Annotated in this window: 39 protein-coding genes and 1 pseudogene (1 of these 40 running past the window's edge); 13 read left to right on the top strand and 27 right to left on the bottom strand. The window is 70.4% G+C overall.

Annotated features, from left to right (window positions below; genetic code table 11):
- Nucleotides 1–89 precede the first annotated feature (89 nt).
- The 6 genes from ACFWDI_RS29825 to ACFWDI_RS29850 all read right to left on the bottom strand — a co-directional run bounded on the left by ACFWDI_RS29825 (nucleotide 90) and on the right by ACFWDI_RS29850 (nucleotide 6,734).
- On the bottom strand, nucleotides 90–1,277 hold the full coding sequence (locus ACFWDI_RS29825; protein WP_385308679.1) for a hypothetical protein: 1,188 nt from the start codon (nucleotides 1,275–1,277) through the stop codon (nucleotides 90–92).
- Nucleotides 1,277–2,053 (bottom strand): polysaccharide deacetylase family protein, encoded by a 777-nt coding sequence (locus tag ACFWDI_RS29830; RefSeq protein ID WP_385308681.1) that lies wholly within the window; start codon nucleotides 2,051–2,053, stop codon nucleotides 1,277–1,279. Before ACFWDI_RS29830 ends, ACFWDI_RS29825 begins: the two co-directional genes overlap by 1 nt.
- A gap of 395 nt (nucleotides 2,054–2,448) precedes the next feature.
- On the bottom strand, nucleotides 2,449–2,952 hold the full coding sequence (locus ACFWDI_RS29835; RefSeq protein ID WP_385308683.1) for an ATP-binding protein: 504 nt from the start codon (nucleotides 2,950–2,952) through the stop codon (nucleotides 2,449–2,451).
- A 262-nt stretch (nucleotides 2,953–3,214) separates the two neighbouring features.
- Complete coding sequence (locus ACFWDI_RS29840) at nucleotides 3,215–3,985, bottom strand: enoyl-CoA hydratase/isomerase family protein (RefSeq protein ID WP_385308685.1); 771 nt, start codon at nucleotides 3,983–3,985, stop codon at nucleotides 3,215–3,217.
- 86 nt (nucleotides 3,986–4,071) lie between these two features.
- Nucleotides 4,072–5,322 (bottom strand): Ig-like domain-containing protein, encoded by a 1,251-nt coding sequence (locus ACFWDI_RS29845; protein ID WP_385308687.1) that lies wholly within the window; start codon nucleotides 5,320–5,322, stop codon nucleotides 4,072–4,074.
- A gap of 185 nt (nucleotides 5,323–5,507) precedes the next feature.
- Nucleotides 5,508–6,734 (bottom strand): Ig-like domain-containing protein, encoded by a 1,227-nt coding sequence (locus tag ACFWDI_RS29850; protein ID WP_385308689.1) that lies wholly within the window; start codon nucleotides 6,732–6,734, stop codon nucleotides 5,508–5,510.
- 167 nt (nucleotides 6,735–6,901) lie between these two features.
- Between ACFWDI_RS29850 and glgX the strand changes: the two genes are divergently transcribed.
- The 4 genes from glgX to ACFWDI_RS29870 all read left to right on the top strand — a co-directional run bounded on the left by glgX (nucleotide 6,902) and on the right by ACFWDI_RS29870 (nucleotide 14,159).
- Entirely contained in the window at nucleotides 6,902–9,178 is a 2,277-nt protein-coding gene (glgX, locus tag ACFWDI_RS29855; RefSeq protein ID WP_385308691.1) for a glycogen debranching protein GlgX, read from the top strand.
- Between the two features lie 69 nt (nucleotides 9,179–9,247).
- Nucleotides 9,248–11,095: an ABC transporter ATP-binding protein gene (locus ACFWDI_RS29860; protein WP_385308693.1), complete on the top strand. Its 1,848-nt coding sequence runs from the start codon at nucleotides 9,248–9,250 to the stop codon at nucleotides 11,093–11,095.
- The gene (locus tag ACFWDI_RS29865) at nucleotides 11,092–12,984 is read left to right on the top strand and encodes an ABC transporter ATP-binding protein (RefSeq protein WP_385308695.1); all 1,893 of its coding nucleotides are present in this window, start codon (nucleotides 11,092–11,094) and stop codon (nucleotides 12,982–12,984) included. Before ACFWDI_RS29860 ends, ACFWDI_RS29865 begins: the two co-directional genes overlap by 4 nt.
- A gap of 152 nt (nucleotides 12,985–13,136) precedes the next feature.
- Nucleotides 13,137–14,159, top strand: a complete 1,023-nt coding sequence (locus ACFWDI_RS29870; protein WP_385308697.1) for an alcohol dehydrogenase — start codon at nucleotides 13,137–13,139, stop codon at nucleotides 14,157–14,159.
- 60 nt (nucleotides 14,160–14,219) lie between these two features.
- On the opposite strand, the gene ACFWDI_RS29875 is transcribed toward ACFWDI_RS29870, so the two are convergent.
- Nucleotides 14,220–15,743: an MFS transporter gene (locus tag ACFWDI_RS29875; protein WP_385308699.1), complete on the bottom strand. Its 1,524-nt coding sequence runs from the start codon at nucleotides 15,741–15,743 to the stop codon at nucleotides 14,220–14,222.
- 138 nt (nucleotides 15,744–15,881) lie between these two features.
- Between ACFWDI_RS29875 and ACFWDI_RS29880 the strand changes: the two genes are divergently transcribed.
- Nucleotides 15,882–16,817, top strand: coding sequence for a TetR/AcrR family transcriptional regulator C-terminal domain-containing protein (locus ACFWDI_RS29880; protein WP_385308701.1), 936 nt, complete (start codon nucleotides 15,882–15,884; stop codon nucleotides 16,815–16,817).
- A gap of 172 nt (nucleotides 16,818–16,989) precedes the next feature.
- Entirely contained in the window at nucleotides 16,990–19,029 is a 2,040-nt protein-coding gene (locus ACFWDI_RS29885; RefSeq protein WP_385308703.1) for a M4 family metallopeptidase, read from the top strand.
- Between the two features lie 70 nt (nucleotides 19,030–19,099).
- Here ACFWDI_RS29885 and ACFWDI_RS29890 read toward each other — a convergent pair whose 3' ends face one another.
- The 7 genes from ACFWDI_RS29890 to ACFWDI_RS29920 form a co-directional block, all read right to left on the bottom strand.
- Nucleotides 19,100–20,323 carry an alginate lyase family protein gene (locus ACFWDI_RS29890; protein ID WP_385308705.1) on the bottom strand — a complete coding sequence of 408 codons (1,224 nt, stop codon included), beginning with the start codon at nucleotides 20,321–20,323 and terminating at the stop codon, nucleotides 19,100–19,102.
- Between the two features lie 279 nt (nucleotides 20,324–20,602).
- Nucleotides 20,603–23,260: an alpha-glucan family phosphorylase gene (glgP, locus tag ACFWDI_RS29895; RefSeq protein WP_385308706.1), complete on the bottom strand. Its 2,658-nt coding sequence runs from the start codon at nucleotides 23,258–23,260 to the stop codon at nucleotides 20,603–20,605.
- A gap of 139 nt (nucleotides 23,261–23,399) precedes the next feature.
- Nucleotides 23,400–24,686 (bottom strand): flavin-dependent oxidoreductase, encoded by a 1,287-nt coding sequence (locus ACFWDI_RS29900; RefSeq protein ID WP_385308708.1) that lies wholly within the window; start codon nucleotides 24,684–24,686, stop codon nucleotides 23,400–23,402.
- 23 nt (nucleotides 24,687–24,709) lie between these two features.
- Nucleotides 24,710–25,855, bottom strand: a complete 1,146-nt coding sequence (locus ACFWDI_RS29905; RefSeq protein WP_327326189.1) for a monodechloroaminopyrrolnitrin synthase PrnB family protein — start codon at nucleotides 25,853–25,855, stop codon at nucleotides 24,710–24,712.
- 96 nt (nucleotides 25,856–25,951) lie between these two features.
- Nucleotides 25,952–27,373, bottom strand: coding sequence for an MFS transporter (locus tag ACFWDI_RS29910; RefSeq protein ID WP_385308710.1), 1,422 nt, complete (start codon nucleotides 27,371–27,373; stop codon nucleotides 25,952–25,954).
- The gene (locus ACFWDI_RS29915; RefSeq protein WP_385308712.1) at nucleotides 27,370–28,800 is read right to left on the bottom strand and encodes a 4-hydroxyphenylacetate 3-hydroxylase family protein; all 1,431 of its coding nucleotides are present in this window, start codon (nucleotides 28,798–28,800) and stop codon (nucleotides 27,370–27,372) included. The genes ACFWDI_RS29910 and ACFWDI_RS29915 overlap by 4 nt, the downstream gene beginning before the upstream one ends.
- A gap of 86 nt (nucleotides 28,801–28,886) precedes the next feature.
- Nucleotides 28,887–29,855, bottom strand: a complete 969-nt coding sequence (locus ACFWDI_RS29920) for an AraC family transcriptional regulator (protein WP_362680245.1) — start codon at nucleotides 29,853–29,855, stop codon at nucleotides 28,887–28,889.
- Nucleotides 29,856–29,991: 136 nt separating this feature from the next.
- On the opposite strand from ACFWDI_RS29920, the gene ACFWDI_RS29925 reads away from it, so the two are divergent.
- From ACFWDI_RS29925 to glgB, 5 genes are all read left to right on the top strand, one after another.
- Nucleotides 29,992–30,903, top strand: coding sequence for an SDR family oxidoreductase (locus tag ACFWDI_RS29925; RefSeq protein WP_385308714.1), 912 nt, complete (start codon nucleotides 29,992–29,994; stop codon nucleotides 30,901–30,903).
- 447 nt (nucleotides 30,904–31,350) lie between these two features.
- Nucleotides 31,351–33,339, top strand: coding sequence for an alpha-1,4-glucan--maltose-1-phosphate maltosyltransferase (locus ACFWDI_RS29930; protein WP_385308716.1), 1,989 nt, complete (start codon nucleotides 31,351–31,353; stop codon nucleotides 33,337–33,339).
- Nucleotides 33,336–35,060 carry a maltose alpha-D-glucosyltransferase gene (gene treS, locus ACFWDI_RS29935; protein ID WP_385308718.1) on the top strand — a complete coding sequence of 575 codons (1,725 nt, stop codon included), beginning with the start codon at nucleotides 33,336–33,338 and terminating at the stop codon, nucleotides 35,058–35,060. The genes ACFWDI_RS29930 and treS overlap by 4 nt, the downstream gene beginning before the upstream one ends.
- A gap of 154 nt (nucleotides 35,061–35,214) precedes the next feature.
- Nucleotides 35,215–36,621, top strand: coding sequence for a maltokinase (locus tag ACFWDI_RS29940; RefSeq protein WP_385308720.1), 1,407 nt, complete (start codon nucleotides 35,215–35,217; stop codon nucleotides 36,619–36,621).
- 29 nt (nucleotides 36,622–36,650) lie between these two features.
- Nucleotides 36,651–39,002 (top strand): 1,4-alpha-glucan branching enzyme, encoded by a 2,352-nt coding sequence (gene glgB, locus ACFWDI_RS29945; protein WP_385308722.1) that lies wholly within the window; start codon nucleotides 36,651–36,653, stop codon nucleotides 39,000–39,002.
- A gap of 96 nt (nucleotides 39,003–39,098) precedes the next feature.
- On the opposite strand, the gene ACFWDI_RS29950 is transcribed toward glgB, so the two are convergent.
- A complete protein-coding gene (locus ACFWDI_RS29950; RefSeq protein WP_385308724.1) occupies nucleotides 39,099–41,117 on the bottom strand; it encodes a HelD family protein in 2,019 nt (672 codons plus the stop codon).
- Nucleotides 41,118–41,135: 18 nt separating this feature from the next.
- Here ACFWDI_RS29950 and ACFWDI_RS29955 point away from each other — a divergent pair, with 18 nt between their 5' ends.
- Nucleotides 41,136–41,378: a hypothetical protein gene (locus ACFWDI_RS29955; RefSeq protein WP_385308726.1), complete on the top strand. Its 243-nt coding sequence runs from the start codon at nucleotides 41,136–41,138 to the stop codon at nucleotides 41,376–41,378.
- A gap of 251 nt (nucleotides 41,379–41,629) precedes the next feature.
- Nucleotides 41,630–42,025: pseudogene (locus ACFWDI_RS29960) on the top strand (DUF6817 domain-containing protein).
- Nucleotides 42,026–42,095: 70 nt separating this feature from the next.
- Here ACFWDI_RS29960 and ACFWDI_RS29965 read toward each other — a convergent pair.
- From ACFWDI_RS29965 to ACFWDI_RS30020, 12 genes are all read right to left on the bottom strand, one after another.
- Nucleotides 42,096–43,079: an IS481 family transposase gene (locus tag ACFWDI_RS29965; RefSeq protein WP_385308728.1), complete on the bottom strand. Its 984-nt coding sequence runs from the start codon at nucleotides 43,077–43,079 to the stop codon at nucleotides 42,096–42,098.
- A 101-nt stretch (nucleotides 43,080–43,180) separates the two neighbouring features.
- Nucleotides 43,181–44,443, bottom strand: a complete 1,263-nt coding sequence (locus tag ACFWDI_RS29970) for an FHA domain-containing protein (protein ID WP_385308730.1) — start codon at nucleotides 44,441–44,443, stop codon at nucleotides 43,181–43,183.
- Nucleotides 44,444–44,503: 60 nt separating this feature from the next.
- Nucleotides 44,504–45,862 carry a VWA domain-containing protein gene (locus tag ACFWDI_RS29975; RefSeq protein WP_385308732.1) on the bottom strand — a complete coding sequence of 453 codons (1,359 nt, stop codon included), beginning with the start codon at nucleotides 45,860–45,862 and terminating at the stop codon, nucleotides 44,504–44,506.
- Between the two features lie 86 nt (nucleotides 45,863–45,948).
- Nucleotides 45,949–47,331 (bottom strand): PP2C family serine/threonine-protein phosphatase, encoded by a 1,383-nt coding sequence (locus ACFWDI_RS29980; RefSeq protein ID WP_385308734.1) that lies wholly within the window; start codon nucleotides 47,329–47,331, stop codon nucleotides 45,949–45,951.
- Between the two features lie 3 nt (nucleotides 47,332–47,334).
- Nucleotides 47,335–50,028: a tetratricopeptide repeat protein gene (locus ACFWDI_RS29985; RefSeq protein ID WP_385308736.1), complete on the bottom strand. Its 2,694-nt coding sequence runs from the start codon at nucleotides 50,026–50,028 to the stop codon at nucleotides 47,335–47,337.
- Nucleotides 50,025–51,311: a hypothetical protein gene (locus ACFWDI_RS29990; RefSeq protein ID WP_385308806.1), complete on the bottom strand. Its 1,287-nt coding sequence runs from the start codon at nucleotides 51,309–51,311 to the stop codon at nucleotides 50,025–50,027. Before ACFWDI_RS29990 ends, ACFWDI_RS29985 begins: the two co-directional genes overlap by 4 nt.
- A 75-nt stretch (nucleotides 51,312–51,386) precedes the next feature.
- Entirely contained in the window at nucleotides 51,387–52,394 is a 1,008-nt protein-coding gene (locus ACFWDI_RS29995) for a glutamate ABC transporter substrate-binding protein (protein WP_385308737.1), read from the bottom strand.
- 11 nt (nucleotides 52,395–52,405) lie between these two features.
- A complete protein-coding gene (locus tag ACFWDI_RS30000) occupies nucleotides 52,406–53,809 on the bottom strand; it encodes a hypothetical protein (protein WP_385308739.1) in 1,404 nt (467 codons plus the stop codon).
- A gap of 225 nt (nucleotides 53,810–54,034) precedes the next feature.
- Entirely contained in the window at nucleotides 54,035–54,730 is a 696-nt protein-coding gene (locus ACFWDI_RS30005) for a phytanoyl-CoA dioxygenase family protein (protein WP_385308740.1), read from the bottom strand.
- Between the two features lie 96 nt (nucleotides 54,731–54,826).
- Nucleotides 54,827–55,810, bottom strand: coding sequence for an N-acetylglucosamine kinase (locus ACFWDI_RS30010; RefSeq protein WP_385308741.1), 984 nt, complete (start codon nucleotides 55,808–55,810; stop codon nucleotides 54,827–54,829).
- A complete protein-coding gene (locus ACFWDI_RS30015) occupies nucleotides 55,801–57,066 on the bottom strand; it encodes a 6-phospho-beta-glucosidase (protein WP_385308743.1) in 1,266 nt (421 codons plus the stop codon). The genes ACFWDI_RS30010 and ACFWDI_RS30015 overlap by 10 nt, the downstream gene beginning before the upstream one ends.
- 6 nt (nucleotides 57,067–57,072) lie before the next feature.
- A protein-coding gene (locus ACFWDI_RS30020) for a carbohydrate ABC transporter permease (RefSeq protein ID WP_385308745.1) crosses the window boundary here: on the bottom strand, nucleotides 57,073–57,671 show its 3' portion. Its footprint extends 298 nt past the window's final position; only the last 599 of its 897 coding nucleotides appear in the window; its start codon lies beyond the right edge, outside the window — the gene reads right to left on this strand; its stop codon occupies nucleotides 57,073–57,075.

Consider the following 57,671-nt stretch of genomic DNA (forward strand, 5'->3'; position numbering starts at 1 on the left):
GTGTGTCCACCCCGCGCGCCGGCGGCGCGGGTCCCCCGCCCGCGGGGGGTCGGGGGGGGGGGGGCGGGCCCCCCCCCCCCCCACGCTGCCTAGCGGAAGACGCCCGTGTGGCCCAGTGAGTAGCGCCCGGGCTGCGGATAGACCGCCAGCCCGTGCGGACCGCTGCCCACCGGGATACGGGCCAGCTGCTTACCGGTCCTGGTGTCGACGGCGTACACCTCGGAGTCGTAACGCCCGGACAGCCACAGCACCTTGCCGTCCGCCGAGACGCCGCCCATGTCGGGGCTGCCGCCGTCCGGCAGCTTCCACTTCTTGGTCAGCCTGTTCTGCGCGAAGTCGAAGACGGAGATGGAGCCCTCGCCGCGGTTGGAGATGTACATCTCCTTGGAGTCACGGCTGATGTAGAGGCCGTGGCAGCCCTTGCCGGTGGGCAGCAGTGCGGGCGTGGTGAAATTCTCGCCGTCGAGCACCCATACGCCGTGCGCCATCATGTCGGCGACATAGAAGGTCTTGCCGTCCGGCGAGAGCTTCACGTCCTGCGGCATCGCACCGTTGAAGGGCAGCTTCTGCCGGCCGACGACCTTCATCTTCTCCGTGTCGACCTTCAGCAGCTCCCCGGAAAACTCGCAGGAGACGATGAAGTACCGGCCGTCGGCGGAGAAGTCCGCGTGGTTGACGCCGTAGCAGGCGACCGGGGTGGACTTGATCCGGTTCATGGTGTGCGCGTCGCGGAAGACGAGCTCGCGGTCCATCGAGGCCATGACGATCGCGTACTTGCCGTTGGGCGTGAAGTAGAGGTTGTACGGGTCGTGCACGTCGACCGGCTTGCCCGCGGTGCCGGTGACCGGGTTGATCGGGGTGAGCGTATGGCCGCGGTTGTTGTTGACCCAGAGCGTCTTCAGGTCCCAGGAGGGGACGACGTGCTGCGGCTGGACGCCGACCGGGATCGTCTCGATGACCTTGTACGTCGTGGGGTCGATGACCGAGACGGTGTTGGAGTTGGTGTTGGGGACGTACACCCGGGACGGGAAGCCCTTGACCGCCGGCGAGAGCCGGCCCGGGCGGTCCGCCGAGTAGATGTCGTGCGGGTCCAGCACGGGCGGCATGCCGCGCAGCCAGGCCGGGGTGACATGCCCGCGCTTGTCGGGCGGCGCGGCGGCCTTGGTGGCGAGCGCCTCCGTCCGGTCGGCGGGTGAGCTGCAGCCCGCGAGGAGGGCGAGCAGGGCGCCCGCGAGCAGCGCGGCGGTCCGCTTGGCGAGGGGAGTCATCGGGTGCATCAGATCAGCAGCTCCGTGGTGGTCACCGCGCGCAGGCCGCGGCGGTTGAGGTCGTCGAGGAGGGCGGGCAGTGCGGCCACCGTGTCCGGAACGCCCAAGTGCAGGCTCACCACCGATCCGCGCTGGATCCGCCCCGTGACATTGCGGGTGACGGCTGTGGCACCGGGCTTGGTGTAGTCGAGGGAGTCGACGTCGTAGGAGAGGACGTGCGGGTAGCCGGCCCGGTGGGCGAGTGTGGCGACAAGGGGGGTCGCGTCGCGTGTGCGGGAGGGGCGGAACCAGGTGCCGATGGAGCCGGTGAGCCGGCGCAGCCGTTCGGCACAGCCGGTGATCTCGGCGTACGCCTGCGTCTCGGACATCTCCGAGATGCCCAGATGGCGTTGGGTGTGATTGCCGAGGTCGTGGCCGCCGTCGAGGATCCGGCGGGCGAGCTCCGGATACTCGTCGAGCCAGCTGCCGACGGCCAGGACGGTGATACGGGCGCCGGCCCGTTCGGCCTCGGCGAGCAGGGCCTTGGCGACGGCCGGATCCCCCTGACCGTGGAAGGTGAGGGCCACCCGGCCCCGATCGCGGGGGCCGTGCGCGATCCGGACGGGCTGTCCGGGGAAGCGGCGGGGAGCGGGGGCGGGACGGGAACCCCGGGACGGTGGGGTGGGGGCGGCGGGCAGCGCGGGCGGCGGAGCGGGACCGTCGTCGGTGCAGCTCGTGGCGAGGGCACCCGCGACGGCCGCACCCACTCCTGCGCGCAGTGCCCTGCGGCGGTCGATCGAGGTCACGGGAAGCACAGTAGGCGCGGACCGCCCGGAAGATAACGATTGTCCAAATTCAGAACGTTTGCGGGTCGCGACCGCGGAGGCCCACTCCAGGGCGAGTGGATCAATGAATCACTCGCCGAGATCGATATCTATTCAGCGATTGCCAGGCGGGTGGCTCACCTCACCTGTGATTCCATTCCAATATGTCATGATTTGCAGGCTTGCATCCGGGTAAGGACTTTTGGTGGCACGGCCCCCGTCTGCCATAGTCGGTGACACGACCCCCATTGACCCGGGCCAGGTCGTTGAAAGCGACCGTGGATACACCCCCCCGTCCACGGCGCTCCATGGAAGCCCCCGCTCAGGGGGCTTCCGTGTTTCCCGGTCCGTTGTTCAACCCCTTGCTCTCAGGCTGCTCAGCGGTCGGAGACCCGCATCTCGAACCAGGTGGTCTTGCCGCGGGGCAGCAGATCCACGCCCCACCGGTCGGCGAGCTTGTCCACGAGAAAGAGGCCGCGGCCGCTGGTGTCCATCTCCTGGACCGGCATCAGACAGGGCAGCCCGCGGGAGGGATCATGGACCTCGATCCTGATCCAGCCGCGGCGGCGCAGCATCCGCAGCCCGAAGACGCGCGCGCCGGTATGGCGTACGGCATTGCCGACGAGTTCCGAGACGAGTAACACCGCATGCTCGGCGATCTGCGCGGAGAGCGCCCACTGGCGCAGCACCACACACTGGGTCAACCGGCGTGCGGTGGCGGCGGATTCGGGGCGGGAGGGCAGTCGGACTTCCTCGTCCGTCGGGTTACCGAACAACTCCAGCGCCTTGAGCGCCAGTTCATCCTCGACGGCCGGCACCCACCGCCCGACGGAAGCGCTGCCGCGCTGCCGCGGTTGCTCCACACCCTCCAGGCCCGCCATGCCCCCATCATGGCCGCAATGAGCGGCTTCCGGGGGCGTTCCAGGGGAATAGGACCCCCCGAGAAAACCGCCCCCTGGGGACCCAATGGCATATGACGCCGGCCCCATTTGGGCACTCATGCACGCGCTGAGCTGCCCTGACGCCTTGCTTACGGATGATCGCCCAGCGCAACGGACTGCTCAGCCTTAAGGCTCCTTTAAGACTCGGCTAAGCCGGCCACAGGGTTGACGCCCAGCGCCGACGTGTCCAACTTGCCCGGTTTCAGAGGAACTTGGCCTTGCCCGGACCCTCCTCCACGAAGCTGCGCATTCCGCGCTCGCGGTCCTCCGTCGCGAACAGGCCCGCGAACCAGTTGCGTTCAATGGCGAGGCCCGTCTCGATGTCCGTCTCCAGGCCCACGTCGATGGACTCCTTGGCGGCACGCAGTGCCAGAGCCGGTCCCTTCGCGAGCTGCGCGGCCCAGGCGCGGGCCTGCTCGTACACCTCGGCTGCGGGGACGACGCGGTCGACGAGACCGAGCGCGCGTGCCTCGTCGGCCTTGACCATACGGCCGGTGAAGATCAGGTCCTTGGCTTTGGACGGGCCGATCAGCCGCGAGAGCCGCTGGGTGCCGCCGGCGCCCGGGATCAGGCCGAGCAGGATCTCGGGCTGGCCGAGCTTGGCGTTGTCGGCGGCGATCCGGAAGTCGGCGCAGAGGGCCAGCTCGCAGCCGCCGCCGAGCGCGTAGCCGGTGACGGCGGCGACGACGGGCTTGGGGATACGGGCGACGGCGGTGAAGGAGTCCTGCAGGGCCCGGGACCGTACGACCATCGCCGCGTGGTCCATCGCCTGCATCTCCTTGATGTCCGCGCCGGCTGCGAACACCTTCTCGCCGCCGTACAGGATCACGGCCCGTACGTCGTCACGGCGGGCCGCCTCCTCGGCGAGCTCGCGCAGCCGGTCCTGGATGGCGATGTCCAGGGCGTTCATCGGCGGGCGGTCCAGTCGGATGGTGCCGACGCCTTCGGAGACCTCGAGTGCAACAGTCGTCATGGAGGCAGGTTAACCGGCGCTAACGACAACGGACCCGGTGCTGTTGCTCACAGCACCGGGTCCGGCGTTTCCGGAAGGGGGACGTACTACTTGGTCCACTCCGCCCAGGACATGTTCCAGCCGTTCAGACCGTTCTCCGGAGCGATCTGGCGGTCCTTGGAGTTCTTCACGATCACCACGTCGCCGATGATCGACCGGTCGTAGAGCCAGGCCGCCGGGGTGCCCTCGTCGTACGCCCCGCGGACGTCGCGCAGACCCACACAGCCGTGGCTGACGTTCGACGAGCCGAACGTCCCGGACGAGGCCCAGTAGTTGCCGTGGATGAAGGTGCCCGAGTCGGACAGGCGCATCGCGTGCGGCACGTCCTTGATGTCGTACTCGCCGCCGAAGCCCACGGTGGCGCCGTTCATCCGGGTCACCTTGTACTTCTCGCTGATGACCATCTGGCCGTTGTACGTCGTGGTCGACGGCGCGCCGGCGGTGATCGGGATGGACTTGATCTGCTTGCCGTCCCGTACGACCTTCATGGTGTGCTCACTGGCGTCCACGGTGGAGATCTGGCTGCGGCCGATGGTGAACTTCACCGTCTTGGACTGCTTGCCGTACACGCCGGGACGGCCCTCGACGCCGTCCAGGTTCAGCTTCACCGTCACCTTGGTGCCGGCGGCCCAGTACTTCTCCGGGCGGAAGTCGAGGCGGTCGTTGCCGAACCAGTGGCCCTCGACCGGCACGGCCGGCTCCGCGGTCACCGTGATGGCCTTCTCGACGGACTCCGGATCGGTGATGCCCCGGGTGAAATGGATCGAGACCGGCATGCCGACGCCGACCGTCGCACCGTCCTCCGGCGTGTACTGCCCGAGGAAGGTGTTCTTCGGGACGAGCGTGGTGAAGGTGGTGTCCTTCGCCGACTCACGGCCGTCCGTGTCCTTGGCGACGGCGTGCACCTTGTACTTGGTGGAGCCCGCCAGATGCTGCAGCGGCTGCCAACTGGCGCCGTCCGCGGCGAGCTTGCCCTCGACCGCGGAGCCCTTGTCGTCCTGGACCGTGACCGTGGTCAGCTTGCCCTTGTCCGCGGTGACCTTGAGTGCGCCGCTGGTGGCGACCGACCGGGCGCCGTCCTTGGGCGCGATGGTCACCACCGCCTGGGAGGCCGCGTTCCCGACCTTCCCGCCGTCCTTCTTGTCCTTGTCGTCACTGCCCTTGTCGGAGCCCCCGCCACCGCAGGCCGTGACCAGCACCAGCAACGCCCCCAGCACCAGAGCCGGCAGAACGGCGACCCCACGCCTGCTTCCGCCTACCGCCCCGGCCGATGCCCCCGATATCGGCTGCCCGTTCAAAATGGTCTTCTCCCCTCGCACGGCCTGGTCGCAGCCACGGCCCGCACCCCCGCGCGCCTCACGCACGCACGGCGATAGATAATCACACCGTGGGTAGTTGAATCTCCCCACGAATGTCACCGTTCAGTCCCAACTTGTCCGCCGGGCTCACCTGAGACGGTGCGGGCCTTGCAGGTCAGCGAGGGTCAACGCAGCGCGGAACCCTCCTGCCATGCCTTCCAGTCCAGGTTCCAGCCGCTGAGACCGTTGGCGGGGTCGACCCGCTTGTCACGTGAGTTGACGACCTCGACCACATCGCCGATGAGCGACCGGTCGAAGAACCAGCCCGCCGGTGCGTCCGAGCTGCCGCCCTTCTCGTCGCGCAGCCCGACGCAGCCGTGGGAGACGTTCGCCGAACCGAAGGTCTCCGGCGCGGCCCAGTAATTGCCGTGGATGAAAGTGCCCGAGTCGGTCAGCCGCATCGCGTGCGGCACATCCTTGATGTCGTACTCGCCCTTGCCGTCCTTCTTCTTGAAGCCGACCGTCGCACCGTTCATCCTGGTCACGTCGTACATCTCCGCGACCACCATCTTTCCGTTGTACGTGGTCGCCTTGGGCGCCCCCGCCGTGATCGGCAGCTTCGCCAGGATCCCGCCGTTGCGCCGTACCTCCATGGTGTGCGCCGCCGCGTCGACCAGGGAGACCTGTGAGCGGCCGACGGTGAAGGCGACAGTCTTCTGCTGGATGCCGTACACCCCCGGCGCCGCCTGGACATCGCGCAGCCGCACATCGACCCTGACCTTGGTGCCCGGCTGCCAGTACACGCTCGGACGGAAGTCGAGTCGCTCCTTGCCGAACCAGTGGCCCACCACCTCGACGGGCGGATCGGAGGTGACGCGGATGGCACGCTCGACGGCCGCCCGGTCCTCGATCTCCCGGTTGAAGTCGAAGGAGACGATCATGCCGGTGCCGACGGTCGAGCGGTTCTCCGGTTTGAAGTAGCCGATGAAACGGCGCTCGGGAATCTGTGTGGTGAAGGTGGTGTGGCGGGCCTGACGGTGGCCGTGTCCGTCCAGCGCCACCACGTCGACGCTGTACTTGGCGGCCAGATCGAGGTGCGTGCCCTCGGCCGGCATCCAGCGCAGCCCGTCCTCGGAGACCGCGCCGGGGACCTCGGCCGGCCGGCCGTCCTCCACCTGCATCACCTTGACCCGCTCGAGCCGCCCGCTGGGCAGCTTCACCATGAGCGGGCCCTCACGGCCGACCCCCTTCGCGCCGTCCTCGGGGATGACCTGGATCGCGTCCTCGGGCGACTGAGGCTTGTTGCCGACCTCGAGCGCCCCGCCGGTGCATCCGGCCAGCCCGGCCATCAGTCCTGCCCATGTCAGGACGACGGCCGCGCCCCGTCCTGCCCGCTTCAGTACATGTCTCACGTACCGACCAACGACCGCCCCCCTCCAGGGGAAACGTGAGCGCGGGGCCATGTTGGTATGAGAGCAGTGCGGGCAGAACAGGTGGGAGGACCACGCGTGGGGTGCCGCGGCCGGGACGCCGTGAGCAGTACGTGCGCGGGGCCCGACGAGCCGCGGGAGGCCGGCAGGTGTCGAGCGCAGCCGAGCAGGAGACAGTGCAGGAGGGGGTGCGGGGCGAAACTCCCGGCCCACTCCCGGCAGTCGGTGTCAACGGCCGCCACAGAGAAACGGGCGCCCGCAGGCCGGCCGTATGGCCGGGGGCGCCGACGCCGCTCGGGGCGCGTTTCCGGGTCGGACCCGACGGGGTCGCGGGTACGAACTTCGCACTCTGGGCGGGCGGGGCGGAGTCGGTGGAGCTGTGCCTGTTCGGCGACGAGGGCGGTTCGGTCACCGAGACACGGCTGCCGCTGACCGAACTGACCCATGAGATCTGGCACGGCTTCGTGCCCGAGGTCCGGCCGGGGCAGCGGTACGGATTCCGGGTGCACGGCCGCTGGGACCCGTGGACGGGAGCGCGCTGGAATCCGGCGAAGCTGCTGCTCGATCCGTACGCACGCGCGGTGGACGGCGAGTTCGAACTGCCCGCCGAGGTGTACGGGCATGTGCGCGACTGGCCTCAGCAGCATGTCGCGGACACCGTGCGGGACGACCGGGACTCGGCGCCGTACGTGCCGAAGGGTGTCGTCGTCCACGATGACGCCCCCGACGACGAGTGGATGGACGACCGCAGGCCCAAGACGCCGTGGGCGGACTCGGTCATCTACGAGCTGCATGTGCGCGGGTTCACCAAGCTGCATCCGGGCATTCCCGAGGAACTGCGGGGCACATACGCGGGTCTCGCGCATCCGGCGGCGATCGAGCATCTGCTGCGGCTCGGGGTGACGGCGGTCGAACTGCTGCCGGTGCATCAGTACGCGCACGAGGACCATCTGCTGCGGCGCGGGCTGCGCAACTACTGGGGCTACAACTCCATCGGCTACTTCGCGCCGCACGCCGCGTACTCGGCGAGCGGGACGACCGGTCAGCAGGTCGGCGAGTTCAAGCGGATGGTGCGGGCGCTGCACGACGCCGGGATCGAGGTCATCCTCGATGTCGTCTACAACCACACGGCGGAGGCGGGTGAGCTGGGTCCGACGCTGTCGCTGCGCGGGATCGACAACCGCGGCTACTACCGGCTGCAGTCGGACGCCCGGACCTACGCGGACTACACCGGGTGCGGCAACACGCTGCATGTGGTGCAGCCCCATGTGCTGCGGCTGATCACCGATTCGCTGCGCTACTGGGTGACCGAAATGGGGGTCGACGGCTTCCGCTTCGACCTGGCGGCGGCACTTGCGCGCTCCATGCACGATGTCGACATGCTCTCCCCGTTCCTCGCGGTGATCGCGCAGGATCCGGTGCTGCGGCGGGTAAAGCTGATCGCCGAGCCGTGGGACGTGGGCAACGGCGGCTACCAGGTGGGGGCGTTCCCGCCGCTGTGGACGGAGTGGAACGACCGCTACCGCGATGCCGTACGGGACTTCTGGCGCGGCGCGCTGCCCGATGTACGGGACCTCGGATACCGGCTCTCGGGCTCCAGCGATCTGTACGCCTGGGGCGGCCGGCGGCCGTACGCCTCGATCAACTTCGTCACCGCGCACGACGGGTTCACCCTGCGCGACCTGGTCAGTTACGAGCAGAAGCACAACGAGGCCAATGGCGAGGGCAACCGCGACGGCACGAACGACAACCGGTCCTGGAACTGCGGCGCGGAGGGCGAGACCGACGATGCGCGGATCAACGCGCTGCGCCGGCGGCAGCTGCGCAATCTGCTGACGACGCTGCTGGTGTCGACGGGCGTGCCGATGCTGGTCGCGGGCGACGAGATGGGCCGTACGCAGGGCGGCAGCAACAACGCGTACTGCCAGGACAACGAGGTCAGCTGGGTGGACTGGTCACTCCGCGAGCAGCCGGGCCCGCGCGGACTGCTGGAGCTGACGACCCGGCTGCTCGCCCTGCGCCACACGCATCCGGTGCTGCGCCGCCGCGCCTTCTTCTCGGGCCGCGCGCGGGCGGCGGACGGACTGCGGGATCTCGCCTGGTTCACGCCGCACGGCGCGGAGATGACGGAGCGGGACTGGTACGCCCCGGCGTCGACGCTGGCGCTCTATCTCTCCGGGCGCGACATCCCGGGACGTGACGCGCGTGGAGCGGAGGTGACGGACGACAGCTTTCTGATGGTGCTGCACGCGGCGGACCGCCCGACGAACTTCCACCTGCCGGGCCCGCCCTGGGCGCAGGCGTACGAGCTGGTGGTCGACACCTCGCGGGAGGACCAGGAGGCGGCGCCCGGCACGGTGCATCTCGGCGGGGAGACGGTGACCGTGCCGGCGCGGTCGGTGCTGCTGCTGCGCGTCAGGACGTGACGGCGACGTAGCACGGTGGCGGCAAAATCGGATGAGTGATGTCAGTGGTGAACCGTAGGCTCGCCGCTGATGTCGGAAAAACATGCAGCCACCAGGGACCGGTCCGCCGTGCGTACGCTGCTGCGGCTGTGGCCGTACGTACGCACCGTCCGAACGCGCCTTTTCAGCGCGGCATTTGTAGCCGTCGTGGCCTCGTGTCTCGGCCTGGTCATCCCGCTCGTCCTGAAGTGGATGGTGGACGGCCCGGTCGCCGACCGGGACCCCGGCGGGGTCTGGCTCGGTGCGCTGGTGCTGTTGCTGCTGGGCGTCGCCGAGGCGCTGCTCTTCGGTTTCCGGCGGTGGCTGGTGGCCCGGCCGCTGGCCGGCGTGGAGGCGGCCATGCGGGCCGATCTCTACCGGCATCTGCAGCGGCTGCCGGTGGCCTTCCACGACCGGTGGGCGTCTGGGCAGTTACTCTCGCGCGGCACGACGGATCTGATGCTGCTGCGGATGTTCCTGGCCTTTCCGCTGACCTTCCTGCTGGTCAACGCGACGACCATCCTGGTCGGCTATGTGATTCTGCTGGGCCAGCAGTGGACGCTGGGGCTCGTACTCCTCGCGCCCATCGCGCCGCTGGTGATTCTCTGCTCCGTCTTCGAGTCGCGGTACGCGATCGTCGCGCGGCAGGCGCAGGACCAGGTCGGCGATCTGACGACGGTCGTCGAGGAGAGCGTGCTCGGCATCCGCATCATCAAGGGCTTCGGCCGCCACCGCAGCCAGGCCCGCGCCTTCCGGGGGCTTTCGGAGCGGTTGCGGGGTACGGAGCTGGGCAAGGCGCGGCTGCTGGCCGGGATCTGGGCGCTGATCACGACCATCCCGGAGGTGACGATCGGCGCGGCGCTGGTGCTGGGCACGATCCAGGTCGCCGACGGCGCGCTGTCGGCGGGCACGCTGGTCGCGTTCCTGTCGACGGCGCTGGCGCTGCGCTGGCCGGTGGAGTCGATCGGCTTTCTGCTGGCGATGAGCCAGGAGGCGGCGACGGCGACGGAGCGGTACTTCGAGGTGATGGACGCGGCGGAGGAGTCGACCACGGGTTCGCACGAGTCCACGGGTTGGGACGCGTCCCGGAGTTCGCACGAGCCCGGGGCCGCGCACGAGTCCGGTGCCGGCAGCGCCGACGGGCTCCGGTTCGAGGGCGTCGAGTTCCGCTACCCGGACGCGTCCGACGGCGCCGCGCCCGTGCTCGCCCGCATCGATCTGCGGGTACGGCCCGGCGAGACCATGGCCCTGGTCGGCGGAACCGGCTCCGGTAAGACCACGCTCACCGCGCTCGTACCGCGACTGCACGAGCTGACCGCCGGCCGGATCACGCTGGACGGGGAGGACATCGCGGCCATGCCTCGGGAGCGGTTGCGCGAGCTGGTGTCCGTGGCTTTCGAGGAACCGACGCTGTTCTCGGCGAGCGTCGGCGAGAACGTACTGATGGGCGCGGAGGGCGCGGGCGGCGAGGAGCTGGGCCGGGCCCTGGACATCGCGCAGGCGGGGTTCGTGCAGTCGCTGCCGCACGGCGCCGACACTCAGGTCGGCGAGCAGGGCCTCAGCCTCTCCGGCGGACAGCGACAGCGCCTGGCCCTGGCCAGGGCGGTCGTCGGGCAGCCGCGCTTCCTGGTGCTCGACGACCCGCTGTCGGCGCTGGATGTGCATACGGAGGCGCTGGTGGAGGCGGCACTGCGCAGGGTGCTGGAGGACACGACGGCGCTGGTGGTGGCGCACCGCCCGTCGACGGTGATGCTGGCGGACCGGGTGGCGCTGCTGTCGGGCGGGCGGATCGCGGCGGTCGGCACTCACCAGGAACTGCTGCGTACGAATGGGGAGTACGCCTGGCTGATGTCCGGCGCGGATGCCCAGGAGACCGACGCCGAGGAGGGTGCCCGATGACGTCGTCATCGACGACCACCGAGCCGTACGCCGACGGCGAGGACGACCGTACGGGCGGCGCGACGCCGCCCGTACCTGAGCCGGCGCCGGTCAGGGACGACCCGTTCGACCGGGATGCGCTGCCCGCGCCGCAGGGCGCGACCGGCACCCTGTTGCGGTCGCTGCTCGCACCCCGGCGCCGGTTCGTCACCACCGCCGCGCTGCTCCTGCTGCTCCAGCAGGCCGCCGTCCAGGCCGGTCCGCTCCTCGTCGCGTACGCCATCGACCGCGGCGTACCGGCCTTCCGCGCGCACGACTACGGGCCGCTGATCGCCGTCGCCGTCGGGTACGCCCTGTGCGCGTTCGGCGCCGGTGTCCTGCAGTACTCCTTCATCCGCGCGGCCGCCCGCGTCAACCAGGACGTGCTCCTCGATCTGCGCGGCCGGATCTTCCGCCACGCGCAGGCCCTGAGCGTCGACTTCCACGAGCGGTACACCTCGGGCCGGCTGATCTCCCGGTCGACCACCGATGTCGAGTCCTTGCGGGAGCTGCTCAGCGAAGGCCTCCAGGAACTGATCACGGTCGTCCTCGCCTTCGTCTACATCTCGGCGATGCTGCTCTGGCTCGACCTCGGACTCGGCGGGCTCGCGGTGCTCTCGTTCGCCCCGCTCTATCTGCTCGTACGGCTCTACCAGCACCGCGCCAAAACCGTCTACAGCATCCGGTCCACGGCGATCGCCGCCGTCATCGTCAAGTTCGCGGAGACGATGAACGGCATCCGGCCGGTGCGCGCCTTCCGCCGCGAGCGCGCCAACGACGCGGAGTTCCAGGCCCTCAACCACCGCCATGAGCGCACCAACGGCGACGCGCTGCTGGAGATGGCGCGCTACGTCGTCGGCTCCCGGCTCGTCGCCAACGCCGCTGTCGCCGGCATCGTGCTGTGGGGCGCGTACCGGGTCGCGGACGGCACGCTGGCGCTCGGTGTGCTGGCCGCCGCCGTCCTCTATCTGCGGCGTCTGTACGACCCGATCGACCGGCTCGGAATGTTCCTCAACTCCTACCAGTCCGCGGCGGCTTCACTCGAGAAGATCGCGGGCCTGCTGGCCCAGACCCCGTCCGTCCCGGAGGCACAGGACCCGAAGGAACTGCCGGCCCGCCGCTCCGGCCACCCGGGCCGCGAGGTCGTCTTCGACGGCGTCCGCTTCGCCTACCGCACCGGCGGCGAGGTGCTGCCCCGCTTCGATCTGACGATCCCGGCCGGCCAGACCGTCGCCGTCGTCGGCTCGACCGGCGCGGGCAAGTCCACGCTCGCCAAGCTGCTGGCCCGCTTCTACGACCCTACGGAGGGCAGGGTCCTCCTCGACGGCGTCGAGCTGCGCGAACTGGCGACGCCGGAGCTGCGGCGCGGCGTGGTGATGGTGACCCAGGAGGCGTTCCTGTTCTCCGGGACGGTCGCGGAGAACATCGCGATCGGGCGGCCGGACGCGTCCCGCGAGGAGATCGAGCGGGCGGCGAAGGCGATCGGCGCGCACGACTTCATCAGCGGCCTGCCGGACGGCTACGACACGGACGTACGCAAACGGGGCGGCCGGATCTCCGCCGGCCAGCGACAACTGGTGGCCTTCGCCCGCGCGCTGCTCGCCGACCCGGCGGTACTGATCCTCGACGAGGCGACGAGCTCGCTCGACATCCCGGGCGAACGGGCGGTGCAGCGCGCGATGGACACGGTGCTGCACGGGCGCACGGCGGTCGTGATCGCGCACCGCCTGTCGACGGTGGACATCGCGGACCGGGTGCTCGTGATGGAGCACGGCCGCATCGTGGAGGACGGCGCGCCGGGCCGGCTGATCGCCGGGGAGGGCCGCTTCGCGGGCCTGCACCGGGCGTGGCGGGACAGCGTGGTGGGGTGAGGTTGCGGTGCGTCCTCGGCGCCGGCGCGTGCGGGCGTGTATCCGGCGGCTGATGACGACGGGGCTCGCCGGCTCCATTCGGCGCGCGCGATCGGTCCGGAGCTGGTCTGCTGGTTCGGGGGTTTTCCTACCCGTACCCGGGAGAGATCCAGATGAGCACGTATCGAGTCGCGCAGGTCGGCGCCGTCGGCGGTCCGTTGGAGATCGTCGAGCGTGAGGTACCGCAGCCGGGTCCCGGCCACGTACGGATTGCCGTGGAGGCCTGCGGGATCTGCCACAGCGACGCCGTTTTCGTGAACGCCCTGCTGCCGGGCGTCCGGTTTCCGCTGGTCGCCGGGCATGAGATCGCCGGGCACATCGAGGAGCTCGGCGAGGGAACATACAGCGGCTGGAAGGTGGGCGACCGGGTGGCGGTGGGCTGGTTCGGCGGCAGCTGCGGCCACTGCACGCCCTGCAGACAGGGCGACTTCATGGTGTGCGAGAACCTGAAGGTCCCCGGATGGGCGTACGACGGGGGTTTCGCCGAAAAGGTGATCGCACCGCAGGACGCCCTGGCCCGGATCCCCGACGCGCTGGCGGAGACCGATGCGGCGCCCCTGGCCTGCGCGGGGGTGACCACGTACAACGGGCTGCGGCGCAGCTCCGCCCGGCCGGGCGACCTGGTCGCCGTACTGGGCATCGGCGGCCTCGGCCATCTGGGGGTGAAGTACGCCGCCGCGATGGGCTTCGAGACCGTGGCCATCGCCCGCGGAGCCGCCAAGGCCGACTTCGCCAAGCAGCTCGGCGCGCACCACTACATCGACAGCACGGCGGACACCAGCGTCGCGGACGCGCTGCAGTCCCTCGGCGGCGCCAAGGTGGTCCTGGCCACCGCCGCCAACTCCGACGCCATCACGGCAACCGTGGAAGGGCTCCGCCCCCGCGGCGAGCTGGTGGTCATCGGCGCGGATGCCGAGCCGCTGGGAATCAGCCCGAACCAGCTCCTCATGAGCGGCAAGATCATCCGCGGCCACCCGGCCGGCACCGCGCAGGACGTGCAGGACACCATGGCGTTCAGCGCCCTGCACGGGATCCGCCCGATGACCGAGATCGTGCCGCTGGACCAGGCCGATGCGGCGTACCAGAGGATGATGTCCGGCGCCGCCCGCTTCCGGATGGTGCTCACCACCCGCTGACCCACCCGCTCCGCGGGCCACGAGGGGGTCCTGACCCGTCCGGGCAGGGGGACGGACCCTTCACCCCACCAGGACCTCCACCGCACGTTCCTCCCGCGCGTCCCGCAGCAGTGCGAACGACGCCGCCGCCGCGCACCCCATCAGCACCCCCGCCCCCGCCGCCGCGTAACCCATCCCGTGCGTGAACGCCTCCCGTGCCGCCACCAGCAGGCTCTCCGCCGCATCCGCCGGCAGGTGCCCCGCCACCGCCGTCGCGCCGCCCAGCGTCTCCCGCCCCGCGCCCGCCGCACCCGTCATGTCGTGGCCGTACACCGCCGCGCCGATCGAGCCCAGGATCGCCATGCCCAGCGCGCCACCCAGCTCCTGGCCCGATTCCAGGACCGCCGCCGCCGCACCCGCGCGCTCGGGCGGGGCCGCGCCCAGGGCCAGTTCGTTCGCGAGGGTCATCGCGGTGACCAGGCCCGCCGCATAGACCGAGCACGCCACCAGGACCCATCCGAGCGCCGAGTCCGTACGCACCTGGGTCAGCCACGCGAAGCCCGCCGCGGAGACCAGGAACCCGCCGCCCATCACATACGAACGGTCGATGCGCCGCGCAAGTACCGCGCCCGTCGGCGCCGCGAGCATCACACCCACCGCCGGGACCAGGCTCCACAGTGCCGCCTCGAAGGGGCTCTTGCCCAGCACCGCCTGGAGGTACTGGGTGATGAAGACCGCGAAGCCGACGGTCGCGGCCATCGCGAGGAGGTTCACCAGCACCGAACCCCCGTACGCCGGGCGGCGGACGAGCGCCAGGTCCACCATCGGATGCGGCAGCCGGCCCTGACGGCGTACGAAGAGCACGCCGATCGCGAGGCCGGCCGTGATGCCGAGAGCGGGCAGGGTCTCGTAGCCGTGCTTGGCCAGCTCCTTGATGCCATGGATCACCGGAAGCAGCGCCGCGAGCGAGAGGAACGCGCTCAGTACGTCGAACTTCCCGCGCGCCTCGGTCCTGAACTCGGGCAGCAGCAGCGGCGCGAGCACGAGCAGCAGTGCCATCGCGGGCAGGTTGATCAGGAAGACCGAGCCCCACCAGAAGTGTTCGAGCAGCGCGCCGCTGACGACAGGGCCGAAGGAGATGCCGGTGGCCATGACCAGCGTCCACAGGGTGACCGCGGTGGAGCGCTGCTTGGCATCCCTGAAGAGGTTGCGGATGAGCGCGAGTGTGGACGGCATCAGGCACGCGCCGCCGACGCCGAGCAGCGCGCGGGCGCCGATCAGGGCACCGGGGCTCTGCGCGTACGCCGCGGCCGCCGAGGCGGCGCCGAAGAGTCCCGCGCCCGCGAGGAGCAGCCGGCGCCGGCCGACGCGGTCGCCCAACGCGCCCATGGTGATGAGGAGCCCGGCGAGGACGAAGCTGTACATGTCGAGTATCCACAGCTGTTGCGTGGCGCCGGGCCGCAGGTCCTCGCTGATGGAAGGGATCGCGAAGTAGAGGATGGAGACATCCATGGAGACCAGAAGGAGGGGCAGCATCAGGACGCCGAAGGCGGTCCATTCGCGGCGGCCGGCGCGCGGGCCCGCGGTGTGTGCGTCAGGTGACATACGGGGAGCGAAGCAGCCACCTGCGTACACCGCAAACAACCCCCTGGTGCACTCTAGTGCGCTTCACCCGACGGTCCAGTAAATACACAGGTCATGAGGGCGTACGGCGTCAGCTGTGCACTAGTACACTCACTCGCCATGCAGACCGAACCGCCCTATCTGAGGATCGCCACCGAGCTGCGTCGCCGTATCGCCTCCGGCGAGCTCTCCCCCGGCGACCGCGTCCCGTCCACCCGCGCGATCACCCAGGAGTGGGGCGTGGCGATGGCGACCGCGACGAAGGCCCTGGCCGCCCTGCGTCAGGAGGGCCTCGTCAGACCCGTGCCGGGCGTCGGCACCGTGGTCACCCGGGCCGCCGCCGCGCACCCGCCGCCCACCTCGGCCCACCCGGCCGGCGCAACTGTCGAGCCGGGGCTGACCCGCGCACGCATCGTGCACACCGCGATCGCGCTCGCCGACGCCGAGGGCCTGCCGGCGCTCTCCATGCGGCGGATCGCCACCTCGCTCGCCACCTCCACCATGGCGCTCTACCGGCATGTGCCGGGCAAGGCCGAGCTGATCCGGCTGATGACGGACGCGGTCTGCGGCGAAAAGCCGATGGGGCCGGTTCCGGCCGACTGGCGCGAGGCGCTCGAGCACGCCGCTCGCTGGCTCCGCGCCGTATACGCCCGCCACCCGTGGATGGCGCAGGCGATGGCCTCCATCACCCGGCCGACCGTCTCGCCGAACGCGATGAAGTACACCGAGTGGGTGCTGCGCGCCCTGCTCGGCACCGGCCTGACCCCCTTCCAGATGTTCCACACCCACCTCGCGCTCTTCGCGTACGTCCAAGGGCTGGCCATGGCCGCGGAGTTGGAGACCCAGGCGGAGCAGGACACCGGAATGTCGGACGACGAGTGGATGGCACGGAACGAGCCACACTTCGAAGCGATCGCCGCGACCGGGAACTATCCGCTGCTCAACACTCTGTTCATACAGGACGAGTTCGAGCTGGACCTCGACACGCTCTTCGAGTTCGGGCTGCGCCGAACGCTCGACGGCATCGCGGTGATGATCAACGAAACGTCCGCTTAACGAACATGACTATTCACGCAGCGGACGATTTCCGGCCAACTTGTTGACGCGGTCCTGACAGGGGACGTTCAGTCCTGTCACTCTTCCCCCGACCCATTACCACACGCTCCGCATGCTCTGCCCGGCCGGCCCCACCCAGCCGACCGGTACCCCCCTCGCAGAAGGAGTTCGCGTGAGACCCACGCCTCGCCGGCGCACCACCGCAACCGGAGCTCTCATAGCCACCGCCGCCCTCCTGGCGGTCGGATTCCAGACGGGTACGTCATCGGCCGAACCGGCGGCGACCGCCGCCCCGGCGGCAGCGAGGGCAGGGAAGGCCGACCCCGGCGCCCTGCCGCTGAACCTCAGCCCCGCGCAGCGCGCCGAGCTGATCCGCAAGGCGAGCGCCACCACGGCGGCGACCGCCAAGGAACTGGGCCTCACCGCCCAGGAGAAGCTCGTCGTGCGGGACGTCACGCAGGACCGTGACGGCACCACGCACACCCGCTACGAGCGCACCTACGCCGGACTCCCGGTCCTCGGCGGCGACCTGGTGGTCGCCGAGACCAAGGCGGGCGCCACCGAGTCGGTCAGCAAGGCCTCCAGGTCGGTCCTGAAGAACATCGACACCAGCGCCGACGTCGCTCCGGCCACCGCCGAGAAGCAGGCGCTGGGCGCGGCCAAGGCGGCGGGCTCGGCGAAGGCCAAGGCCGACCGCGCACCGCGCAAGGTGGTCTGGCTGGCGTCGGGCACGCCGACTCTCGCGTACGAGACCGTCGTCGGCGGCCTCCAGGACGACGGCACCCCGAACGAGCTGCACGTCGTCACCGACGCCTCCACCGGCAAGAAGCTCTTCGAGTGGCAGGCCGTCGAGAACGGCACCGGCAACACGCAGTACAGCGGCTCGGTGACGGTCGGCAGCGTGCAGTCCGGCTCCACGTACAACCTCACCGACTCCGGGCGAGGCAACCACAAGACGTACAACCTGAACCACGGCTCCAGCGGCACCGGCACCCTGTACTCGGGTGCGGACGACGTCTGGGGCAACGGCCAGGCCTCCGACCCGGAGACCGCCGGCGCGGACGCCGCCTACGGCGCCGGGCTCACCTGGGACTACTACAAGAACGTGCACGGCCGCTCCGGCATCCGCGGTGACGGTGTCGGCGCGTACTCCCGTGTCCACTACGGCAACGCGTACGTCAACGCGTTCTGGCAGGACAGCTGCTTCTGCATGACGTACGGCGACGGCTCGGGCAACGCCAAGCCGCTCACGTCCATCGACGTGGCCGCGCACGAGATGACCCACGGCGTCACCGCCGCCACCGCGAAGCTCGTCTACAGCGGCGAGTCCGGCGGTCTCAACGAGGCGACGTCCGACATCTTCGCCGCGGCCGTCGAGTTCTACGCCAACAACGCCCAGGACAAGGGTGACTACCTGGTCGGCGAGAAGATCGACATCAACGGCGACGGCACCCCGCTGCGCTACATGGACAAGCCGAGCAAGGACGGCGCGTCCAAGGACGCCTGGTACTCGGGTATCGGCGGCGTCGACGTGCACTACTCCTCGGGCCCGGCGAACCACTGGTACTACCTGCTCTCCGAGGGCAGCGGCGCCAAGGTCATCAACGGCGTCAACTACGACTCGCCGACCTCCGACGGTCTGCCCGTGACCGGCATCGGCCGCGACAAGGCCTCGCTCATCTGGTTCAAGGCGCTCACCACGAAGTTCAACTCCACGACCAACTACGCGTCGGCGCGCACCGGCACCATCGCGGTGGCGACGGAGCTGTACGGAGCCACCAGCGCCGAGGTCAAGTCCGTGACCGACGCGTGGGCCGGCATCAACGTCGGCGCCCGCCCCGGCGGCGGCGACCCGGACCCCGGCGGCACGGTCTTCGAGAACACCGCTGACGTCGCGATCCCGGACAACGGCGCGGCTGTCACCTCGACGGTCAACGTCACGGGCCGTACGGGCAACGCCCCGGCCACCCTCAAGGTGGGCGTGGACATCATCCACACCTGGCGCGGGGACCTGGTCGTCGACCTGGTCGCCCCGGACGGAACGGTGTACAACCTGAAGCCGTTCAGCTCCTCCGACTCGGCGGACAACGTCCAGGCGACGTACACGGTCAACGCCTCCTCCGAGGTCGCCAACGGCGCCTGGAAGCTGCGGGTCCAGGACAAGGCGGCCTACGACACCGGCTACATCAACAGCTTCAAGCTCACCTTCTGAACCGACCGAAGGTCTGAGCCTTGACGCAAGAAGCTGCCCGGGGGCCGAGCCCCCGGGCAGCTTCCGCGTTCTACGCGGGGTTGCCGGCGTGCGTCAGGGTCTCCCACGCCACGAACAGGTTGTTCGAGCCCGCGGGCCGCTGCTGCTCGGTGAGGCGCTGGGTGTTGTTCATGTCGATGCCCATGCGGTTGTGCAGGGCGTTGAAGCCGACCTCGGTGACGGGGCCGAGCTTGTCCTTGAGGCTGCCGTTGCAGAGGTTGCCGGGCACGGGCGTGCCGAGCTGATACTTGGCATGCAGCCCGAGCGCGTGCCGAAGCCGGTCGGCGACCTCCGGGTAGAGGTCCCGGCCCTGGATACGGCTGGTCTCGGCTATGTGCGAGATGGCGGAGAGTCCGTATCCGGTGTGGGTGAGGTCGCGGCAGGTCTCCTGGCTGAGACCGTCCATGAACGTCGACTGGCCCTGCCAGTACTTGATGATCTTGTCGCGGGTGTCGAGACCGGAGCCGGGTGCGGTCTTCGGCAGCGAGCCGTCGGAGGTCAGATAGATGTACGCGGGAACGCGGCCGCGGAATGTGGCGACGGCCTTGTCGTAGGCGCCGCGGTCCTCCAGGAAGACGGCGATACCGATCGCGGCCTCCGTCATGCTCAGCTCCCAGTTGCCGTTGGAGTGCGAGCCGTTGATCACCTCGCGGAGGTAGACAGTGCGCAGCATGGTGCCGAAGCGAGGGGAGTTCGGCCAGGAGCTGTAGGTGTACTTGACTATCTCGGCGGCCCGGGGCCAGGAGGATCCGGCCCAGCCGGTCTGCAGCGGGGCGTTGCTGTTGGTGTGGTTCTTGATCACGGCGGACCAGGCGTCCATGATCTCCATCGACTTCCTGGCGTACCGGCTGTCCCCGCCGATGTACCAGGCCAGCGAGAGGGTGTACGCGGCGATGGCGTCCTCGCGCTCGTCCGTACAGCCGATGTTGGGGTTGGAGTACGAGCCGCACTCGACGACCGCGCGGGGCTTGGCGGTACGCGACAGCGAGGCGTACTTGCTGCTGAGCAGCTGATCGTAGGCGGACTTCCAGGGCTCGGCGCCGGCCTTGACCTTCGCCTTCACGAAGTCGAGCTGGGGGCGGCCGACGAGCACGCCGGGGTGGGTGAACGCCGCGGGTGCGGCGGCCTGTTGAGCGGTGTCCTTGACGGCTGATGCCGGGGCTGTCAGCACCGCGGCCAGGGCTGAGGCCAGGACTGCGGCGAGGGCGAGCAGAAGCGCTCTTGGTCGGCGCAGGGCGCGTGATCCGGTACGCATGGGGGGTGGCCTTCCGGGTGGGATCGCTCTCCAACTGAGTTCACTCATATGAACGTTGAGCGTAAGAGTGAACGCCATGATGGGTGAGGAAACTAAAGGCATCCCATGAGCACGTCAAGGCTTCGAGTTCAAGGTGTGAAGAAAGACCGGGTCAATCCCGTCGCTGAAGGCTCGGGCCTTACACATGGGCGAACCCGGCCGCGGATGCGGCCGGGTTCGCCCTGCGGCAATGCGCGGACATCACCGTGAATCAGCGCACCAACCCCATTGATCAACGCATCAGCGCATCAGCACGCCCGCGCCCTCCCCCGTGGCCTCCGTCGGCAGCGCGACCAGCCCCAGATCCGCACTGGCGGCGAGCAGTCGGTGGTCCGGCAGGATCCGCACCGTGTAGCCGAAGGGGCCCGTACGGTCGAGCGCGAGCGGGCCCTCGTACACCCAGCGGCCATCCAGGTCGGGGCCGCTCGTCGGCTTCAGCGGGGTGGTCTGGGCGCCGGCGATCGCGTCGTCGGAGTCGACCCGGCCCGCCACCGCCTGCACCTCCACATCGTCCGGCTGAAGGCCGCCCAGGGCGACCCGTACCCGGAGCGCGAGAGTGGAGCCCAGCTCGGCCGTGCCCGCGGGCGCGGCCTGTTCGAGGGCCTCCACATGGTCGACGGCCACCCGAGGCCAGGCACTGCGCACCCGGGACTTCCAGGCCGCCAACTCGCTTGCGGTGTCCGCGTTCAGGGAACGGTGGGCCTGGGCGGCCGGGGCGTACAAGCGCTCCACGTACTCGCGCACCATGCGGCCGGCGAGCACCTTGGGACCGAGCGTGGTCAGCGTCCGGCGGACCATCTCGATCCAGCGCTCGGGCAGTCCGCTGCCGTTGCGGTCGTAGAAGCGGGGTGCCACCCGCTCCTCGATCAGCTCGTACAGCGCGCTCGCCTCCAGCTCGTCGCGGCGGTCGTCGTCGGTGGCCGAGCCGTCCGCGGTGGGAATGGCCCAGCCGAAGTCCGGCTCGAACCACTCGTCCCACCAGCCGTCGAGCACGGACAGGTTGAGGCAGCCGTTCAGCGCGGCCTTCATCCCGCTCGTCCCGCAGGCCTCCAGCGGCCGCAGCGGATTGTTCAGCCACACATCGCAGCCCGGGTAGAGCTTCTGCGCCATCGCCATGCCGTAGTCGGGCAGGAAGACGATGCGATGGCGGACCCGCGGATCGTCGGCGAACCGCACCAGCTCCCGCACCAGCCGCTTACCGCTGTCGTCCGCCGGATGCGCCTTGCCCGCGACGACGATCTGGATGGGCCTGGTGGGGTGGAGCAGCAGCTCCATCAGCCGGTCGCGGTCGCGCAGCATCAGAGTGAGCCGTTTGTACGAGGGGACCCGGCGGGCGAACCCGATGGTCAGTACGTCGGGGTCGAGCACCCCGTCGATCCAGCCCAGTTCGGCCGCGCCCGCGCCGCGCTGCCGCCAGGAGGCGTGCAGCCGCTCCCGTACCTCCAGGACCAGCTGTTCACGCAGCGCGCGGCGGAGCTCCCAGATGTCGGCGTCCGCGATGTCCGCGACGGCGTCCCAGCGCTCGGAGTCGCCCACGGACAGGGCGTCCTCGGTGCGGCCCGGGCCGATCTGGCGCGCACCGAGCCGGAACACCTCGGGAGCCACCCAGGTCGGCGCGTGCACCCCGTTGGTGACCGAGGTGATCGGCACCTCCTCGGCGTCGAAGCCGGGCCACAGGCCGGCGAACATACCGCGGCTCACCGCCCCGTGCAGGACGGAAACCCCGTTGGCGCGCTGGGCCAGCCGCAGCCCCATCACCGCCATGTTGAAGAGATTGGGCTCGCCGCCCGGATAGGTCTCCATACCGAGCTGGAGCACCTTCTCGACCGGGACTCCGGCCAGCTCCCCGCGGTCGCCGAAGTGGCGTGCGACGAGCTCGCGGTCGAAACGGTCGATCCCGGCGGGCACCGGCGTGTGTGTGGTGAACACGGTCCCGGCCCGGACCGCCTCCAGGGCCGCGTCGAAGTCGAGGCCCGTGTCACCCAGTTCGCGGATGCGCTCCAGGCCGAGGAAGCCGGCGTGCCCCTCGTTGGTGTGGAACACCTCGGGCGCGGGGTGGCCGGCCAGCCGGCAGTACGCACGTACCGCCCGTACTCCCCCGATCCCCAGGAGCATCTCCTGCAGCAGCCGGTGCTCGCTGCCGCCGCCGTACAGCCGGTCGGTGACATCGCGCTCGCCCGGGCCGTTCTCCTCGACGTCCGAGTCGAGCATCAGCAGCGGTACGCGGCCGACCTGGGCGACCCAGATGTGCGCGCGCAGCGAACGCCCGCCGGGCAGCGCGAGAGACACCTGGACGGGTGTCCCCTCGGCCTCCCGCAGCAGGCTCACCGGGAGCTCGTTCGGATCGAGAAGCGGGTAGTGCTCCTGCTGCCAGCCGTCGCGGGACAACGACTGGCGGAAGTAGCCGTGGCGGTAGAGCAGCCCGACGCCGATGAGCGGTACGCCGAGGTCGCTGGCTGCCTTGAGATGGTCGCCGGCGAGGATGCCGAGGCCGCCGGAGTACTGCGGGAGCGCGGCGGTGACGCCGAACTCCGGGGAGAAGTAGGCGACCGCGGCCGGGAATTCCGGCGCATCGGGGTCGATGACATCGGAGGTGCCGCTGTGTGCCTGGTACCACCTGCGCCCGAGCAGATAGTCGTCCAGGTCGTCGGCCACGGCGGTCAGTCTGCGCAGAAAGCGCCGGTCTCCGGCCAGCTCGGCCAGTCGGGCGGCGGACACGGCCCCGAGCAGCCGCACGGGGTCGCCGCCCGCCGCCTGCCATCCCTCGGGGTCGACGGCCTGGAAGAGGTCACGGGTCTCGGTGTGCCAGGACCAGCGCAGATTGCGCGCCAGATCGCTGAGCGGGCTGAGCGGTTCGGGGAGGACGGGGCGGACGGTGAATCGACGAATGGCCTTCACGGGTCCCACCTTCGCAGGGGAGGTACGCATCCGAGGGGACGCACGACGGTGTGCGCCTCTCCGTCACCCCAGACGGTAGTGGTAGCCGCGCCTCCTCAACCACGGCGCGCGGTCGTCCGGCGGGCGCCCGCGGGGGCACTCAGCGAGGCGAACGCGTCGAAATGCCGTACGGGGAACCCTGGTTGACGGTCTCCGGGTCGAAGGCTCCGGTCGCCGCATACCGGGCGGCGATCTCGGCGAGTTCCCGCGCAGGTATCACCTCGTGGATGTCGGTGAAGCCGTCCGGCGCACGCTCATGAGCCATATTGATGACGACCTCGGGGCCCAGCTGCCGGTTCGCCCGCTGAAGCTCGGTCATGGCGGGCCTGCGCTCCGCCTCGTAAGCGGCCAGCGCCTCGACCGGATCCGGGTACCGGGCCATGGCGTGGGCCAGCGCGCGGCCGTCGACGATGGACTGGGTCGCGCCGTTGGAGCCGATCGGGTACATGGCGTGGGCGGCGTCGCCGATCAGCGTCGTACGGCCGTACGACCAGCGCGCGAGCGGCTCGCGGTCCACCATCGGGTACTCGAAGGCGGTGTCGGCGGCCCGGAGCACTTCGGGGACGCTGACGCCGTCGAAGTCCCAGCCCTCGTAGTGGTGCAGGAATGTGGCGACCGGCACCGGCCGGTTCCAGTCTCCGCGCGTAGCGTCGTCGATGGAGTCGGCAGGCATCGCGAGCGCCCAGTTGACGAGCACCTCGCCGGTGTCCCCGGCGGGCTCGGTCATCGGGTAGACGACGGCCTTCTGCCGGTCGTCGCCCGCGATGAACATGAAGGTGCCGATCCGATGGGCGGGCAGCGAGGAGACGCCGCGCCACACGAGCATGCCGTTCCACGGCGGCTCGCCCTCGCCCGGGTTGAGGGCCGCGCGCACCGTCGAGCGGATGCCGTCGGCGCCGATGAGGACATCCGGTTCGAGGGAGGCCTTGCCGCGCCGTGCGCCGTCGCGGTGCTCCAGCTGGACGCGGGGCCGGCCGTCGGGAAGCGGGTCGAGGCCGATGACCCGGACGCCGCCCACGAGCGCGCCGGGGCCGAGCCGTTCGCGTACCGCGTCGGCGAGGGCCAGCTGGAGGTCGCCGCGCTGGATGGAGAGCTGCGGCCAGTGGTACCCGGCGCCGAGACCGCGCGGCTCGCGGGAGACGAGTCCGCCGCGGCAGTGGTAGTAGCGCAGCTCACGGGTCCGTACGGCCAGCTCCTCGAGCCGGTCGAGCAGCCCGAGCGCGTCGAGTTCGCGTACCGCGTTGGGCATGAGGTTCAGCCCGGCGCCGACCGGCTGGATCCGGCGGGCCGTCTCGACGACGGTGATCCTCTCGAATCCGGCGGTGTGCAGGGCGAGTGCCGCGGTGAGGCCGGCGATGCCACCGCCGGCGATCATTATGTGGGTCATGGGGGACGGACCTCCTGGGACGGTCAGGCAGCGGGGGTGTGCGGCCGCTCGACGGAGCGGCGTACGAGGGTCTCGTTGTCCCTGGTGAGATCGAGCACCGAGCGCAGCAGTGCGATCGGGGCCCCTCCGCTGCCCATCTCGTACAGACGCACCTCGTCGCTGTACGCCTTGCGGGCGACGGTCATATGGCGGGCGCGGAAGGTCTTGAGGATGCGCAGCACCCGGGTGAGGGAGACCGCGGACGCGGCGAGCTGCGGCGGCAGCCGGTCGACCGCCTCCCAGCTGATGGCGGCGGAGAGCTTGGAGACGGCGGAGGTCCCGCCCTGGTGCCTGGCGAAGTGGTCGCGCCAGGAGGGGAGGCTGTACTGCACCGATTCGCGGAGGAACTCGTCGTATGCGGGGTTGCTGCGGTCGCACTGCCACAGCGTCAGATCGACCAGCCAGAGCGGCACCTGGGCGGCGGCCGGGCCGAGGTATTCGTGGCCCGCGACGTCGATCTCCTCGAAGTAGGAGCGCATCTCCTGCGCGAAGAAGACCGGTGAGACATTGGCGACGGTGAAGTCGATGGAGTCGACCATGGACTGCACATGCTGCGCCATACGGTCGAGCGCGAGGGCGAAGCCGGGTTCGTACGGTTCCAGGCGGGCCAGTTCCGCGCAGGTGTCGAGTGCGGCGACCAGGCTCGGGAAGACCATCCGCACGGCGTCCTGGAGGTTGCCCTCCATCTTGTCGCCCGTGTACATCCGCTGCCGGGGTCCGAGCGGGTTCCAGGTCGTGTAGTGGTGCACCGTGTCGCGCGGCACCATGTCGGTGCGCCGTCCCAGCTCCTCGAGCACCGGCAGGACTTCGGGCACGGCGGCGACGGGTTCGGTGCCGTGGCGTTTGAGGGAGCCGAGGAGGATGCCGAGGTCGCGCATGGCGGCGAGCGCGTCGGTGACGCCGAGCGCGGCGACCCGGTCGGGGTCGGGTACGAGGGTGCGCAGGGCGACGGTGAGCGCGGGCACATCGGCGTCGGCGTTCATCGTGGGCAGCGCGGCGAGCAGCGCGTCGGCGCCGAGCGGGTCGGCCGCGCGTATCTCGGCTATCCGGTAACGCGGTTCACCGCGCAGATCGAGACCGGGCGCGACAAGGTCGTACAGGGTCAACGGAATGCCCCCCTCGGGCAACATCGATTCAGTGGGTGGGATGCGGAGCGGCCGGCGTCACGCGGTCACCGGACGCTGTTCGCCGCATGCGTTCTCCGCACGCTTTCGCGCCGCACACGGTCACTCCACGGCGCCGCCCACGCGGTCCTGGCGTGGCGGCGCCATCGCGGGTACGGGCAGTCGCAGCCGTACGGAGAGCAGGGCGGCCAGGGCCGCGAAGCCGGCGCCGACCAGCAGCGCGGACCGGAAGCCGGCGGTCTCGGCGCCGGCCCCGTCAGCCGCCCCGGTGCCGGTGGTCGCGACGGCCACCAGGACGGCGAGTCCGAGGACCGAGCCGAACTGCTGGCTGGTGTTGATGAGTCCGGAGGCGAGCCCGGTCTCCTCGGGCGCGGCGTCCGCGGTGGCGGCCACATTGGTGGTGACCATGACCAGCGGCAGAGCGATGCCGAGGACCATGCTGGGCGCGAGGACCGTGCTGAGGAAGGTGCCGTCGGCGGCGAGCGCGAGCGCCAGCCAGACCATGCCGGCGAAGAGCAGTGCGAAGCCGAGCCTCATGGTGGATCCGAGCCCGATACGGAGGATGAGACGGCCGGTCTGCGGCGCGACGGCGACGACGACGAGCGACAGCGGCAGCAGTCCGAGGCCGCCGGTCAGCGGGGACTGTCCGAGCACGCTCTGCAGATAGAGGCTGACCAGGAAGAACATCGGGAACAGCGCCATCTGGGCCAGCGCGCTGAGGAGGTTGGCGAGGCGCAGTGCGGGCCGGCGCAGCACGGCGGGTGGCACCAGCGGGCGGGCGATCCTCGACTCGACGACGGCGAAGGCGGCGAGGAGGGCGAGACCGGCGCCGCCGGCGGCGAGCGTGCGCGGGGAGGTCCAGCCCGCCTCGCCCGCGCCGACGAGTGCGTACGCGATCAGGCCGAGGCCGCCGGTGGCGGTGAGCGCGCCGCCGACGTCGAAGCCGGGCTGTGCGCTGCGCGTCCCCCCGTCGAGAAAGCGCAGTGCGAGTAACCCGAGCACAAGACCGCCGAGCACATTGAGCCAGAACGTGGAGCGCCAGCCGAGCAGATCGGTGAGTACGCCACCGAGCACGGTGCCCAGTACACCGCCGAGTCCGCCCATCGCGGCGAACACGCCGAGCGCCTTGTGCCGGCCGGGCCCGTCCGGGAAGAGGTTGAGCAGCAGCGCGAACGCCGCGGCGGCGGCGAGTGCGGCCCCCACGCCCTGCACCGCCCGCGCGGCGATCAGCGCGCCCGCCGTCCCGGCGATGCCGCCGGCCGCGGAGGCGGCGGCCAGCAGTCCGAGGCCGGTGAGGTAGAGCCGCCGGTGGCCGAGCAGATCGGCGGTGCGGCCGCCGAGCAGCAGCAGCCCGCCGAAGGTGATCAGATACGCGTTGGCCACCCAGGACAGACCGGCCGAGCCGGAGCCGAGGTCGTCGCCGACCGACGGCAGCGCGACATTGATGATCGCGGTGTCCATGATCAGCAGCAGCTGGGTGGAGGCGAGCAGCGCGAGCGCGGCGCCCGTTCGGGCCGAGGTCACTTGCCGGTCCTCAGGCCATAGCCGTCGAGGCAGGCCTGGGCCAGCTCCTCGCAGCTCTCGGCGCCGCCCGCCCACGTCTGCATGGTCAGATAGACGTGCGGGGCGCCGTGGTAGAAGCGCTCGTACTGCTCATGGCGTCCGGCGAACTCCGAACCGAGTGCGTCCCAGACCAGCTTGAGCAGCTTGATCCGGTCCTCGGCCCCAGTGCCGGGCGCGCGCAGGTACTTCTGGACGACGGGACCGAGCTGAGGGTGGAGCAGGTCCTCGGCGGACGCGGGCAGCTGGATGACGCCGCCGCCCGCGAGCAGCTTGATCTCCTGGACGGCGCGCGGGTAGAGCTCGCCGGCCATGATGCGCTGGGCGAAGGAGATCTCCTGGCCGGGCATGACGCCGCCGCGGCCGCCGTCGACCTGTTCGCAGTCGGCCTCGGCGGCCAGTACAAAGGCCTTGGCCTGGGCGACCATGCCGAGCAGCCGGCCGACCGACTGGGTGACGGGCGGCAGTTGGTACGTCTTGTTGGCGCGGGTCAGCAGGATGGCGAGGCCGGTGAGGAATTCGAGCTTGGTCCAGAAGCGGGTGGCCGCCTGGTGCCCGAAGTTGAGATAGGCAGGGGTCTGCCACCACATCGCGCCGGTCGCCTCGACATTGCGGTAGGTCAGCACCCGCTCCCACGGTACGAAGACCTCTTCGCACACGAGCAGCGCGTCGTTCTCGTCGAAGCGGGAGGAGAGCGGGTTGTCGAAGACGCTCCGGGCCTGTGCCTCGTAGGACGTACGCGAGACGAACTTCAGGCCCGGCGTGTCGACCGGGAGGGAGAAGCACAGCGCGTGCTCCACGTCCTCCGGGGCCAGCGGCTCGATCGTGCCGACGATCACCTCGTCGGCGAAGACCGCGCCGGTGCCGATCATCTTCGCGCCGCTCACCACGATCCCGCCGTCCTTCTCGGCGACGACCCGCACCACCAGATCGTCGTCCCCCTTGCCGGAGTGCGGGTTGGTGATGGTGAAGGCCGAGTACAGATCGCCCTCGGCGAGCCTGCGGTGGAAAGCGAGAGCGTTCTCGGCGCCGTCGAAGGAGTCGGTGGTGAACAGCCGCGGCACGGCGGCGAAGCCGGCGGCACCGCCCGCCATGTAGTCCGGCGTACGGCCGAGGAAGCCGAAGCTCGACTCCGCCCACACCTTGTACGCGGTGCGACGCGCGACCAGGTCCTCGTACGAGCGCGGTACGGCGAAGGCCCGGTGGACGCCGCCGGAGGTGAGCACTTCGCTGTACTCGGAGTCGTGCGCCAGGTCGTACAGGCCGGCGATCGACGCCGCGGTGTTGCGGAAGCCGGCGTGGCGGGTGACGTCCTTGACCCGTTCGCCGTCGAGCCACACCTCGCGCCCGTCACACAGCGACTCGAGGTAATCCTGGCCGGACCTGGTCAACGTCTCTCCTCAAACGGATGGCTCTCGACTCAGCGAGCCTGTATCCCGCCAAGGACGCAGGGCAATGAACGACCGTCCAGCGGTAGTTAATAACCGGCCAGCCTTGCAGCTGAGGGGCTTCCCGACCGGTACTCCCCCGGCGTCATTCCGTACCACTTCCGGAAAGCGAGGTGGAAGCCGACGGCGCTCTGGTAGCCGACGCGCTGCGGCACGGCCGACTGCGGCAGCGAGGTCTCGCCGAGCAGTCGGGCCGCCTCCTGCATCCGCCGGCCCGTCAGATGCCGTGCGGGCGCCTCGCCGACCAGATCACGGAAGGCGGCGGTGAAGGCGGAACGGGACATGCCGACCTCGCGGGCGAGCGACTCGATGGTCCAGGGCTCCGCGAACCGGGTCGCGATGATCACCATGGCCTTGCTGATGCCCGGGTGGCGCAGCACGGGCAGCGAGGAAGGGTTGTCGGCGAGCTCGCGCAGCAGCGGCCGCAGCGCGAGGACCAGCGCCATCTCGAAGGCGCGCAGCGTGATCAGCCGGTCGCCGGGACCCACGGGCCGGTCGGTGGCGGCGAGCAGCCGCAGCGTGTCGCGCAGCAGCGGCTCCTTGTCCACCTGGGAGCCGTCGAGCACCAGCGCCCAGGGCAGCGCCTTGTAGAGGCCGGTGGCGGCGCTGGCGTCGTAGTGCAGTCCGGCGCAGAGGAGGCGGCTCTCGGGGCCTTCGCCCTCGATCCTGATCTCGCCGGAGGTGCCGGGCTGGCGCTCGGGCAGTACGGCGGCGAGCGCCACGCCCCGCCGGTCGGGCCGGTCGGAGAGCCGGTGGGCGGTGCCGGTGGGGAACACGGCGAGGTCGCCTTCGTGCAGTTCGAGCGGGGTCTGGTCCTCGCCGGTGATCCAGCAGCCGCCCTCGGTGATGAAGTGGAGTACGGCGCAGCTCTGTTCCGCGTCGCCCTCGATGGCCCAGGGTGCGCTGACATGCCAGCGGCTGTCGAAGACCCCGGTGAGACGGAGGGGTTTCAGCAGTTCGCTGAGGAGATCGTCGCCTTCGGATTCCGTGGGTTCCATTGGACGATCCTTCAACCTCCGCCCCGGTTTGTTAATTGATCGGCCGAAGCCACCGACGCGAGCCTGGAAGAGCCGTTCACGGCAGCAGTCACACCCTATCGAAGGGCTCATCAGACTTATGTCCGATCACAATCCGATGCGCGTAGCGGTTGTGGGGGCGACCGGCTTCCAGGGCGGTGCGACGGCCCGCCTGCTGGCCGAACGGAACCACCGGGTCCGCACACTGAGCCGCAAGTCCGACGCGGACCGCCCGGAGCTGCCCGGCATCTCCGTCGCCGGCGGTGACCTCGGGCGCTATGAAGACGTACGCCAGCTCTTCGCAGGGGCCACACACGCCGCGGTGGTGCTGCCGCTCGTGTACCAGGCCGAGCGGGTCATGACGTACGCACAGCACATCGCGAAGGCGGCCCGCGAGGCCGGGCTGCGCCGACTGGTCTACAACGCCAACACCCGTATCCCGGACCGGACCACGAATGTCGCGGCTTTCGAGACGCGCCGGCTCGCCGAGACGGTGTTCCGGGAGAGCCTCGCCCAGAGTGGCGTGGAGGTCGTGGTCGTACGACCGCCGGTCTATCTCGACAACCTCTTCAGCCCGTGGAACGGCCCGGCGCTGGTGAACGAGGGTGTGCTCGCCTATCCCCTGCCGGCCGACACGCCGACCGCGTGGATCTCGCACCGGGACCTGGCGGAGGCGGTCTACGCGGCGCTCACCGTGGACGGTGTGGCGGGCCGCACCTTCGACATCGGCGGTGCGCAGACGCTGACGGGCAGTGAGCTCGCGGCGGCGTTCGGGCAGGGGCTCGGGCGCGATGTCCGCTACGTACCACTGGAGCCGGGCATCTTCGAGCAGGGGCTGGCGCAGATCCTTGGCCGCGAGGCGGCGGCCGGAGTGGCGGGGATCTACCACTACATGGCGAGCGGCGCGGAGCCCGGTCTGCTGGCGGGCGACGACGGCGCCACCGCGGAGGCGCTCTCGGTGAAGCCGGCGCCGGTGGACGATTGGGTGGCGCGGCAGCCGTGGCAGATGTGGTCGGGTGAGGAGTCATGAGCGGAAGGAAGCCCGAGCCGAGCTGGGGCGCGTAAGCAGTCGGCCGAGACCGGTCCCGTCACTTGACGGGGCCGGTTTCTTTGCTTCCTGCGGAAACCAGTTCGAGCCCGCGAGGTTCCTGTGCCGTCACCAATGCTCCGGCAAACCCGATCAGGGCCCGTGCAAACCCGATCAGGGCTCGCGAGGTTCTTGTGCCGCCATCCACGCCCTAGTAGTTAACAAACCACCGGATTGCCCACCCGAGGGTCGTGGGAAGGCTCCTCCGGTACGCATGCGATCGCGCACCTCTCACAGCATTCTTTCCGCCCACCCGAGTGAACGCGGACAGGAGCGGCCATGCCCACAGCCCGCCAGTCGCCGACTGAGCAGCTACAAAGAACAACCAAACCTCGTAAAAAGAAACAACCCGCTCAATCCGCCCTGCCCGCACAGCCCTCAGGTGATCCCATGATCGGTCGCATCCCCGTCCTGGACGTCCGCCCCCTCGTCGACTGTGGAAGAAGGCCAGCGAAAGCGGTGGCAGGTGAGACCTTCCAGGTCACCGCCACCGTCTTCCGCGAGGGTCATGACGCGGTCGCCGCCAATGTCGTACTGCGCGATCCGAGCGGTCACCCCGGCCCCTGGACCCCCATGCGCGAGCTCGCGCCCGGCGCCGACCGCTGGGGTGCCGACGTCACCCCGGATGCCGAGGGCCGCTGGACGTACGCCGTCGAGGCCTGGAGCGACCCGGTCGCCACCTGGCGGCACCACGCCCAGATCAAGATCCCCGCCGGTATCGACACCCCCCTCGTGCTGGCCGAAGGCGCCGACCTGTACGAACGCGCCGCCGCCGGAGTGCCCAAGAACGACGGGCGCGAGGCCGTGCTCGCCGCCGTCGACGCGCTGCGCGACGCCGCGCGGCCCGCCGCCGCGCGGCTCGCCGCCGCCCTGGCCCCGGACGCGGCCGCCGCGCTCGCCCGGCACCCACTGCGCGAACTGGTCACCACCTCACGCCCGTTGCCGCTCCTCGTCGAGCGGCAGCGCGCGCTGTACGGCTCCTGGTACGAGCTCTTCCCGCGCTCCGAGGGCGCGGTCGTCAAGGAGGGCGCGCCGCCCGTCTCCGGCACCTTCCGCACCGCGGCCGAACGGCTGCCCGCCGTCGCCGCGATGGGCTTCGACGTCGTCTATCTGCCGCCCGTCCACCCCATCGGCACCACCTTCCGCAAGGGCCCCAACAACAGCCTCTCCCCCGGCGCCCACGATGTCGGAGTGCCCTGGGCCATCGGCTCGGCCGACGGCGGCCATGACGCGCTCCACGCCGATCTGGGCACCCTCGAGGACTTCGACCACTTCGTCGAGACGGCAGCCGCCCTGCGCATGGAGGTCGCCCTGGACTTCGCGCTCCAGTGCTCGCCCGACCATCCCTGGGTGACCGAGCACCCCGAGTGGTTCCACCACCGCGCCGACGGCTCGATCGCGTACGCCGAGAACCCGCCGAAGAAGTACCAGGACATCTATCCCATCGCCTTCGACCAGGACATGCGCGGACTGGTTCGCGAGACGCTGCGGGTGCTGCGCTTCTGGATGGAGCACGGCGTACGGATCTTCCGCGTCGACAACCCGCACACCAAGCCGGTCATCTTCTGGGAGAAGGTGATCGCGGACATCAACCGCACCGATCCCGATGTGCTCTTCCTGGCCGAGGCGTTCACCCGCCCGGCGATGATGCACACCCTCGGCGCGATCGGCTTCCAGCAGTCGTACACGTACTTCACCTGGCGCAACACCAAGCAGGAGCTGACCGACTACCTCACCGAGCTCTCCGGCGATGCCGCTTCCCATATGCGGCCCAACTTCTTCGTGAACACGCCCGACATCCTGCACGCCTACCTCCAGCAGGGTGGCCGCCCGGCGTTCGAAGTACGCGCGGTGCTCGCCGCGACCATGGCGCCGTCCTGGGGTGTGTACGCCGGCTACGAGCTCTGCGAGAACACGCCCGTGCGGGCAGGCAGCGAGGAGTACCTTCACTCGGAGAAGTACCAACTGCGGCCGCGCGACTGGGAGTCGGCGGAGCGCGAGGGCCGCACCATCGCCCCCCTGATCACCACCCTCAACCGGCTCCGCCGCCGCCATCCCGCCCTCCAGCAGCTGCGTGACATCCACTTCCACCACACCGACAACGACGCGGTGATCGCGTACTCGAAACGGTCGGGCTCGAACACCGTCCTCGTGGTCGCCAACCTCGACCCCCACCACACCCAGGAGGCCACAGTCTCGTTGGACATGCCGCATCTCGGCCTCGACTGGCACGAGAGCGCACCGGTGCGCGACGAGCTCACCGGCGAGACCTATCACTGGGGCAGGGCCAACTATGTGCGCCTCGAGCCGGGCAGCACGCCCGCGCACATCCTCGTTCTGCGACCGTCCCCGCCGATCGGAGGGTCACCCACATCATGATCGTCAATGAGCCCGTCCACGACACGTTCGAGGACACACCCGCCAAGGATCGCGACCCCGACTGGTTCAAACGGGCCGTTTTCTACGAAGTCCTCGTGCGGTCCTTCCAGGACAGCAACGGCGACGGCATCGGCGACCTCAAGGGCATCACCGCCAAACTGGACTATCTGCAGTGGCTGGGAGTCGACTGCCTCTGGTTGCCGCCGTTCTTCAAGTCGCCGCTGCGGGACGGCGGTTACGACGTCTCCGACTACACCGCCGTGCTCCCGGACTTCGGCGACCTGGCCGACTTCGTGGAGTTCGTCGACGCCTCCCATCAGCGGGGCATGCGCGTCATCATCGACTTTGTCATGAACCACACCAGCGATCAGCACCCGTGGTTCCAGGAGTCCCGCAGCGCCCCGGAAGGGCCGTACGGCGACTACTACGTCTGGGCCGACGACGACAAGCAGTTCCAGGACGCCCGGATCATCTTCGTCGACACCGAGACGTCCAACTGGACCTTCGACCCGGTGCGCAAGCAGTACTACTTCCACCGCTTCTTCTCCCACCAGCCCGATCTCAACTATGAGAACCCGGCGGTGCAGGAGGAGATCATCTCGGCCCTGCGCTTCTGGCTGGACCTGGGCATCGACGGCTTCCGGCTGGACGCCGTGCCGTACCTGTACCAGGAGGAGGGCACCAACTGCGAGAACCTCCCCGCCACCCACACCTTCCTCAAGCACGTACGCAAGGTGATCGACGCCCACTACCCGGACACCGTGCTCCTCGCCGAGGCCAACCAGTGGCCGGAGGACGTCGTCGACTACTTCGGCGACTTCCCGGTCGGCGGCGACGAGTGCCATATGGCGTTCCACTTCCCGGTGATGCCGCGGATCTTCATGGCCGTACGGCGCGAATCGCGCTATCCGGTCTCCGAAATCCTCTCCAAGACACCGGCGATCCCGAAGAACTGCCAGTGGGGCATTTTCCTGCGCAACCACGACGAGCTCACGCTCGAAATGGTCACGGACGAAGAGCGCGACTACATGTACGCGGAGTACGCCAAGGATCCGCGGATGCGCGCCAATATCGGCATCCGCCGGCGGCTGGCCCCGCTGCTGGACAACGACCGCAATCAGATCGAGCTGTTCACGGCGCTGCTGCTGTCGCTGCCGGGCTCGCCGATCCTGTACTACGGCGACGAGATCGGGATGGGCGACAACATCTGGCTCGGCGACCGGGACGCCGTACGCACCCCGATGCAGTGGACACCGGACCGGAACGCGGGATTCTCCTCCAGCGATCCGGGCCGGCTCTACCTCCCGACGATCATGGATCCGGTCTACGGCTACCAGGTCACCAATGTGGAGGCGGCGATGGCCTCGCCGTCCTCGCTGCTGCACTGGACCCGGCGGATGATCGAGATCCGTAAGCAGAACCACGCCTTCGGACTCGGCTCGTACACCGAACTGCCCTCGTCGAACCCGGCCGTGCTCGCGTTCCTGCGCGAGGCCCCGTCAGTTGACGGACACGGGGACGATCTCGTGCTCTGCGTGAACAATTTCTCGCGTTTCGCGCAGCCCACCGAGCTCGATCTGCGGAGGTTCAGCGGACGCCATCCGGTGGAGCTCATCGGCGGAGTGCGATTCCCGGCCATCGGTCAGTGGCCCTACTTGCTGACTCTCGCCGGTCACGGCTTCTACTGGTTCCGGCTGCGGAAGGATTCGGCTACGACCTGAGTCACATCTGGGGACAGGTATGTCCCGCGGGGCGGTTTCCGCCGCCCCGCACCGGGCACTCTCCCCTTCATCCCCGCGCGCCGCCGGACAGCCACTGCTGTAATCCGGGACACTCTGCGCATTCGTGGTGTACCCGGGGAAAGGACGCGATGCCATGTCGGAGGCTGCATCCACCCGGACTCCCGTCGCTCTTCTCCCGTCACTCGCCCCACTCCTGCACGAATGGCTGCCCCGGCAGCGCTGGTTCGCCGGCAAGGGCCGCCCTGTCACCGGGTTCTCGCCCGTCTCGGCGACCGAACTGCTGCCGGTGGACGGCCCAGGTGCCGGACTGCTGCATCTGCTCGTGCGCGTCCAGCAGCATGGACCTCCCGCTCCGTCCACGAACGACTGCTACCAACTCCTGCTCGGCGTACGCCAGACACTGCCGCCGTATCTCGCGCCCGCGCTGATCGGCCGTCCCGCGGAGGGCCCGCTGGCCGGGCTGACGGTCTACGAGGGCGTGCATGATCCGCGTCTCGCCGAGCTGATCCTGGAGCGGCTGCGCACACCCGGCGTGCTCGGGCCGCTCCGCTTCGACCGCCTCGACCGCGGCCCGGCCATTCCCGGCGGGCTCACCGCACGGCCGCTGGACGCCGAGCAGTCCAACTCCTCGCTGGTGTACGGCGATGCGTACATCCTCAAGCTCTTCCGCCGGGTCCATCCGGGCCCCAATCCCGATCTCGAGCTGCCGCTCGCGCTCGCCCGCGCCGGGTGCGGCCGGGTGCCCGCACCCGTCGCCTGGTACGAGTCCACCACGCCGGAGCCGTACACCCTCGGTGTTCTGCAGCCGTTCCTGCGCGGCTCCGAGGACGGCTGGCTGCTCGCGCTGGAGTCGCTGGCGGACGGGCGCTCCTTCACCGCAGAGGCCTGCGCGCTGGGCCGGGTCACCGCCGAGGTCCATGCGGCGCTGGCCGGCGCCCTGCCGACCGTGATGCTGCGCCGGCAGCAGGCCGAGCATCTGGCTGCGGCGATGTCGGAGCGGCTGGACGCGGCCGCGCAGGCGGTGCCCGCCCTGCTGCCGTACGCGCCCCGGCTGCGCGCCGCCTTCGACGCGATCGCCGCGCTGGGCAGGCGCGGCCGCGCCTGGCGGGCCCAGCGCGTGCACGGCGACCTCCATCTGGGGCAGACCCTGCTCGGCGCCGGTTCCCCCGGTGTCTCCGGATCCTCCGACGGCGACGGCCACTGGTCGGTCATCGACTTCGAGGGTGAGCCCGCGCGCCCGCTCAGCGAACGGCGCAGGCCGCAGCCCCCGGTACGCGATGTGGCCGGCATGCTCCGCTCGTTCGACTACGCGGCCCGTACGCACCGCCCGTGGAACCCGGCCTGGGCGGAGCGCTGCCGTACGGCGTACTGCGAGGGCTATGCCGAGATCTCCGGCGCCGATCCGCGCACCGAGCCCGAACTGCTGCGCGCGTACGAGACGGACAAGGCCGTGTACGAGGTCGTGTACGAGGCCCGGCACCGCCCCGACTGGCTGCCGGTGCCGATGGCGGCGATCGACCGTCTGGCCGCCCTCACCTGATCCCCCCACAGCCCAAGGAGGCCGACCCCGTGACCGCCCGACCCCCGTCCCGTAATTCGTCCGACCCCGATGTACCGAATCCGACGGCAGCGGCCGGGCCCGGCCGCAAGCAGCCCGCCGCGCCACGGCCGCGCGCCGGCGGCAGTCATGGCGTACGGGCCGCGCGACCGCTCGCGGCCGGGGACAGGGAACGGCTGCTGGCCGGCACCCACCACGATCCGCACGGGCTGCTCGGCGCGCACTCGGTGCGGGGCGGCGTCGAGCTGCGCGCGCTGCGCCCGTACGCGCGGGCGGTGACCGTGCTGGCCAAGGGGCTGCGGGCCGAGCTGCACGAGGACGGCGACGGGTTCTTCTCCGGTGTGCTGCCGCTGCGTACGGTTCCGGAGTACCAGCTGCTGGTCGCGTACGACGCGGGCGAGGCCACCGAAGAGGACGAGAGCCCGGGCACCCTCGAGATCGAGGTGCAGGACCCGTACCGCTTCCTGCCCTCACTCGGCGAACTCGATCTGCATCTGATCGGCGAGGGCCGGCACGAGGAGCTGTGGAAGGCGCTCGGCGCGCATCCGATGACGCACCAGGCCGTCACCGGGACCCGGTTCACCGTCTGGGCGCCCAACGCCCGCGGCGTGCGCGTCGTCGGCGACTTCAACTACTGGGACGGCACCGGCCATCCGATGCGGTCACTGGGCTCGACGGGCGTGTGGGAGCTGTTCGTCCCGGGGGTGAGCGAGGGCGCGCTCTACAAGTTCGACATCACCCGCCCGGACGGCTCGCACACCCTGCGCGCCGACCCGATGGCGCAGCGCGCCGAGGTGCCGCCCGCCAATGCCTCGATCGTGACCGAGTCCCATCATGTGTGGCGGGACGAGGAGTGGATGGCGCACCGCGGCGACCTGCCGGTGCACGAGGCGCCCCTCTCCGTCTACGAGGTGCACCTGGGGTCCTGGCGGCCCGGCCTGACCTATCGCCAGCTCGCCCTCCAGCTCCCCGCGTACGTCAAGGACCTGGGTTTCACTCATGTCGAGCTGATGCCGGTCGCCGAGCACCCCTTCGGCGGTTCCTGGGGTTATCAGGTCACCGGTTTCTACGCACCGACCTCCCGGATGGGCACCCCGGACGATTTCCGCTTCCTCATCGACTCCCTGCACCGGGCGGGCATCGGGGTGCTGGTGGACTGGGTGCCGGCGCACTTCCCGAAGGACGACTGGGCGCTGGCTGCTTTCGACGGCCGCACGCTGTACGAGCACGAGGACCCGGCGCGTGCCGCGCACCCGGACTGGGGCACCCTCGAGTTCGACTACGGCCGCAAGGAGGTGCGGAATTTCCTGGTCGCCAACGCGACGTACTGGTGCGAGGAGTTCCATATCGACGGGCTGCGGGTGGATGCCGTCGCCTCGATGCTCTACCTCGACTACTCCCGCGAGCAGGGCGAATGGTCGCCGAACGTCCACGGCGGCCGGGAGAACCTGGACGCGGTCGCCTTCCTCCAGGAGATGAACGCCACGGTCTACCGACGCTGTCCCGGCGTCGTCACCATCGCCGAGGAGTCCACGGCCTGGGACGGCGTCACCCGTGCCACCCACCATGTGGGCCCCGGCGGCTTCGGCGGCCTCGGTTTCGGCCTGAAGTGGAACATGGGCTGGATGCACGACTCGCTGGGCTATGTCACGCACGAACCGGTGCACCGCAAGTTCCACCACAACGAGATGACCTTCTCGATGGTGTACGCATACAGCGAGAACTATGTCCTGCCGATCTCGCACGACGAGGTGGTGCACGGCAAACGGTCGCTGGTGAGCAAGATGCCCGGCGACTGGTGGCAGCAGCGCGCCAATCACCGCGCCTATCTGGGCTTCATGTGGGCGCATCCGGGCAAGCAACTGCTCTTCATGGGACAGGAGTTCGCGCAGGGCGCGGAGTGGTCGGAGGGCCATGGCCCGGACTGGTGGCTGCTCGACCCGTCGTACGCGGCGGAGGCGGACCACCGCGGGGTACGGCACCTGGTCAGCGATCTCAACGCGGTGTACGGCGCGACTCCCGCGCTCTGGCAGCGCGACACGGTGCCCGAGGGCTTCGCCTGGGTGGACGGCGACGCGGCGGAGGACAATGTCTTCGCCTTCCTGCGCTACGACGCCTCGGGCGCACCGCTGCTGGCCGTCAGCCATTTCTCGCCGGTGGTCCGCCATGAGTACCGCCTCGGTGTGCCGGACCCGGGCCAGGCATGGACGGAGGTCCTCAACACGGACGCGGCGCGCTACGGCGGCGGCAATGTGCTCAACGAGGATCCGCTGAAGCCGGAGTCGGTGCCGTCGCACGGCCGCCCGGCCAGCATCCAGCTGACACTGCCGCCGCTGGCGACGGTGTGGCTGCGCCCGGCGTGAACGTATGTCCTCGATCGCCGGGCGGGCTTGTCCTTCCGGCCCGACCGGCGATCGAGGACGCACCGGCTGCCGGTCGGACCCGGTCAGCCGGCGCGGTCACCGCGACAGGCCGCGGCCGCGGTCCGTACGCACCACCCCCAGGCGCTGGGTGGCGCGGGTCAGCGCCACATAGAGGTCGTTGGTGCCGTGGGCCGAGCCGGCGCGGATCAGCTCCGGCTCGACGACGATCACCGTGTCGAACTCCAGGCCCTTCGCCTGGCGGGGGTCGAGCAGCACCACGGGCCGGGTGAGGTCCGGTTCACCGCCGCTCGGGACATCGGGCAGCTCGGCCGCGAGGGCGGTGTGGAGCCCGGCCGGGGCGATCACCGCGAGCCGCCCCTCGTACGGGGATCCGGCCACCCGCTCGGCGACGGTCCGTGCGAGCTCGTCCGGGGCGACAGCCACCTCCCATGGCCGTACGCCCGTGGAACGCACCGAGCGCGGCGGCTCGAAGGCGGGGTCCTCGCGGCGCCGCACGTCCGCCGCGAGCTCCATGATCTCGGCGGGCGTACGGTAGTTGACGCCCAGTCGGTTGTGCTGCCAGCGGTCGCCGACGTACGGCCCAAGGATCTCCTGCCACGACCCGCAGCCGGCCGCGTCACCGGTCTGGGCCGGGTCGCCGACCAGGGTCATCGAGCGCGTGGGGCAGCGGCGCATCAGCAGCCGCCACGCCATCGCGGACAGCTCCTGCGCCTCGTCGACGATGATGTGCCCGAACGCCCAGGTCCGGTCGGCGGCGGCGCGCGCGGCCGCGCTGCGGTGGTCGGCCTCCTCCTGGCGCTCGGCCATCCGCTCGGCGTCGATGATGTCGTGCGCGGCGAGAACCTCGGACTCCTCGTCCTCGAACTCATACGTCTTGGAGCCCTGCGAGAGCTCGAGGACACCCTGCGCGTAGGCGATCCGGTCCTGCCGCTCGGCCTCTGCGGCGGCCCGTTCCGCGCTGTCGTCGACGCCGAGCAGCTCGGCGGCCTCATCGAGCAGCGGCACATCGGCCGGCGTCCAGGCGCCGTGCGTACGCCGGAGGATCTCGGCTTCCTCGTGAGGCAGTTGGGCCTCGGGCTCGGCGAGGAAGTCGGCGACGAGCTGCTGCGGGGTGAGCGAGGGCCAGAGCTCGTCGATCGCCGAGTGCACCTCGGCGCTGGTGGCGATCTCCTTGCCGAGCTGGGCGATGTCGTCGGGGCCGAGGAGGTTCGGTCCGCCGTACGGATCGGCACCGAGCCGGTCCACGAGCTGTTCGGTCAGCGCGTCGATGATCCGGAAGGCGAAGCGCGGCCGGGCCAGATTGTGCGGCAGCCCGGTGGCGCGGGCCCGGTCGCGGGCCTCGTACGCCATCTCGCGGTGGAGCAGCAGCGTCCCGTGCTCCTCATGGTCGATCTCCAGCGCGGGCTCGGGCAGCGTCCCGCTGTCCTCGTGGTCGACCCCGGGCACCGACTCGGGGAGCGTCTGCCGGTCGCGTACGACACGGGCCAGCACATCGGCCATCTCCGCACGGCCCTTGACGGCCGCGGCCCGCTGAGTGTCGGTCCCGGTGGCCCGTACGCCGGGATAGAGCTCCGCCATGGTGGACAGCAGCACCCCGGTCTCGCCGAGCGAGGGCAGCACCTCACCGATGTAGCCGAGGAACGCCGGGTTCGGCCCGACGATCAGCACGGCGCGGCGGGCGAGCTGCTCGCGGTGCGCGTACAGGAGATAGGCGGCCCGGTGCAGCGCGACCGCGGTCTTCCCGGTGCCGGGCCCGCCCTCGACGACGAGCACGCCACGCTGCGGGGCGCGGATGATGCGGTCCTGCTCGGCCTGGATGGTCTGCACGATGTCGCTCATCCGCCCGGTACGCGCGGCCCCGAGCGCGGCGAGCAGCACGGCGTCCGCGTCGTGGTCCTCGTACCCGGTGCGGGTGGCGTCGGCGAGATCGAGGATCTCGTCGTGCAGCGCGGTGACGGTGCGCGCCTTGGTGGTGATGTGCCGGCGGCGGCGCAGGCCCATCGGCTCATGGCCGGTGGCGAGGTAAAAGGGCCGCGCGACGGGAGCCCGCCAGTCGATGAGGAGAGGGGTGCGCTCCGTATCGTCCTGTCGCATTCCGATACGTCCGATGTGGTGCCTGGCACCGTCCTTGAGATCGATGCGCCCGAAACAGAGTCCGGAATCCACGGCATTCAGTCCGGACAGCTGTCCGGACTGTTCCGCGACGCTGACATCGCGCTCCACGCGGGCCTGAAGACCGGTCGCGGCCTGCCCGATCGCTGTCCGGACCGCACCTTCGGCCTGCTCGCGAAGCGCGTCGAGACGCTTGTAGAGCAGGGAGACGAATTGCTGCTCATTCTGCAATTCCTCGGTTGACAATTCAGCTCCTGACGCGATACGGTGTCCCCAGTGAACTTCTCCGTGTGCTTTAGCGTGCGTGAACACGGAAACATCCAATATACGCAGAGAAATACCCCGGCCGTCAATTCGGTCCGGGGTATTTTTCTGCGCCGAAGCGTCGCCGAGGAGTCCGGCCGAGACACCTGGACGGGGCGGAGTCCGTCGCGCTGCTGCGCAAGTACGGACCCGATCAGCTGGAACAGCCGGGCGGGACGCTGCTCGCCCATCTGGAACGGGTGCGCGAGCGACTGGCCCACTGGGGCGCGCGGCCGTAGCTCCGGCCGGACGGGCTGTGCCATGCGTTCTACGGAACGGACGGCTTCGCGACAGTCCTGCTGCCGCTGGGGCGGCGGGACGTGCTGGCGGCCGCTGTCGGTACGGAGGCGGAGGAGCTCGTGTACTTCTACGCGAGCTGCGACCGGAAGGCTTCCTACGGGACGTCGGCGGAGGACGACGCTGCGTTCCGCGACCGGTTCACGGACGTGACGTACACACCGAGCCTCCAGCAACGTCAGGACTTCGCCGAGCTCACCGCCGTCAATGAACTCGACCTCGCCCAGACAGACGGCAGGTCCTGGTCCCGGCACGGCCGGTGCTGTTCACCGCGTGGCGGCCGCTGCTGAGCGAAGCCGCGCGCCAGGATGTGCGCCTGGTCACCGGCGACGGCCTTCAAGGGCACAAGGACGGCGCGGACTAGGTGTATTGACCTGCAGCGTTGTTCACGCGGCTGATGGGTGGCTGGCCTGCGAGTGCGGTGTGGCAGCGGTGGTGGTTGTAGGTGTGCAGGAAGTCTGCCAGGGCGGTGGTCCGCTCGGTGTTGCTGGTGTAGGGCCGCAGGTAGGCCCATTCGTCGAGCAGGGTGCGGTTGAAGCGTTCGACCTTGCCATTGGTCTGGGGCCGGTAGGGCCGTATGCGCTTGTGCGTGATGCCGGCCGTAGCGAGTGCGTCTCGCCAGAGGAACGACTTGTAGCAGGAGCCGTTGTCGGTGAGCACGCGTTCGACGGTGATGCCGTGGTCGGTGAAGAAGGCGTGGGCCCGCTGCCAGAAGGCTGCGGCGGTCTCCTTGCGTTCGTCGGTCAGGACTTCGCTGTAGGCCAGGCGGGAGTGGTCGTCGACGGCGGAGTGGATGTAGCTGTAGCCGATCACCGGCTTGCTGCTTTTGCGCCGGTCGGTGGTGGCCTGCCGGTTGCGGTCGCCGGCCGTCCTGCCGACCGTGCGCCAGCCGCCGCCGTCAGGGATGTTGCCGAGTTTCTTGATGTCGACGTGGACCAGCTCGCCGGGCCGGGCCCGCTCGTAGCGGCGGATGGGCTCGCCGGTCGGCCGGTCCAGCCAGGCCAGCCGGTTCAGACCGTGGCGGGCGAGGATGCGGTGCACGGTCGAGGCCGGCAGGCCGAGGATCGGGCCGATGCGGGCCGGGCCCAGCTTGCGGGCCTGGCGGAGTTCGCAGACACGAGCCTCGACAGCGGCGGCCGTGCGGTGCGGGACGGTGTGCGGCCGACTGGAGCGGTCCTGCAGACCCGCATCGCCCTCCGCCCGCCACCGGCGCACCCACTTGTGAGCCGTGGCCCGCGAGATCCCCATCTCGGCGGCCACGTGAGCGACCGGCCGTCCGGAACAGACACGTTCAACCAGCAACTGCCTCCCGAAGACAGTCAACCGGGCATTACGGTGGGACACGAAGGCCTCCGGGCGGTGAAGATTCGACACCTCCACCACACACGGAGGCCTTCGCCATGATCAAGACCCGTGCGTGTCAACAACGCTCGTGATCAATACACCTAGCCGCGCCGGATGGTGATGGTCGTCCAGGCGCCGACGTGGACCTGGTCGCCGTCGTTCAACGGGATGGGCACATAGGGCTGGAGCGGGTCCTCGGCGCCGTTGAGCGTGGTGCCGTTGGTGGAGTTCTGGTCGACAACGGCCCAGGAGCCGTCGGGCTGCTGGACCAGCACCGCGTGCTGGTGCGAGACGCCCGGGTCCTCCGGCGGTACGGACAGATCGATGTCGGGGGACTCGCCCGTGGAGTGCCGGCGGCGGCCGATGGTGATCTGGTTCCCGGTGAGCGGCAGGTGCTGCTCGGGCGAGTACGCGGGCAGATTGAGGCCGGTGGCCTCGGGGCCGCTCCGCTGCATCATCGCCAGGAAGTACTCACGGTCGGGCGCGATGACGGCGGTCCAGCCCGCGGGGGTCTGGTACTGCGGCGGCTGCTGCCGGCCGGGCTGCTGGCCCTGCTGCTGGCCTTGAGGTCGGCCCTGCTCCTGGGCGTACTGCTGCGGCATCGGCTGCTGCTGGAAGGGATCCCCCGGCTGCCGGAACGAATCCGGCTGCTGTGGCGCATGCGGACTCTGTGGTGCCTGGGGCTGCGAGGGTGGGGAGAGTATCCAGTCGTCGCCACCGCCCGTCTGCTGGGGCTGCGGCGGGGCGGGCGGAGCAGGCTGCTGGTACGCGGGCGGCGCCGGCGGGCCGGGCTGCGCCTGCGGGTTGGGGAACGGATTGTGCGGGAAGGACGGCGGGGCCGGGGGACCCGGCTGTTGCTGGTACGGCTGCTGCTGGGCCGGCGGTTCGTTCGTCAGCGGCTCGGCCGGCCGGTTCATCTGCGAGGGCCGCGAGCTCTGGTAGTCGTACGGATCATGCTGCGGCGGCTGATGCGGCTGCTGAAGGTGCGGCGGCAGGGGCGGGGGCGGCAGCGGTGCCGACGCCTGCGCGGGCTGGGACTGGAAGCCCGGCGGAAGGTTCAGCCCGGGGGGCTGCTGGGACGGAGCCACCGGGGTGTACGACGTCGCCGTGTGCGTGAGGAAGTTGTACCGGCACTCCTCGCAGAACGGGGCCATGGCCTCGCGCGGGGTGCGGCACTGCGGGCAGAGCTCGGCCTGGGCGGTGGCGTTCGGATCGCCGGGGCCCGGGTAGCCGTAGGCCGGCGGCGGCGGGGGAGGCGGCGGCGGAACGGCACCCGCGGGAGCGCCAGGACCGGCCATGCGGTGGCCACAGACCTCGCACCAGTCGTCGGAACCCGACTGGTGTCCGTTCGGGCAGGTCGGCATGTCGGCGCTTCCCCCTCTCCTTGTTCGGCCCGAGGGCCGTTCACATCAGTGCTTCTGCTGCTACTTCTTCACACGAACCGTCTTGGTGGAGCGCGTTTCGAGGGTCATCTCGTCGGCTTCCGCGACCTTCGCCTTCAGTCGCACAGTACCTGTCGCCGCATCGACGACGTCCACCACCTTCGAAAGGAGTTTCGCAGTGTCCTCGTTCCCCGAGTCCGCCGCGAGCTGTACCGCACGGCCCAGTTTGGCGGTCGCGCCGTCGAAGTCGCCCGACTTGCGGGCATCCAGCCCCTGTTGGATGACTTGTGCCAGTTCGGCCTGCCCCGTGTAGTGCGCGACCTGGGGGTTGATCGAGGTGGACGCCACCATGTCGTCCGTCCACACCGCCTTGACGAGCCCTTGCGAAAGCACCTCGGGAGCGCCGCCGTCCGCCGCCGGAATGATCAGCGAGACCCGGGCCGCGAGCATCTCCTGGCCGATGCCCGCCTCCGGCACCTGGACGCACACGTGGTAGTCGCGGGACTCGTCGCCCCAGGAGCCGGTCGGATAGTCCCCGGCCCGCGGCCCCGCCTCCGTACGCCGCCCGGTCAGCTCCTCGACCGTCGGCGCCACCTGCTTGACGAACTTGATCTCCACGCCGACGGGCGTCCACAGCCGCAGGGCCACATCCGCGATCTCCTTGCCCATCGCGTTCTCCATCATGCTGGTGAAGTCCGCGGCCAGCCCGGCCGGGTCGGCGACGATATCGGCCGTGCCGAGCAGCGCCGATGCGATGCCGGTGACCTCCTTGACCTCCCAGTCCGTGCCGACTCCGCGGGCGTCGCAGGTGAAGCGGCCCGCGTTGGAGTCCAGGGCGGACCGCAGGTCCTCCGGGGACTCGTGCTCATTGCGCCCGTCGGTGAGCAGGATGCCGTGCCGGATCGGGACGTCGGAGGAGGCCAGCAGCCGGTCGGTCAGCCGCAGCCAGGTGCCGATCGCGGTGCCGCCGCCCGCGCTGAGCCGGCGTAGGGCCTCCTTGGCCTGGCCGCGGGTCTGCGCATCGGCGACCGCGAGCCGGCCGCCTCCGGGATAGACCTCGCTCGCCACATGCGTACCGGCGACCACCGCGAAGGCGACACCGTCGCGCAGGGTGTCGATGGCGGCGGCCGTGGCATCACGCGCATTGCGCATCTTGGTCGGCGGATAGTCCATGGAGCCGGAACAGTCGACCATGATCACCACAGCGGCGCTCGGTGCCTGCCCCGGTATGTACGAGGGGGAGGACGACGCTCCCGCCAGCGGCGCCCCGCCGCTGGTGCCGCCTCCGGTGGAGGCGACCGTGACGATCGCGTTGACCTCGCGGCCGCCCTCCGGCAGAAATTCGTTCTGGTACACCTCGACGGAGAACTGCGGCACCTGGGATTTGGAGAAATTGGCCATCTGATCGGCTCCTTGAGGCTCCACTGTGGCGGCGAGAAAAGGACACGGGTGTCCCGCGGGCGACGGCTCGCCGGACATATCGGGGCTCAAGCCTTGTTGTAGGCCGATCCTGCCCCTTGGTGCGGCACGGCGAACGGCAGGACGGCCACTGTTACGTTGTCGTGGCCGCCGCCGTCGAGCGCATGACCGACCAGTACCTGCGCGCTGTGCAGCGGCCGGTCCGCGGCATCCACCGGGATGGCCCGGGCCATTTCCTCAGCGCCTTCCGCGTAGTTCCACAGGCCGTCCGTACAGACCACGACCACACCGGGCCGGTCGGGCTTGAAGGAGGCGGTGTGCGGCTCGAGTTCGTACGCATCGGCTCCCAGCCACCCCGTGATGGCGTGGGCGCGCTCGTCGGCGTACGCCTCCGCCTCGCTCATCAGGCCGGCCGACACCATCTGGGCGGCCCAGGAGTCGTCCTCCGTGAGCCGGGCGGGCGGGCCGCTGCGGTCGTCGGGCACCCAGTAGGCGCGACTGTCGCCGACCCAGCCGATGACCAGCAGACCGGCGCCGGCCACCGCGCCGACGATCGTGCACGCGGGTGCGTTCTGATGGCGGTGCGGATCGTGCTCCATGGCCTCGGCCTGACCGGGGTCCACGGCAAGGGAGTTGACCGCCTCGGAGGCGGCGATGATCGCCTCGTGCATTGCCTGCTGGGGGTGTGTGCCGCGCGGCAGCGACTCCAGCAGCAGTTCGTTGGCGGCGCTCGCGGCGGCCTCCGAGGCTTCGTCGGGGCGGGTCGCCGAGGAGACCCCGTCGCAGACGATCGCGACGACGGCGGGTGAGCCGTCCGGCAGAGCCGTGCAGGAGACCGCGAACGAGTCCTCGTTGCGGTGGTGGCGCAGCCCGCGGTCGCTGACGGCGGCGACCGAGCCCAGCTCCTGCTCCATGTGGTCGCGCTCGCGTGGCTGCGCGTGGCCGCAGTTCTCGCAGTAGCCGTCGGTGTCGACATGGCCGGCGCGGCAGGCCACGCAGAGCTTGGTGCCGGGCGCGGAAGGAGTGGCGGGCGCGGAAGGGGTGGCGGGGTCCACGGCGCGCGGGTCGGCGGCCACGGCGGTGCCCGCATCGGGTGCGGCCAGCTCGAAGTCGCCGCTCGATGAGGCGCTGGCGTCGGCGGACGCCTCATGGCCGGGCGGATCGTCGTACCGCACGGCCGATGCGGACAGCTGACCGCCGCCCGAGGTGGTACCCGCCAGATCGTCCGGCAGATGTACCGGCGCGGGCGTGCCCGAGGTGTCCGTCCCGGTGGCCGCCGGCCACTCGACGGGAGTGCCGATGGCGACGGTGGGACGGTCGTCCCGGGGTGCGGGCGCGGCCGACAGGTCGTACCCGCACGCACCGCAGAACAGGTCACCCGTCTCCAGCGGTTCCTCGCAGCTGGGGCATGTCGCCCCGGTGGCCAGCTGATGCTGCTTCTGCGACGACATCAATCACACCCACGTCCGGGGGCGGAAGCGGTTCGCCCGCTCCACCAGGTCTATCCGCTCCTCGCCGCGCTGGGCGAGCCGGGCGAGCACCCGGTAGGAGCGTTCCAGCCCGAAGCGCAGGCCGCGCTCGTCCAGTTCGCTGCCGAGCAGCACGGTCGCTGCGCTCTGTATGTTCGGTGCGGTCGGTACGGACGGCTGGACTCCGGGACTTCCGGAGAGTACCCAGTCGAGAGCCGTCCCGAGTACTTCTGTGGACAACTGCTCACGGCGCACCGCGTCCAGACCGAAGTCCTTCAGGGCGTCCACCTGCGCCGCGGCCGCCGTCAGGTCGTCGATCAGGGGGTCGTGCGCGGCGCGTCGCCGCAGTCTCGCCCGTACGGCCGCGACCCGCGCCGCCGTGTAGTGGATCGACGCCTCGGGTACCGACTCCAGGGTCCGTACGGCTCCGGCCCGGTCGCCCGCCGCGATCTGCACCCGGGCCAGGCCGAACGCGGCGCTGACATAGCTCGGGTCGGTCGTCCACACGAGGCGGTAGTACTCCGCGGCGTTGTCCAGCTGGCCGAGCACCTCGGCGCAGACGCCCAGCGCCAGCTTGGGCGCGGGCTCGCCGGGGAACGCGTCGTAGATCGCGTCGAAGGAGAGCGCCGCGACCTCGTTCTCACCGGTCACCAGCGAGGTGAGACCGCGGTACCAGACGACGCGCCAGTCGTCGGGATGCTGGCTCTCCAGTGTCGCCAGCGCCCTGGTGGCGGAGTCCAGTTCGCGCATCTCAAGACGGGAGCGCAGCTCGCGCAGCCGGGTCTCGGGGGAACTGGCGGCCGCGGAGTGCAGCGCGGCGATCAGCTCGGCGGGCGCGGAGGCCATGAGGCCGGCGAGGAAGCCGGCGTTGGGGTCGTTCGGGTCGACGCGCGGCACGGGCAGCGCGAGCGAGGTCGCCCGGGTGTCGAGCACCGCGAGATGCGGTGCGAGGGACAGGCCGGCGGGCGGCGCGCCGAGGCCTTCCGCACGCGGCGCGGGGATCGCGGCGGCCGGTGACGCGTAGGGGTTGGCGACTGCGGCGCCCGGGATTCCGGCGCTTCCGGCGCCCCAGGGGTGGGCCGCCGGACCGGCGCCCACCGCGGCCGATCCGTCCACCGCGGCCGCACCGTTTCCGGTGGCCGGACCGTTCCCGGCGGCCGTCCGCTTGGCGCGCCCGCGGCCCGAAGGCTGCACCACCCGCGCGCCCAGCTGCGACACGTCCCCCGTCAGCTCCGCGAACAACTGCGTGTCCGTGACCCGTAGTTCCGGGCCGAACAGCGTGGACAGCGCAGGCCGCGGGCGACCCGTCTGAATCGCCACGACCTCCCGGAGCACGCCCGTCAGCTGCTCCGCCATCTCCTGCGCCGAGGCGAACCGCCGCGCCGGATCCGGGTCCGTCGCGCGCACCAGCAGCCGGTAGAAGGACTCGTACGTCCGGAAGACCTGGATGTTATCCGGGTCGGGCAGGGAGTCCACGAACACATTGGTGTAGCCCTGGAAGTCGAAGGTCAGCACGGCCAGCGTCCGCGCGACCGTGTACAGGTCCGAGGCCACCGACGGGCCGACCTCGGCGACTTCCGGCGCCTGGTAGCCGACCGTGCCGTAGATCGCGGACTCGTCGTCGTCCATCCTGCGGACCGCGCCCATGTCGATGAGCTTGAGCTGGTCCTGCTGCTGGATGGCGTTGTCGACCTTGAAGTCGCAGTAGAGCAGGTTTCTGCTGTGCAGATGCCCGAGCGCCTCCAGCGCCTCGATGCCGTACGCGCACGCCTGCTCGACCGGCAGCGGGTCGCGTTTGCCGTCCGCTCCGCGCCGGTCGTTGGCGATTTCCTTCAGCGATTTTCCGCCGACGTACTCCATGACGATGTAGCCGTCGAGAGAGCCGGTCCGCTGGTCGAGGTGCTCGACGAAGTTGTAGATCCGGACGATGTTGGAGTGCTCGATCTCCGCGAGGAAGCGGCGCTCCGAGATTGCCGCCGCCATCGCGTCCTGGTCGCCCGTGTCCAGCAGACCCTTCAGCACCACCCAGCGGTCGGACACCGCACGGTCCACCGCCAGATAGACCCAGCCCAGGCCGCCGTGGGCGAGACAGCCCATGACTTCGTACTGCCCGTGCACGATGCCGCCCTCGCTCAGCTTCGGCACGAAGGAGTACGGGTGCCCGCACTTGGTGCAGAAACCTTCCGTACGGCCGGCGCGCTCACCGCGCGAACGTCCCACCGCAGCCCCGCAGTCGGAGCGTGAGCAGAACCGCTTCCGCTCCGGGACCTCGGGGTTCTCCATCACCGCCGAGCGCGGATCGGGGCGCGGCACATCCGGTACGGAGACCAGGCCGGCTCCCAGGCGGTTGCGGCCGGACGCGCCGGAGCTGGTGCCGGAGCTGCGCACCGAGACCGAACGGGACGAGGTGCTGCTGCCGGAGAGCGAACGCGACAGCCGGCCGGAGACGGAACGGCGCGAGGTCGACGAGCGCGACGAGGCCCGCGAGGAACGTGAACTGCTCCGTGCGGAACTGCTGCCCCGGCCGCCGCCCGTGATGCCGGTGGGCTGCGAGGCCACCATGCCGGTGGGCGAGACGACGGGCGCAAGACCGCAGGTTTCGCAGTACAGCTCACCGCTGCCCATGTCCTCGTAGGAGCCCTCACAACCGGGGCGCTGACAGTGCTTGTCCTCGCTCATGAATCCCCCCTGCGGTCAGTGGGCCCGGACGGTCCGGACTGTTTCGGGACCAGTACTTCCGCGGCGGCCTGCTGATAGCGCAGCACCGCCTGCTCGGCGACCCGCAGATCGCACGGCGCGCTCCACAGCATCCGGCGGGCCGCGTCGTACCGCTCGATCAGCAGCGGATCCTCCGCCATCCCGTGCCTGGCCACCTTCGCCTTGTACGCGTCCAGGCGGCCGCGCAGCTCGGCGCGGACCGCGAGCGGCGCCGTGACCGCGGTCAACGACTCGCGGGCGCGCAGCAGTTCGTCCTCGGCCTCGCGCTCCAGGGACTCCAGCAGCGGCGACAGCCGGTGCCACTGGGAGTACCTGCGGTACTCGGCGGCGGTGGCGAGCCGCTCCTGCAGTATGGTCGGCGGGCCGCTGACCGCGGGCACCTCGGATGCCGCGATCTTCGCCAGCACCTCGCCGCGCGCCGAACGCGCCTCGGTCAGCGTCCGGTCGGCGCGCGAGAGCACATCGCGCAGCCGGAGCAGCCGCGCCTCCGAGTCCTGCCGGACCTGGAGCACCGCCTCGATCTCCCGGCGGATGTCCTCCAGGGCCCGTGCCGCCCGGTCGTAGCGGTCGGTGTCGGGCCGGCCGCCGCCCGGGGCCGAACTGCCGGGCGCGGACCGCCAGAAGGCCAGCGGGTCGGAGATCACCTGGGCGCGCAGTGTGGACAGTTCGTGGGTGATCGACTCCAGCTCGTCGCCGGCCGGGTGCTCCCCGGGCCGTACGCCGACGGAGTGCGCGAGCGAGCGGGTGCGCTGCAGCTCGGCGGAGAGCAGGTCTATCCGCGCGGGCAGCGCGGACCACACCGAGTCGGCCGTCACCACCATGTCCAGCGAACTCGCGTACAGCTCGTTCATCCGGGCCACCAGCTCCTCGAGCGTGAACTGCTCGGAGAGCTTGGCGGGTCCGGTGATCGAGGGAGCCGGGTGAGCGGCGGAGCTGGCGATCGTGACGCTGCGGCCGCGCAGCCGGTCGGTCAGCTCCACCAGGTCCTCGCGACTGGGCCAGCGCCGCCTGGCGCGCAGCTCACGCGTGTCGTTCAGGGCGGCGGTGTACGCGTCGAAGTACCCCCACAGCAGCGTTATCGCCTGCTCGGTGGAGGTCCAGCGGTCCTTGGTGACGCCCGTCAGCCCGGCACCTTCGAGGAGCCTGCGGCCCGCGTGGTCCTGCAGGGCGAGGAGCGACGTCTCGATCGCCTCGTGCTCCGCGCCGAGCCGCGCCAGCGCACGGTCCACCTCGTCCCGGTCCATCACCGGCCCGGTGGGTCCCGCGACGCCCATCGATCACCTCTCCGCTTCTTCCTGCCAGGACTAGTCGTTCGTAGGTCAGCCGGTGCGGTACTTGGGCGCCGGCGGCCCGGTTATCCCGGGCAGATCGGCCACCAGCCACTTGTTGTACGCCTCCGTCCAGGGGCCCTTGCGGTAGTCGTCGAGCACCTTGTTGACCCGGCGCACCAGGTCGTCGTTGCCGAGCTTGGTGGCGACGCCGTAGAACTCGGTGGTGAAGGGCTTGCCGCCCTTGAGCTCGACGGCGGGGTCCTGCGCCGCCTGGCCGGCCGCGAGGGCGGCGTCCGTCACGACCGCGTCGACGAGGCCCATCTGGAGCCGGACCAGGCAGTCCAGCTGGTTGGGCACGGTGAACTGCTCCTCGTCCTGCGGCTGCCCGTCGTGCTCGTCCTTGAACGTCGCTCCGAAGGAGTTCTTCGCCAGGGCGTCGTACGCCGTCGAGCCCTCCGCCGAGCAGATCTTCTTCCCGGCGAGCGACTTGTTGTACCCGGTGATGGACGAGCCCTTGGGCGCGAGCACCTGCTGGCCGGTCTGGAAGTACGCGGTGGAGAACGCGACCTGCTTGATCCTGGCGCAGTTGATCGTCATCGTACGGACGACGATGTCCACCGTGCCGTTGTTCAGCGCGGGTATGCGCTGGTTGGTCGGTATGGCGCGGAAGATGATGGCGTCCGGCCTGCCGAGGATGTCCTGGGCGATCGCCCGCGCGAGATCGATGTCGAAGCCCTCGAGACCGCCGGAGGCGGGGTTGCGATAGCCCCAGCGGTAGCTGTTCTGGTCGACGCCGACGATCAGCTTGCCCCGCTGCACGATCGTGTCGATGTTCGGCCCGCCGGCTGCCGACGACGGCAGCGAGGCCTCGGGCGTCTGGCAGTCGTCCGCCTTGGCGGGCCGGGCCGAGGCCACGCCCTGGCCGGCCAGCACCGAGCCGGCGTTGTCCGCAGCACCGTGGGACAGCGGCAGCAGCGTGGCGGCGGTCAGTGCGCAGGCCGCGGCCATCCCCGCGACGCCGCCCCAGCCACGGAACCTGCTCCTCGCAACCGTCATCGCGCCGCCTCTCACCGGTACTCCGAAAGCCTGCGGTTGATGCCGAGAACGGCTCCCGCCGCGCCCAGCACAGCCAGCGCGACGGCGCCGATCGGCAGCCCGGCCAGTGCCCCGCGCCCGGACTCCGCGGACGCCGTGAACTCGCGCTGCTCATGGTCGATCGCCTGGCGCAGCGCCGCGTCCACCGTGTCGAAGGACTGGCCCGTGGAGCCCTTCGCCCCAATGGTCTGCTGCAGGGCTCCTTCGTAGTCGCCGTCGTTGTCGGTGGTGCGCGCCTTCTGATGGCGGGTGCGCCACTCGGCCACGGCCGTGGTGGCGTCCGCGACGGGGCCGCGGCCCTCGGGGTCGTCGGCGAGGTCCTTCGCCCACTTGAGCGTGAGGCTGACGGCGTCCATGCGGTTCTTGTAGTTGAACTCGTACTGGTCGTTCTTGCCGTCCGGGGTGAGGACCGCGCCTCGTGCCACCAGTGTCAGGTTCTCGTTGGCACGGGCCTGCAGCGCGTGCACCCGGGAGGTGTTGAGAGTCTTCAGGGAATCCTGTCCGCGCTCCATGGCGGCCTGCAGCTCGGTGCGGGCCACTGTGTGCCCCACGATCAGCCAGAGGATGACGATCGTCGAGGCCGCTGTGGCGGCCAGCAGCCCGTGGTTGAACATGCGGTTGGTACGCCGGTAGTTGCGCCGCTGGGCCCAGGCGAGCGCGGCCAGCGCCAGTACGCCGAGACCGAGCGAGGCGAACGGCCAGTCCTGCGCGTCGCCGGTGTCCTGGCCGAGTCGCGCCGTCTCCGCCTTGTAGAGCTTGTCGGCGGCGGGCAGCAGCTCGGTCGACATCTTCAGGTTCGCGTACCGCAGATAGGCGCCGCCGAGCGGCAGGCCCTGCCGGTTGTTGGCGCGGGCGCGCTCGATCAGGCCTGTGTAGCGGGGCAGCTGCTCATTGAGCGTCGCTATCTCGCGGCCCGACTCGGTCGAACTGTCGGTATTCGCCGCGGCGTTGATCAGCAGGCGGGACGCGGCCGTGATGTCCTTTTCGTACCGCTCGTGGATGGCGCGTGGCTCTTCGGCACCCGCGAGGAAGCCGTTGGCCGCCGCGGCGTCCGCGTCGGCCAGCGAGCGGTGGATGGACGCGGCGTCCGCGCTCAGCGGCTGGCTGCGGCTCACCACGTCGTCGGCGGCGGCCGCCCGGTCGGAGATCTCGAACGCGGTCACCGCGCCGAACGCCACCACCAGCGCGGCCAGCACGGCCCCGATGATCTGCAGCCGGCCGGGCTCGGTCGTCGCAGCAGTACGCAGCCGCTCCTTGCCCTCGGCCCATGCGCCGCGGTGGGCGGGCGGCTGTGCGGGTGGCTGGACCGGCGGCTGTGCGGGCGCATACGCCGGAGCCGCCTGGGGCGCGGTGCGCGCAGTCGGCGGGTATGTCACGTGACCTCCCCCTCGGTCGCTGACGTCGGCCCGCCCCCCGGCGGGTGGGGGACGACTCCCGGTCAGCAGTATGGCCGCAGTGACTGACATTCACAGCACGATTGACTGGATCTTGTTGCTGTCGCAGCAATTCAGGATCCTGCCAGGCCGTTCTCCCCACCATGAATACGCTTCAGCGCCTTGATCGGTTCCCTTTGCACGGATGCCGGAACCCGCGCCCGGGGTCTAGGCGGAGACCGGATACAGCGGAGGCTGGGCCATGAACCGGGGCCGCGTGCCGTGGTGCGGCTGCGCGGCGTGCACCAGGAAGGGATGGCAGAGAAAGACGTCGCCGGGCCGGCCCGTCGCGTACGCCGTCTCGCGGTGCGCGGACGCCGCGTCGATCGCCGGGCCGATCTCCATGATCGAGACGCCTTCCTCACCGTACGGAGCGAGCAGCGCCGGGATGTCGTGGTGCGAACCGATCCGGATCCGGGTCGGCGCGTCCCTCTCGCCGACCTCGCTGAACAGGAACAGCATCAACAACGCCCGCCCCTTGGAACGGTGGTTGGCGTAGTACGTGCTCGCTCCCTCCGGCTGGTAGCTGCCCTCGATGTGCCAGCCGGCGTCGTCGGGCTCGTCCTCGTGCGGGAAGCGCAACGGGAACGACCCCAGTGAGTACCGCGGCTCCCACCGCCCGGGACCGACCAGCCGGTCGAACGCGTCAAGCAGCACAGGGGTGTTCACGGCCTGTATGAACGGCTCCTGCGCCATGCCCCACACCCAGTGCACCGGCCGGGTCCAGGTCGCCGGATCGTCCGGATCGCACCCCGTCTCGGCCCAGAGCAGGTCGGTGCACTCCCGCGCCACGGACGCCGGGAAGGCCCCTTCGAGCTTCACGAACCCGTCGGCCTCGAACCGTTCACGCAATGCGTCGCCCATGCCCCCGATCCTGATACCGGGCACATGGGCGACGCATCCCGTTTTTTCCCGCTGTCCCGTTTTCCTGCCGTCCTGCCGTCCCGCTCTCGCTGTGCGCTATGCGTAGTGCGCGCGCAGCCGGGCGCGGGCCTCCGGCGACGCCCCGATGTGGTCAAGCCCCAGCAGCGCGGCGCCCAGCACCGGCGGGGCCGTCACCACCTCGATGACCGCCTTCGGCGCCTTGGCCGCGAGCAGCTTGCCGATGTGCTCGTCCAGCTCCGGGTGCCGGGCCGCGAGGACGCTGCCGCCCAGCAGCACCGGCGCCTCCTCGTCGAGCAGATCGAGCCGGGCGAGCGCCACCGTGGACATGGCGACGACCTCCTCCGCGAGCCGGTGCACCAGCGAGCGGGCGACCGGATCGCCCTCGGCGCTGGTGGCGAAGAGGACCGGGGTCAGCTCATGCTTGCGCGCCGAGGGGATGTGCTCCAGATGCAGCGCCTCGATGAGCGCGTACATGGAGGCCAGGCCGAAGTGCGCGGGCATCGTACGGGCCAGGGCCGTCGGCTCGCCGCGGCCGTCCTCCGCCCGCGCCGCGAACCACAGCGCCTCCTCCGCGAGCCCCGAACCCCCGCCCCAGTCCCCGGAGATCTTGCCGATCGCGGGGAAGCGGGCGGTACGGCCGTCCGGCAGCATGCCGACGCAGTTGATCCCCGCGCCGCACACCACCGCGACACCCCGCGGCTCGTCGACGCCCGCGCGCAGTATGGCGAAGGTGTCGTTGCGCACCTCGGTCGTACGCCCCCACTCGCGGGCGTGCAGAGCGGCCGTCAGCTCCCGTTCCTCCACCGGCAGATCGGCATTGGCGAGACAGGCCGACACATGCTCGACGCCGTCGATGGCAGCGCCGTGGGCGCGTGCCTTCGCCAGCGCCTCGCCGACGGTCGAGCCGAGTACATCGAGCGCCGCCCCGACGCCGACCTTCGGCGGCTGGAAGCCGGGCCCGCGGGACGACACAAGCACCGAGCCGTCGTCGCCGACGAAGGCGATGTCGGTCTTGCTGTTGCCCGCGTCGATGGCGAGGACTGCGGCGTTCAGGCCCACGCGAGGTGCTCCTGGTTGTGCGCGATCAGCTTGTCGGTGAGCGCTTCGGCGTACTCGTACTGGCCGATCAGCGGATGCGACAGCATGGCCTTGAAGACGCGGTCGCGGCCGCCGCGCAGGGCGGCCTCCAGCGCCAGGTCCTCGTACGCCGTCACCTGGGCGATCAACCCCGCGTACAACGGGTCGACTTCGGGCACGGGCAGCGGTGTCACGCCCTGCGAGCCGACGGCGGCCTGTACTTCGATCACGGCGTCGTCCGGCAGGAAGGACAGCGTGCCCTTGTTGACGGTGTTCACCACCTGGTACGGGCTGCCTCCTGCGCCCAGCAGCGAGGCTGCCAGGTCCACGGCCGCCTCCGAGTAGAAGGCGCCGCCGCGTCTGGCGAGCAGCTCCGGCTTCTCGTCGAGCGCCGGGTCGCCGTACATCTCGAGCAGCTGCTTCTCCATCTCCGCGACCTCGGCGGCCCGCGAAGGCTTCGTCTTCAGCTCTCGTACGACCTCGTCGTGCGCGTAGAAGTAGCGCAGGTAGTACGAGGGGACGACACCGAGCCGGTCGAGCACCGCACGCGGCAGATGCAGATCGTCGGCGATCGCGTCACCGTGTCCGGCCAGCAGCTTCGGCAGTACGTCCTCGCCCTCGGGACCGCCGAGCCGCACACCCGTCTCCCACGTCAGGTGGTTGAGGCCCACATGGTTCAAGTGGATGTCGGCCGGGGCGACTTCGAGGAGCCTCGCGAACTTGCGCTGGAAGCCGATGGCGACATTGCACAGACCGACGGCCTTGTGGCCGGCCTGCAGCAGCGCCCTGGTCACGATGCCCACCGGGTTGGTGAAGTCGATGATCCAGGCGTTCGGATTGGTACGGCGCACCCGCTCGGCGATGTCGAGGACGACCGGGACGGTACGCAGCGCCTTGGCGAGGCCGCCCGCACCCGTCGTCTCCTGACCGACGCAGCCGCACTCCAGCGGCCAGGTCTCGTCCTGGTTCCGCGCCGCCTGCCCGCCGACGCGCAGCTGCAGCAGCACCGCGTCGGCGTCGGCGACACCCGCGTCCAGGTCCGAGGTGGTGACGATCCTCCCGTCGTGGCCCTGCCTGGCGAAGATCCGCCGCGCCAGCCCGCCGACCAGCTCGAGCCGGTCGGCCGCCGGGTCGATGAGGACCAGTTCACTGATCGGGAGGGTGTTCCTCAGCCGGGCGAAGCCGTCGATCAACTCAGGGGTATAGGTGGATCCGCCACCCACGACTGCGAGCTTCATCAGTTCTTAGCCCTTCACTCCGGTCAGTGTGACGCCCTCGACGAACGCCTTCTGAGCGAAGAAGAAGACGAGGATCACGGGGGCCATGACCAGTACGGTCGCGGCCATGGTCAGATTCCAGTCGGTGTGGTGCGCGCCCTTGAAGGACTCCAGGCCGTACGACAGGGTCCACGCGCCCGGGTTCTCCGAGGCGTAGATCTGCGGGCCGAAGTAGTCGTTCCAGGCGTAGAAGAACTGGAAGAGCGCGACGGCGGCGATGCCCGGTTTGGCCATCGGCAGCACCACCTTGATCAGCGTGCGGAACTCACCGCAGCCGTCGACCTTCGCCGAGTCGAGATACTCGTTCGGGATGGTCAGCAGGAACTGGCGCAGCAGGAAGATCGAGAACGCGTCGCCGAACGCCATCGGGATGATCAGCGGCCAGAGCGTCCCGGAGAAGTCGAACTGCTTCGCCCAGAACAGATACATCGGAATGATGGTGACCTGCTGCGGCAGCATCATCATCGAGATGACCAGCATCAGCGACAGTTGGCGGCCGCGGAAGCGGAACTTGGCCAGGGCGTACGCCACCGGGACCGAGGAGACGACCGTGAGGACGGTGCCAA

It is taken from the genome of Streptomyces sp. NPDC060064 (genome assembly GCF_042736455.1).
GTDB lineage: Bacteria > Actinomycetota > Actinomycetes > Streptomycetales > Streptomycetaceae > Streptomyces.

Bases quoted from the DNA above. Each gene is read 5' to 3' on its own strand.
- ACFWDI_RS29825 (WP_385308679.1), bottom strand. From the start codon at position 1,277: ATGCACCCGATGACTCCCCTCGCCAAGCGGACCGCCGCGCTGCTCGCG.
- ACFWDI_RS29835 (WP_385308683.1), bottom strand. From the start codon at position 2,952: ATGGCGGGCCTGGAGGGTGTGGAGCAACCGCGGCAGCGCGGCAGCGCT.
- ACFWDI_RS29840 (WP_385308685.1), bottom strand. From the start codon at position 3,985: ATGACGACTGTTGCACTCGAGGTCTCCGAAGGCGTCGGCACCATCCGA.
- ACFWDI_RS29860 (WP_385308693.1), top strand. From the start codon at position 9,248: ATGTCGGAAAAACATGCAGCCACCAGGGACCGGTCCGCCGTGCGTACG.
- ACFWDI_RS29865 (WP_385308695.1), top strand. From the start codon at position 11,092: ATGACGTCGTCATCGACGACCACCGAGCCGTACGCCGACGGCGAGGAC.
- ACFWDI_RS29870 (WP_385308697.1), top strand. From the start codon at position 13,137: ATGAGCACGTATCGAGTCGCGCAGGTCGGCGCCGTCGGCGGTCCGTTG.
- ACFWDI_RS29875 (WP_385308699.1), bottom strand. From the start codon at position 15,743: ATGTCACCTGACGCACACACCGCGGGCCCGCGCGCCGGCCGCCGCGAA.
- ACFWDI_RS29880 (WP_385308701.1), top strand. From the start codon at position 15,882: ATGCAGACCGAACCGCCCTATCTGAGGATCGCCACCGAGCTGCGTCGC.
- ACFWDI_RS29890 (WP_385308705.1), bottom strand. From the start codon at position 20,323: ATGCGTACCGGATCACGCGCCCTGCGCCGACCAAGAGCGCTTCTGCTC.
- ACFWDI_RS29900 (WP_385308708.1), bottom strand. From the start codon at position 24,686: ATGACCCACATAATGATCGCCGGCGGTGGCATCGCCGGCCTCACCGCG.
- ACFWDI_RS29905 (WP_327326189.1), bottom strand. From the start codon at position 25,855: ATGTTGCCCGAGGGGGGCATTCCGTTGACCCTGTACGACCTTGTCGCG.
- ACFWDI_RS29920 (WP_362680245.1), bottom strand. From the start codon at position 29,855: ATGGAACCCACGGAATCCGAAGGCGACGATCTCCTCAGCGAACTGCTG.
- ACFWDI_RS29925 (WP_385308714.1), top strand. From the start codon at position 29,992: ATGCGCGTAGCGGTTGTGGGGGCGACCGGCTTCCAGGGCGGTGCGACG.
- ACFWDI_RS29930 (WP_385308716.1), top strand. From the start codon at position 31,351: ATGATCGGTCGCATCCCCGTCCTGGACGTCCGCCCCCTCGTCGACTGT.
- treS (WP_385308718.1), top strand. From the start codon at position 33,336: ATGATCGTCAATGAGCCCGTCCACGACACGTTCGAGGACACACCCGCC.
- ACFWDI_RS29940 (WP_385308720.1), top strand. From the start codon at position 35,215: ATGTCGGAGGCTGCATCCACCCGGACTCCCGTCGCTCTTCTCCCGTCA.
- ACFWDI_RS29950 (WP_385308724.1), bottom strand. From the start codon at position 41,117: ATGCGACAGGACGATACGGAGCGCACCCCTCTCCTCATCGACTGGCGG.
- ACFWDI_RS29970 (WP_385308730.1), bottom strand. From the start codon at position 44,443: ATGCCGACCTGCCCGAACGGACACCAGTCGGGTTCCGACGACTGGTGC.
- ACFWDI_RS29975 (WP_385308732.1), bottom strand. From the start codon at position 45,862: ATGGCCAATTTCTCCAAATCCCAGGTGCCGCAGTTCTCCGTCGAGGTG.
- ACFWDI_RS29980 (WP_385308734.1), bottom strand. From the start codon at position 47,331: ATGTCGTCGCAGAAGCAGCATCAGCTGGCCACCGGGGCGACATGCCCC.
- ACFWDI_RS29985 (WP_385308736.1), bottom strand. From the start codon at position 50,028: ATGAGCGAGGACAAGCACTGTCAGCGCCCCGGTTGTGAGGGCTCCTAC.
- ACFWDI_RS29990 (WP_385308806.1), bottom strand. From the start codon at position 51,311: ATGGACCGGGACGAGGTGGACCGTGCGCTGGCGCGGCTCGGCGCGGAG.
- ACFWDI_RS29995 (WP_385308737.1), bottom strand. From the start codon at position 52,394: ATGACGGTTGCGAGGAGCAGGTTCCGTGGCTGGGGCGGCGTCGCGGGG.
- ACFWDI_RS30005 (WP_385308740.1), bottom strand. From the start codon at position 54,730: ATGGGCGACGCATTGCGTGAACGGTTCGAGGCCGACGGGTTCGTGAAG.
- ACFWDI_RS30015 (WP_385308743.1), bottom strand. From the start codon at position 57,066: ATGAAGCTCGCAGTCGTGGGTGGCGGATCCACCTATACCCCTGAGTTG.